54 protein-coding genes and 1 tRNA gene (1 of these 55 running past the window's edge) are annotated in these 56,830 nt (G+C 71.4%); 38 read left to right on the forward strand and 17 right to left on the reverse strand.

Annotated elements, in window-relative coordinates; translation table 11 throughout:
* From ACZ6QQ_RS27350 to ACZ6QQ_RS27365, 4 genes are all read left to right on the forward strand, one after another.
* Positions 1-535 (forward strand): FtsB family cell division protein (locus tag ACZ6QQ_RS27350; protein WP_465880172.1); only part of this gene is annotated, 535 nt, incomplete at its 5' end.
* Positions 532-1,095, forward strand: a complete 564-nt coding sequence (locus ACZ6QQ_RS27355) for a DUF501 domain-containing protein (RefSeq protein ID WP_465880173.1) — start codon at positions 532-534, stop codon at positions 1,093-1,095. The genes ACZ6QQ_RS27350 and ACZ6QQ_RS27355, both read left to right, overlap by 4 nt.
* 34 nt (positions 1,096-1,129) lie before the next feature.
* Positions 1,130-1,639, forward strand: a complete 510-nt coding sequence (locus ACZ6QQ_RS27360) for an amino-acid N-acetyltransferase (protein ID WP_465880175.1) — start codon at positions 1,130-1,132, stop codon at positions 1,637-1,639.
* A gap of 27 nt (positions 1,640-1,666) precedes the next feature.
* On the forward strand, positions 1,667-2,653 hold the full coding sequence (locus ACZ6QQ_RS27365) for a Ppx/GppA phosphatase family protein (RefSeq protein WP_465880263.1): 987 nt from the start codon (positions 1,667-1,669) through the stop codon (positions 2,651-2,653).
* Between the two features lie 12 nt (positions 2,654-2,665).
* On the opposite strand, the gene ACZ6QQ_RS27370 is transcribed toward ACZ6QQ_RS27365, so the two are convergent.
* Together ACZ6QQ_RS27370 and ACZ6QQ_RS27375 are read right to left on the reverse strand one after the other, a co-directional pair.
* On the reverse strand, positions 2,666-2,860 hold the full coding sequence (locus ACZ6QQ_RS27370; RefSeq protein ID WP_465880176.1) for a hypothetical protein: 195 nt from the start codon (positions 2,858-2,860) through the stop codon (positions 2,666-2,668).
* A gap of 104 nt (positions 2,861-2,964) precedes the next feature.
* Complete coding sequence (locus ACZ6QQ_RS27375) at positions 2,965-3,162, reverse strand: helix-turn-helix transcriptional regulator (RefSeq protein WP_465880178.1); 198 nt, start codon at positions 3,160-3,162, stop codon at positions 2,965-2,967.
* Positions 3,163-3,611: 449 nt separating this feature from the next.
* Between ACZ6QQ_RS27375 and ACZ6QQ_RS27380 the strand changes: the two genes are divergently transcribed.
* From ACZ6QQ_RS27380 to ACZ6QQ_RS27440, 13 genes are all read left to right on the forward strand, one after another.
* Entirely contained in the window at positions 3,612-3,815 is a 204-nt protein-coding gene (locus ACZ6QQ_RS27380; protein WP_465880179.1) for a ribbon-helix-helix domain-containing protein, read from the forward strand.
* A complete protein-coding gene (locus ACZ6QQ_RS27385; protein WP_465880180.1) occupies positions 3,812-4,189 on the forward strand; it encodes a type II toxin-antitoxin system death-on-curing family toxin in 378 nt (125 codons plus the stop codon). Before ACZ6QQ_RS27380 ends, ACZ6QQ_RS27385 begins: the two co-directional genes overlap by 4 nt.
* A 69-nt stretch (positions 4,190-4,258) precedes the next feature.
* Positions 4,259-4,591, forward strand: a complete 333-nt coding sequence (locus ACZ6QQ_RS27390; RefSeq protein ID WP_465880181.1) for a PadR family transcriptional regulator — start codon at positions 4,259-4,261, stop codon at positions 4,589-4,591.
* A 44-nt stretch (positions 4,592-4,635) separates the two neighbouring features.
* Positions 4,636-5,685 carry an HAAS signaling domain-containing protein gene (locus ACZ6QQ_RS27395; protein ID WP_465880183.1) on the forward strand — a complete coding sequence of 350 codons (1,050 nt, stop codon included), beginning with the start codon at positions 4,636-4,638 and terminating at the stop codon, positions 5,683-5,685.
* 110 nt (positions 5,686-5,795) lie between these two features.
* Positions 5,796-6,323, forward strand: a complete 528-nt coding sequence (locus tag ACZ6QQ_RS27400; protein ID WP_465880184.1) for an LppU/SCO3897 family protein — start codon at positions 5,796-5,798, stop codon at positions 6,321-6,323.
* Positions 6,324-6,548: 225 nt separating this feature from the next.
* The gene (locus ACZ6QQ_RS27405; RefSeq protein ID WP_465880185.1) at positions 6,549-7,235 is read left to right on the forward strand and encodes a dienelactone hydrolase family protein; all 687 of its coding nucleotides are present in this window, start codon (positions 6,549-6,551) and stop codon (positions 7,233-7,235) included.
* Positions 7,228-7,968 (forward strand): uracil-DNA glycosylase, encoded by a 741-nt coding sequence (locus ACZ6QQ_RS27410; RefSeq protein ID WP_465880187.1) that lies wholly within the window; start codon positions 7,228-7,230, stop codon positions 7,966-7,968. Before ACZ6QQ_RS27405 ends, ACZ6QQ_RS27410 begins: the two co-directional genes overlap by 8 nt.
* A gap of 33 nt (positions 7,969-8,001) precedes the next feature.
* Positions 8,002-8,703 (forward strand): DUF4129 domain-containing protein, encoded by a 702-nt coding sequence (locus ACZ6QQ_RS27415; protein WP_465880188.1) that lies wholly within the window; start codon positions 8,002-8,004, stop codon positions 8,701-8,703.
* The gene (locus tag ACZ6QQ_RS27420; protein ID WP_465880190.1) at positions 8,700-9,299 is read left to right on the forward strand and encodes a hypothetical protein; all 600 of its coding nucleotides are present in this window, start codon (positions 8,700-8,702) and stop codon (positions 9,297-9,299) included. Before ACZ6QQ_RS27415 ends, ACZ6QQ_RS27420 begins: the two co-directional genes overlap by 4 nt.
* On the forward strand, positions 9,296-10,309 hold the full coding sequence (locus tag ACZ6QQ_RS27425) for an AAA family ATPase (RefSeq protein WP_465880191.1): 1,014 nt from the start codon (positions 9,296-9,298) through the stop codon (positions 10,307-10,309). The genes ACZ6QQ_RS27420 and ACZ6QQ_RS27425 overlap by 4 nt, the downstream gene beginning before the upstream one ends.
* Positions 10,306-11,724 carry a DUF58 domain-containing protein gene (locus tag ACZ6QQ_RS27430; protein WP_465880192.1) on the forward strand — a complete coding sequence of 473 codons (1,419 nt, stop codon included), beginning with the start codon at positions 10,306-10,308 and terminating at the stop codon, positions 11,722-11,724. Before ACZ6QQ_RS27425 ends, ACZ6QQ_RS27430 begins: the two co-directional genes overlap by 4 nt.
* Positions 11,725-11,790: 66 nt before the next feature.
* Positions 11,791-12,360, forward strand: coding sequence for a hypothetical protein (locus tag ACZ6QQ_RS27435; protein WP_465880194.1), 570 nt, complete (start codon positions 11,791-11,793; stop codon positions 12,358-12,360).
* 105 nt (positions 12,361-12,465) lie between these two features.
* Positions 12,466-13,791: an NAD(P)/FAD-dependent oxidoreductase gene (locus ACZ6QQ_RS27440; RefSeq protein ID WP_465880195.1), complete on the forward strand. Its 1,326-nt coding sequence runs from the start codon at positions 12,466-12,468 to the stop codon at positions 13,789-13,791.
* A 72-nt stretch (positions 13,792-13,863) separates the two neighbouring features.
* On the opposite strand, the gene ACZ6QQ_RS27445 is transcribed toward ACZ6QQ_RS27440, so the two are convergent.
* Positions 13,864-15,720, reverse strand: coding sequence for a hypothetical protein (locus ACZ6QQ_RS27445; protein ID WP_465880197.1), 1,857 nt, complete (start codon positions 15,718-15,720; stop codon positions 13,864-13,866).
* Between the two features lie 101 nt (positions 15,721-15,821).
* Between ACZ6QQ_RS27445 and ACZ6QQ_RS27450 the strand changes: the two genes are divergently transcribed.
* The 3 genes from ACZ6QQ_RS27450 to ACZ6QQ_RS27460 all read left to right on the forward strand — a co-directional run bounded on the left by ACZ6QQ_RS27450 (position 15,822) and on the right by ACZ6QQ_RS27460 (position 17,368).
* A tRNA-Leu gene (locus ACZ6QQ_RS27450) sits at positions 15,822-15,905 on the forward strand.
* 111 nt (positions 15,906-16,016) lie between these two features.
* Positions 16,017-16,835, forward strand: a complete 819-nt coding sequence (locus tag ACZ6QQ_RS27455) for a Bax inhibitor-1/YccA family protein (RefSeq protein ID WP_465880198.1) — start codon at positions 16,017-16,019, stop codon at positions 16,833-16,835.
* Between the two features lie 212 nt (positions 16,836-17,047).
* Positions 17,048-17,368 (forward strand): hypothetical protein, encoded by a 321-nt coding sequence (locus ACZ6QQ_RS27460; protein WP_465880199.1) that lies wholly within the window; start codon positions 17,048-17,050, stop codon positions 17,366-17,368.
* A gap of 199 nt (positions 17,369-17,567) precedes the next feature.
* On the opposite strand, the gene ACZ6QQ_RS27465 is transcribed toward ACZ6QQ_RS27460, so the two are convergent.
* From ACZ6QQ_RS27465 to ACZ6QQ_RS27475, 3 genes are all read right to left on the reverse strand, one after another.
* The gene (locus tag ACZ6QQ_RS27465) at positions 17,568-18,830 is read right to left on the reverse strand and encodes an acetyl-CoA C-acetyltransferase (RefSeq protein WP_465880201.1); all 1,263 of its coding nucleotides are present in this window, start codon (positions 18,828-18,830) and stop codon (positions 17,568-17,570) included.
* A gap of 94 nt (positions 18,831-18,924) precedes the next feature.
* A complete protein-coding gene (locus ACZ6QQ_RS27470; protein WP_465880202.1) occupies positions 18,925-19,767 on the reverse strand; it encodes an SGNH/GDSL hydrolase family protein in 843 nt (280 codons plus the stop codon).
* Positions 19,764-20,867 carry an SGNH/GDSL hydrolase family protein gene (locus ACZ6QQ_RS27475; protein WP_465880203.1) on the reverse strand — a complete coding sequence of 368 codons (1,104 nt, stop codon included), beginning with the start codon at positions 20,865-20,867 and terminating at the stop codon, positions 19,764-19,766. The genes ACZ6QQ_RS27470 and ACZ6QQ_RS27475 overlap by 4 nt, the downstream gene beginning before the upstream one ends.
* A gap of 172 nt (positions 20,868-21,039) precedes the next feature.
* Here ACZ6QQ_RS27475 and ACZ6QQ_RS27480 point away from each other — a divergent pair, with 172 nt between their 5' ends.
* Positions 21,040-21,396, forward strand: coding sequence for a YkvA family protein (locus tag ACZ6QQ_RS27480; protein ID WP_329107436.1), 357 nt, complete (start codon positions 21,040-21,042; stop codon positions 21,394-21,396).
* Positions 21,397-21,523: 127 nt separating this feature from the next.
* Positions 21,524-22,894 (forward strand): cystathionine beta-synthase, encoded by a 1,371-nt coding sequence (locus tag ACZ6QQ_RS27485; RefSeq protein ID WP_465880205.1) that lies wholly within the window; start codon positions 21,524-21,526, stop codon positions 22,892-22,894.
* A 7-nt stretch (positions 22,895-22,901) separates the two neighbouring features.
* Here the strand turns inward: ACZ6QQ_RS27485 and ACZ6QQ_RS27490 are convergent, their stop codons facing one another.
* From ACZ6QQ_RS27490 to ACZ6QQ_RS27500, 3 genes are all read right to left on the reverse strand, one after another.
* Positions 22,902-23,858, reverse strand: a complete 957-nt coding sequence (locus ACZ6QQ_RS27490) for a S1C family serine protease (RefSeq protein ID WP_465880206.1) — start codon at positions 23,856-23,858, stop codon at positions 22,902-22,904.
* A gap of 164 nt (positions 23,859-24,022) precedes the next feature.
* Positions 24,023-24,535, reverse strand: coding sequence for a GNAT family N-acetyltransferase (locus tag ACZ6QQ_RS27495; RefSeq protein WP_465880207.1), 513 nt, complete (start codon positions 24,533-24,535; stop codon positions 24,023-24,025).
* Positions 24,532-25,452, reverse strand: a complete 921-nt coding sequence (locus tag ACZ6QQ_RS27500) for a ribonuclease Z (protein ID WP_465880209.1) — start codon at positions 25,450-25,452, stop codon at positions 24,532-24,534. The genes ACZ6QQ_RS27495 and ACZ6QQ_RS27500 overlap by 4 nt, the downstream gene beginning before the upstream one ends.
* 465 nt (positions 25,453-25,917) lie before the next feature.
* Between ACZ6QQ_RS27500 and ACZ6QQ_RS27505 the strand changes: the two genes are divergently transcribed.
* On the forward strand, positions 25,918-27,177 hold the full coding sequence (locus tag ACZ6QQ_RS27505) for a Fic family protein (RefSeq protein ID WP_465880210.1): 1,260 nt from the start codon (positions 25,918-25,920) through the stop codon (positions 27,175-27,177).
* A 90-nt stretch (positions 27,178-27,267) separates the two neighbouring features.
* Here the strand turns inward: ACZ6QQ_RS27505 and msrA are convergent, their stop codons facing one another.
* Positions 27,268-27,942 carry a peptide-methionine (S)-S-oxide reductase MsrA gene (gene msrA, locus ACZ6QQ_RS27510; RefSeq protein ID WP_465880212.1) on the reverse strand — a complete coding sequence of 225 codons (675 nt, stop codon included), beginning with the start codon at positions 27,940-27,942 and terminating at the stop codon, positions 27,268-27,270.
* 103 nt (positions 27,943-28,045) lie between these two features.
* A complete protein-coding gene (locus ACZ6QQ_RS27515) occupies positions 28,046-28,456 on the reverse strand; it encodes an HIT family protein (protein ID WP_465880213.1) in 411 nt (136 codons plus the stop codon).
* A 23-nt stretch (positions 28,457-28,479) separates the two neighbouring features.
* On the opposite strand from ACZ6QQ_RS27515, the gene ACZ6QQ_RS27520 reads away from it, so the two are divergent.
* The 3 genes from ACZ6QQ_RS27520 to ilvA all read left to right on the forward strand — a co-directional run bounded on the left by ACZ6QQ_RS27520 (position 28,480) and on the right by ilvA (position 32,463).
* The gene (locus tag ACZ6QQ_RS27520; protein ID WP_465880214.1) at positions 28,480-29,622 is read left to right on the forward strand and encodes a cystathionine gamma-synthase; all 1,143 of its coding nucleotides are present in this window, start codon (positions 28,480-28,482) and stop codon (positions 29,620-29,622) included.
* A gap of 32 nt (positions 29,623-29,654) precedes the next feature.
* Complete coding sequence (locus tag ACZ6QQ_RS27525) at positions 29,655-31,037, forward strand: amidase (protein ID WP_465880264.1); 1,383 nt, start codon at positions 29,655-29,657, stop codon at positions 31,035-31,037.
* A gap of 202 nt (positions 31,038-31,239) precedes the next feature.
* Positions 31,240-32,463 (forward strand): threonine ammonia-lyase, encoded by a 1,224-nt coding sequence (ilvA, locus tag ACZ6QQ_RS27530; RefSeq protein WP_465880215.1) that lies wholly within the window; start codon positions 31,240-31,242, stop codon positions 32,461-32,463.
* Positions 32,464-32,556: 93 nt separating this feature from the next.
* Here the strand turns inward: ilvA and greA are convergent, their stop codons facing one another.
* Positions 32,557-33,057, reverse strand: coding sequence for a transcription elongation factor GreA (gene greA, locus ACZ6QQ_RS27535; RefSeq protein WP_465880217.1), 501 nt, complete (start codon positions 33,055-33,057; stop codon positions 32,557-32,559).
* A gap of 181 nt (positions 33,058-33,238) precedes the next feature.
* Positions 33,239-33,673, reverse strand: coding sequence for a DUF4307 domain-containing protein (locus ACZ6QQ_RS27540; protein ID WP_465880265.1), 435 nt, complete (start codon positions 33,671-33,673; stop codon positions 33,239-33,241).
* Between the two features lie 143 nt (positions 33,674-33,816).
* Between ACZ6QQ_RS27540 and mca the strand changes: the two genes are divergently transcribed.
* From mca to purE, 6 genes are all read left to right on the forward strand, one after another.
* Complete coding sequence (gene mca, locus ACZ6QQ_RS27545; RefSeq protein WP_465880218.1) at positions 33,817-34,698, forward strand: mycothiol conjugate amidase Mca; 882 nt, start codon at positions 33,817-33,819, stop codon at positions 34,696-34,698.
* A gap of 51 nt (positions 34,699-34,749) precedes the next feature.
* On the forward strand, positions 34,750-35,055 hold the full coding sequence (locus tag ACZ6QQ_RS27550; RefSeq protein WP_465880219.1) for a hypothetical protein: 306 nt from the start codon (positions 34,750-34,752) through the stop codon (positions 35,053-35,055).
* Positions 35,056-35,308: 253 nt separating this feature from the next.
* Positions 35,309-37,852, forward strand: coding sequence for a putative bifunctional diguanylate cyclase/phosphodiesterase (locus tag ACZ6QQ_RS27555; protein WP_465880220.1), 2,544 nt, complete (start codon positions 35,309-35,311; stop codon positions 37,850-37,852).
* 50 nt (positions 37,853-37,902) lie between these two features.
* Entirely contained in the window at positions 37,903-39,897 is a 1,995-nt protein-coding gene (locus ACZ6QQ_RS27560; RefSeq protein ID WP_465880221.1) for a thioredoxin domain-containing protein, read from the forward strand.
* A gap of 75 nt (positions 39,898-39,972) precedes the next feature.
* Entirely contained in the window at positions 39,973-41,145 is a 1,173-nt protein-coding gene (locus ACZ6QQ_RS27565) for a 5-(carboxyamino)imidazole ribonucleotide synthase (protein ID WP_465880223.1), read from the forward strand.
* The gene (gene purE / locus ACZ6QQ_RS27570) at positions 41,142-41,657 is read left to right on the forward strand and encodes a 5-(carboxyamino)imidazole ribonucleotide mutase (RefSeq protein ID WP_465880224.1); all 516 of its coding nucleotides are present in this window, start codon (positions 41,142-41,144) and stop codon (positions 41,655-41,657) included. The genes ACZ6QQ_RS27565 and purE overlap by 4 nt, the downstream gene beginning before the upstream one ends.
* A gap of 109 nt (positions 41,658-41,766) precedes the next feature.
* On the opposite strand, the gene ACZ6QQ_RS27575 is transcribed toward purE, so the two are convergent.
* Positions 41,767-46,971 (reverse strand): SCO7613 C-terminal domain-containing membrane protein, encoded by a 5,205-nt coding sequence (locus ACZ6QQ_RS27575; RefSeq protein ID WP_465880225.1) that lies wholly within the window; start codon positions 46,969-46,971, stop codon positions 41,767-41,769.
* Between the two features lie 167 nt (positions 46,972-47,138).
* A complete protein-coding gene (locus ACZ6QQ_RS27580) occupies positions 47,139-48,566 on the reverse strand; it encodes a UDP-glucose dehydrogenase family protein (RefSeq protein ID WP_465880226.1) in 1,428 nt (475 codons plus the stop codon).
* A 370-nt stretch (positions 48,567-48,936) separates the two neighbouring features.
* On the opposite strand from ACZ6QQ_RS27580, the gene ACZ6QQ_RS27585 reads away from it, so the two are divergent.
* Positions 48,937-51,747, forward strand: coding sequence for a M14 family zinc carboxypeptidase (locus tag ACZ6QQ_RS27585; protein WP_465880227.1), 2,811 nt, complete (start codon positions 48,937-48,939; stop codon positions 51,745-51,747).
* 144 nt (positions 51,748-51,891) lie between these two features.
* A complete protein-coding gene (locus ACZ6QQ_RS27590; protein ID WP_465880228.1) occupies positions 51,892-53,058 on the forward strand; it encodes an acyl-CoA dehydrogenase family protein in 1,167 nt (388 codons plus the stop codon).
* Between the two features lie 282 nt (positions 53,059-53,340).
* Here the strand turns inward: ACZ6QQ_RS27590 and ACZ6QQ_RS27595 are convergent, their stop codons facing one another.
* Positions 53,341-53,928, reverse strand: a complete 588-nt coding sequence (locus ACZ6QQ_RS27595) for a hypothetical protein (RefSeq protein WP_465880229.1) — start codon at positions 53,926-53,928, stop codon at positions 53,341-53,343.
* A 650-nt stretch (positions 53,929-54,578) separates the two neighbouring features.
* Between ACZ6QQ_RS27595 and ACZ6QQ_RS27600 the strand changes: the two genes are divergently transcribed.
* On the forward strand, positions 54,579-54,905 hold the full coding sequence (locus ACZ6QQ_RS27600) for a hypothetical protein (RefSeq protein ID WP_465880230.1): 327 nt from the start codon (positions 54,579-54,581) through the stop codon (positions 54,903-54,905).
* Between the two features lie 115 nt (positions 54,906-55,020).
* Here ACZ6QQ_RS27600 and ACZ6QQ_RS27605 read toward each other — a convergent pair whose 3' ends face one another.
* Positions 55,021-55,185, reverse strand: a complete 165-nt coding sequence (locus ACZ6QQ_RS27605; protein ID WP_465880231.1) for a hypothetical protein — start codon at positions 55,183-55,185, stop codon at positions 55,021-55,023.
* Between the two features lie 34 nt (positions 55,186-55,219).
* On the opposite strand from ACZ6QQ_RS27605, the gene ACZ6QQ_RS27610 reads away from it, so the two are divergent.
* The 3 genes from ACZ6QQ_RS27610 to lepB form a co-directional block, all read left to right on the forward strand.
* Positions 55,220-55,948 carry a hypothetical protein gene (locus ACZ6QQ_RS27610; RefSeq protein WP_465880233.1) on the forward strand — a complete coding sequence of 243 codons (729 nt, stop codon included), beginning with the start codon at positions 55,220-55,222 and terminating at the stop codon, positions 55,946-55,948.
* Positions 55,949-56,042: 94 nt separating this feature from the next.
* Positions 56,043-56,327: a PadR family transcriptional regulator gene (locus ACZ6QQ_RS27615; RefSeq protein WP_465880234.1), complete on the forward strand. Its 285-nt coding sequence runs from the start codon at positions 56,043-56,045 to the stop codon at positions 56,325-56,327.
* Positions 56,324-56,830, forward strand: the 5' portion of a protein-coding gene (gene lepB / locus ACZ6QQ_RS27620; RefSeq protein ID WP_465880235.1) for a signal peptidase I. 240 nt of this gene lie beyond the right edge of the window; the window shows 507 of its 747 coding nt (coding positions 1-507); it begins with the start codon at positions 56,324-56,326; the stop codon falls past the right edge of the window. Before ACZ6QQ_RS27615 ends, lepB begins: the two co-directional genes overlap by 4 nt.

Genomic DNA, 56,830 nt, shown 5'->3' on the forward strand with positions numbered 1-56,830 from the left:
CCCGCCCCCCCCCCCCCCCCCCCCCCCCTCCCCCCCCCCCCCCCCCCCCCCCCAACCCCCCCCCCCCCCCCCCCCCCCCCCCCCCCCCCCCCCCCCCCCCCCCCCCCCCGCCGCGGGTGCGACCAAACGCACCTTCGCCCCCCAGCCGCGCCGGTTCACCGGCCGGGCGACCGCACTCTTCGCGGTCTTCGTCGCGCTCGCGCTCGCGTACACCTACCCGGTCCGGGTCTACCTCGGACAGCAGGCGGACATCGCCCGGATGGAGGCCGCGCAGCAGGCCCAGCGGGAGCACATCGGCAAGTTGACGCAGGAGGCCGAGCTCTGGAAGGACCCGGCCTTCATCACCACCGAGGCCAAGGAGCGGTTCTTCATGGTCCGGCCCGGTGAGCGGCTGCTGCTGATCCTCACCGATGCCGAGGGCGCCGCCCGCGACGCCGGGACCGCCACCGAGCCGGCACCGAAACCCGCCGAACCCTGGTACGACATGCTCTGGTCCAGTGTCCGGGCCGCCAACGAGGAAGGTCCAGCACGTTGACCGTCGTACCCCCGGAGCGGCCGGCGGCCGGTCTGGTCCCCCTGCCCGCGCGCGAACCGGCCACCGACGAAGACCTGGCCGCCGTGGGCGCGCAACTCGGCCGTACGCCGCGCGGCACCCGAGCGGTCGCGCACCGCTGCCCCTGCGGGCGGCCGGACGTGGTCGAGACGACGCCACGGCTCGCCGACGGCACCCCGTTCCCGACCCTGTTCTACCTGACCTGCCCGCGCGCCGTCGGTGCGTGCAGCCGGTTGGAGTCGGCCGGGGTGATGAAGGAGATGGCCGACCGGCTGGCCGAGGATCCGGAGCTGGCGGCGCGGTACCGGGCCGCGCACGAGGACTACCTGACCCGCCGCGACGCGATCGGCGCGGTGCCGGAGATCGACGGCATCTCCGCCGGTGGCATGCCGGGCCGGGTGAAGTGCCTGCACGTGCACCTCGGTCACGCCCTGGCCACCGGCCCCGGCGTCAACCCGTTCGGTGACGAGACCCTCGAACTGATCGAGCCCTGGTGGCTCGGCGGTTCGTGCGTCGATCTGCCCCCGTCCCAGACCGACTGACAACCGTGCCGCCTCTCGTGGTTACCCTCTCGTCATGAGCACGGATCCTGTCGTCCGGCGGGCGCGGACCGCCGACGTGCGCGGCATCCGCGAGCTGATCGACACCTACAGTCCGGGTGGGCGGCTGCTCAGCAAGGCCACCGTCACCCTGTACGAGCACGTGCAGGAGTTCTGGGTGGCGGTCCGGCCCGACGACGGGGTGGTGGTCGGGTGCGGGGCACTGCACGTGATGTGGGAGGACCTGGCCGAGATCCGTACGGTGGCGGTCCACCCCGACTGCCGGGGCCTGAAGATCGGTCACCGGATCGTGGCCGAGCTGCTGGCGGTGGCGCGGGAGTTGGGCGTGACCCGGGTGTTCTGCCTGACCTTCGAGACCGGCTTCTTCGGCTCGTTCGGTTTCGTCGAGATCGACGGCGCACCGGTCCCGCAGGCCGTGTACGAGCAACTGCTGCGCTCGTACGACGAGGGTGTGGCGGAGTTCCTCGGCCTGGAGCGGGTCAAACCGAACACCCTGGGCAACGTACGGATGCTGCTGCGCCTCTGACGTAGGGTGGCTGCCGTGACGACCAGAGTGGCGGCGATCGACTGCGGTACCAACTCCATCCGGCTGCTCGTGGCCGACCTGCCGGATCCGGCGGCCGGTCCGACGGCGTCACTGGTGGACGTTTCCCGGCGGATGGAGATCGTCCGGCTGGGGCAGGGCGTGGACCGGACCGGTCGGCTCGCTCCGGAGGCGATCGAACGTACCCGGCAGGCCCTGGCCGGGTACGCGACCGAGCTGACCGACCTCGGCGCGACCCGCGTACGCATGTGCGCCACCTCCGCCTCCCGCGACGCCAGCAACGCCGACGAGTTCCGGGCGATGGTGTCCGACACCCTGGGCGTGGCCCCCGAGGTGGTCTCCGGCGACGAGGAGGCCCGGCTCTCGTTCACCGGCGCGGTACGCGGCCTGCCGGCCGACGCCCGGTCGCCGTTCCTCGTGGTCGACATCGGCGGCGGCTCCACCGAGTTCGTCGTCGGCGACCGTGGCCCGGCCGGTGGTGAGCAGGGCACGGCGGCAGGGAAGCAGGGCACGGGCTCGGCGGGGGAGCGGGTCACGGCGGCGATCTCGGTCGACATCGGCTGTGTCCGGATGACCGAGCGGCACCTGCACGACGACCCGCCGACGCCGGCTCAGGTCGCGGCGGCCGAGGCGGACATCGCGGCTGCCGTGGATCGGGCGCTGGCGGCGGTTCCCGGTCGGGAGGCGGCCACCCTGATCGGCCTGGCCGGTTCGGTGACCACGGTGGTGGCGATCGCCCAGGGCCTGGAGGCGTACGAGCCGGAGCGGATCCACCACGCGCGCATCTCGTACGACGAGGTGGCGAAGGTGACCTCGGACCTGTTGGCCCGGTCGTCGGCCCAGCGGATGGAGTACCCGGTGATGCATCCCGGCCGTGCGGACGTGATCGGCGCGGGCGCGCTGGTGCTTCGGGTGATCATGGAGCGAGCCGGCATGCCCTCGGTCGTGGCCAGCGAGCACGACATCCTCGACGGCATCGCCTACAGCCTGCTCTAGAAGATACGGAACTCAGTTCTGCGGGTTGGCCAGTTCTGGCCGGTGCTCTCGGATCCAGGCTTCAACGTCAGCCTTCGCCCACGCCTTGCCCATCCGCAGCACGAACACCGGATCGGGGAAGCCCTTGCTGTTGGCGATCACGTTCGCCCGTTGGCGGGACATCCCACCGAGCATGTCAGCGATCTCGGCAACCCCGACAACGTCCACGCGCTTGACAATAGGCACTGCCAAACGTGATCGTTGCCGGCCCTCAGGGTGAGACCGTTGGCTGACAGCTAGCTGTACGGAGGGCCTTGGAGTCGCCGGGACCCTCAGCCTTCCTCGTCAACCAGGTTTGGCCGGTGCTCCCGGATCCAAGCCTCGATGTCCTTGGTACGCCAGATCCGGCCCGTCGCGAGCGTGATGTACGGCTCCGGCCAGTCGGGGCGCTTCATCAGCTGCTCCACCCGCTGTCTGCTGACACCCAGGCGCATACGAATCTCGTGCGCTCCCATGAGATCGCCGCTCATAACCCGGACGCTAGACACCCCCCAACTAGGGCATGCCCTAGTTGGGCAACACCCTACTAGGGGTCTTGACTAGTGGCTACGCTGCCGACAGGCTGGAGGGATGTCGACGTCCAATCGCTCCACCGTTCATGACCGTCCCCCTCGACCTCAACGACCGCATACGCCCCACAGGCCGCTGTGGGCTTGCCTGGTGTGCTCGTTTCCTTGGCCGTGCCTCCCGGCCAGCAGGCATTGAAGACTGAGTACGAGAGGGACCGGGTGGGCCTCTCCGTCTATATGGCGGCCCAGCTTCACGAGGCGATGGCTGAGCTGTACCGGCTGAACCCGAACGAGATGCCGGGTCCCCAGGAGATGTTCGTCCGGTTCGTTGGATGGACCGCGCCGCGACGGGCGTTCTAGGTTGTCCGCTACCAGGCGTTCGTGCTGGTGGCGGGCGGTATGATTTTCATATGGTCACCACTGTCAATCTTCCCGACGAGTTGCACGAGCGGCTCAAGCAACTCGCCGATCAGGAGCACCGGTCGATGAACGCCACCATCGTCGTGGCGGTCGAGGAGTACATCTCGGCGCACAGTCGACGCGCCCGCGTACGGGATCTCGCGGGAGAGGTTGCCGAGCGCGACGCCGAACTGCTGCGTCGGCTGGCCGAGTGACCAACTATCTGGAGGTCGACGACCTCATGGAGATCGCCTCCATCGTGGTGGGTGGGACGCCGCAGATCCGTGATGTCGGTCTGCTGTCGTCGGCGGTCGTCCGTCCGGCCACCGTCGTGTTCGGCCGGGAAGCGTACCCGGATCTGTGGAGCAAGGCCGCCGCGCTGCTGCACTCGGTCTGCATGAACCACGCGCTGATCGACGGGAACAAGCGACTCGCCTGGGCGGCGGCCCGGGTGTTCCTGGCCCTCAACGAGGTCCGGATCCAGGACGTTGACGTGGATCAGGCCGAAGCGTTGGTGATGTCGGTGGCCGGTGGTGCGTTGACCGAGGTGCCCGACATCGCCCACGAGCTTCGCAAGCTCTACGTCTGAGGACTCGTCGGCCGCCTCCGCCTACTGTGCTGTTGACGGTATCTCGCAATACACACTACTCTCCACCGCGTGGACACTACCCAGCTGCTCAAAGGCGTGCTGGATCTCGCGGTTCTGGCCGTCCTCAAGGAAGAGGACGGCTACGGCTACGACATCATGCGTCGTCTACGTACCGCCGGTCTGGACGAGATCGGCGACGCCTCCGTCTACGGCACCCTGCGCCGGCTGTTCCAGGCCGGACTGCTGACCACCTACGTGGTGCCCAGCGAATCGGGGCCGCATCGCAAGTACTACGCCCTCAACACCGCCGGCCGCGACCAGCTCGACCGGTCCGGCAAGGTGTGGCGGGCCTTCTCATCCACCATGGACCAGCTCCTCGACGAACGGGGGCGCACGGCATGACCGCGCGCAACGGGGAGGGTGCCACCGGGCGAAGCGAGGATGACATGACCGAGCGGGAGATCACCGACTACGTCCAACGGGTCCGGCTGGCCCTGGCCGACCTGTCCCCGGCCGACCGGGACGAACTCCTGGAGGACCTGCCGGAACATCTCGCCGAGGTGGCCGCCGAGGACGCCGGGGCGCTCGTCGACCGGCTCGGCACCCCGGAGGCGTACGCGGCCGAACTGCGTACGGCGGCCGGGCTGCGACCGGCCGATCCGGCGCCCGACGCGGACAAGCGGATCGCCAGCGCGGTGCACCGGCTGCGCGGCCGGCTGCGCGCCGTCGACGCCCGGACCGGACCCGTGATCGGGTACGCCAACGCCAGCGACTTCATCCGGCTGCTCCGTCCGGCCTGGTGGCTGCTGCGCGGTTACCTGGTCGCCATGTTCATCACGGTCCTGTTCACCAGTGACGGCTACGGGCTGCTCCCCCGGCTCGGCGGCAACGGCCTGGCCGCCGTACTGCTGCTCGGCCTTTGCGTGGTCGGTTCGATCTGGTTGGGCACGCGTAGCGTCCCGCTCCGGGGCTGGCGGCGGCATTCGATGACCCTCGGCACGGTGGCGCTGGCGCTGTTCGGCTTGGTCATTTTCGTCGACATCGACCAGCGGGGACCGCACAACACCTACTACACACCGTCCTACAACGAGGATCCGTACGCCGGGGTCCAGGACGTCTACGTCTACGACGCGCAGGGCCGGTTGATGGAGGGGGTGCGACTGTTCGACCAGGACGGTCGACCGATCCGGCTCGGGCACCCGTGGTGCGATCGGCCCCTGCAGGTCCCCGGCGGGCTGGCCGAGGCGGCGCGGGATCAACTGGGGGATCCGCTGCGGCAGCCGTACCCGTACTGCCCGGAGGGTGCGCCGTTCCGGTTCTCGACCGGACCGGTCCCGTCCGACGCCGCGCCGACACCGCCGACGCCGGCCACCCCGACACCTGCACCGGTGGGGGGCACGCCGACACCGGTGCCGACCGGCGCGCCCCCGAGCCCGGTGCCGACCGCCCCACCGGTGGCGCCGCCCGCGGGCGGAACGGGCGGCAACCTCGGCTGAAAGGTGGAGGGATCCGGGCAGCGAAATGTCGGGGGCGATGGATACCGTATCCCCCGCACTTGATCACTTGGTGCGGATCGAACAAACCCCCTGTTTCGAGAGGACAGTCAGTGACGGACCAGGCACCCCCGCCGCCCGCCGCCCCGGCATCCCCCCTGCCGGGAGCGCCGGTGCCGCCGCCGGTCGATCCCGGCGCACCCGCGCCGTTCCCGGCCGCGGCCGGCGCACCCGTGCCGGTTCCCCCCGCACCGGCCAAGAAGAAGAGCCCGGTCAAGAAGATCGTCAGCGTGCTGGCGGTCATCGCGGTCGCGGTTGCGGTGAAGTTCGGCGTCAGCGCCGTGCTCGGCGGCGGCGAGGACAAGGCCGCCGAGGCGAAGGTCGGCGACTGCCTCGCCGCGCTGCCCGAGGTGGCCGTGGGCGAGGAGGAGAACGCTCCGAACGCCAAGGTGGTCGAGTGCACCTCGACCGAGGCCGCGTACAACGTGGTCGGCCGGATCGAGAACCAGACCGAGGCGCAGGCGAAGGCGAACACGGACTGCGAGCAGTACGCCGCCGAGGGCGAGGAGTACTCCATCTACTACGCCATCCCGGTGGGCGGCACCGGTTACCTGCTCTGCCTCAAGCCGAAGGCGGCCTGAACGAGCACGGATCCAGCCGTTCGACGGCTCCCGTAGCCGGAAGTCGTACAGACTCGGTTGACGGGTGACGGACGGGAAGGACGGCGGGGTGTACGTCCACCGATACGGGAGGCGTACGCCACGCCGTCTTCCCCGCTGACGGTCAGGCATGGCAGGCTACCCGCACGCAACGTAGCAACAACTGTGCGACCAGCCAATGATGACTGACCGACAGGAGGCCGGCTGATGGGCGAAAAGGTGACCTACCGGAGTAATGGTGGCACCAGCGAGGGATACCTGGCCCTACCCACCAGCGGTGCGGCCGGTCCGGCTGTCATCGTGATCCAGGAATGGTGGGGCCTGGTCCCACACATCACCGCCGTCGCCGACCGGTTCGCCGAGGCCGGCTTCGTCGCACTCGCCCCCGACCTGTACCACGGCGCCTCGACCGGTGAGCCGGACCAGGCCCGGCGGCTGCTGATGGGGCTGGCGATGGACCAGGCCGGTCGGGACATCGCCGGTGCCGCCGACTACCTGGCCGACCGTCCGGAGGTGACCGGCCAGGTGGGCGCGGTCGGCTTCTGCGCCGGCGGCAGCCTCGCCCTCTGGTCCGCCACGCTCTCCCCACGGATCGTCGCGACGGTCGGCTTCTACCCGGCCCTGCCCTGGGAGCGGATGCGTCCGGAGTGGTCCGGCTACGCAGGCAAGGCCGCGATCATCCACTGCTCCGAAGAGGACGGCACCTCGGCCGACGACGGCATCCAGGCCGCCCAGGTCGCGATCAAGGACGCCGGAGGCGAGTGCTCGCTGCACGACTACCCCGGCACCCGGCACGCGTTCTTCAACGACGACCGGCCGGAGGTCTTCGACCGGCAGGCGGCGGCCAGCGCCTGGGCCCGTACGCTCGAATTCTTCCGGAGCCGGCTTGGCTGAGACCCGTACCGCCGTGCAGGTCCTCGCCCGCGCCGCGCGGGCGAGCGACCTGCCCGACCTCGACGGCGCCGTCGCCGACTGCTTCGCCTGCCCCCGCCTGGTGGCCTGGCGGGAGGAGGTCGCCACGGTGCGCCGGGCGGCGTTCCGGGACCAGGAGTACTGGGGCCGACCGGTGCCGGGGTTCGGCGTCGCCGACGCCCGGATCGCCATCCTCGGCCTCGCCCCGGCCGCGCACGGCGGCAACCGCACCGGGCGGATCTTCACCGGTGACCGGTCCGGCGACGTGCTCTTCGCCGCCATGCACCGGGCCGGGCTGGCCAACCAGGCGACCAGTGTGGCCGCCGACGACGGCCTGACCCTGCGGCACACCAGGATCTTCGCGGCGGTCCGGTGCGCGCCGCCGGACAACAAACCGACCCCGGTCGAACGGGACACCTGCGCCCCCTGGCTGCACCGGGAGGTGCAGCTGATCAGACCCACGCTGCGCGTCGTGGTCGCCCTCGGCGCCTTCGCCTGGGCCGCGTGGTGGCCGGTGCTCCACCAGGTGTACGGCGTCCGCCCGCCCAGTCCGCGTCCCGCCTTCGGCCATGGGGCACACTGGGCCGGCGGAACCGTTCCGGACTTGCTCGGCTCGTACCACGTCAGCCAGCAAAACACCTTCACCGGACGGTTGACACCAGCGATGCTGGACGGGATATTCACCCGGGCCAAGGGTCTGGCCGGGTTGGACTAGGACATCGGCGACAGTTCGGGGGCGGTAAGCGGGATGGCCAGTTCCGCTCTGCGCAGATGGTGGCCGCTCGCGGCGGTCGCACTGCTGCTCGCCCTCGCCGCGTTGTCGACCGCCCAGTCGTCGCTGCGGATCGACCGGCTGGAGCAGGCCGAGCCGGCGCCGCCGCCCGACGTCATCGTCCCGGAGTACGTCGAGCCGACCCAGCCCCCACTCGAACTCGCCCCGGCCGAGCCGTTCACGGTGCCCGGCTGGTTGATCAACGGGGCGATCGGCCTCGCCGCCCTCGCCCTGCTGGCGCTGCTCGTGGTGCTGGCCCGGCGGCTGCTGCGGGATCTGGCCCGGCGGCGGAGCGCGAAGATGCCGACCGGAGCCGGCCAGGCGTCGGCCGCCCAGACCGCCCAGGCGGTGGTGGACGCGCTCGACGCCGGACTGGTCGACCTCTCCGACTCCGACACCGACCCGCGTCGCGCGGTGATCGCCTGCTGGGTCCGGCTGGAGCAGGCGGCGGCGGCCGCCGGGATGCCCCGCCGGGTCGGCGACACCCCGACCGACCTGGTGACCCGGCTGCTGCGCGACGGTACCGGGGTGGTCAGCGCCGAGGTGCTGGCCGCGTTCGCCCAGGTCTACCGGGAGGCCCGGTACGCCACCCGCAGCGTGGACGAGCGGATGCGCACCCAGGCCCGGTCCGCGCTCCAGCGGCTGCGTACGGAGCTGACCGCCGGGGTGACGTCGTGACCGAACGCAGCGCCAGCATCGACGACCTGCTCGGCAGCGGTGACCTGCTCACGTACGAGGAGGAACCGCAGCCGACCCGTCGGCGACGGTTCCGGGCCGGTCCCTGGCTCTGGACCGGGCTCACCGCCGCCGGCTTCACCGCCGTGACCGTGGTCGGGCTCCGGATGTTCGACCTCGGGATCTCCGTACCGGCGGCCTTCACCGCCTGGCTGGCCCTGCTGCTGCTGCGCCGGGCCACCGGCCGGGTGAAGGCACCGACCCGGCGTACGACCCGCCCGCGTCCGACCGTCGCCGACGACGGGATGTATAACTTCGCCGCCCTGGACGCCCTGCGCGCTGTGGTCGACCGGTGGGAGAACAAGCTGATCTGGTCCCAGGCCGAGACCGGTCGGTACGCCAAGGGCGTGCACCCGGACCTCGGCGACCTGGTCGACGAGCGGCTGCGCCAGCGGCACGGACTGACCCGGGCCAGCGACCCGGCGCGGGCCCGGAGCCTGCTCGGCGAGCAGGTGTGGAAGTTCCTCGACAGCCCCCCGAAGCGGACGCCCGCACCGCGTGACCTCGCGGTGATCGTCGCTCAATTGGAGAAGCTATGAACGACGCTGACCAGGTCAAGAGCACGCCCATCTTCGAGGTGGCCCGACTGGCCCGGGCGGTCCTGGACCAGGTCTGCACCGTGGTCGTCGGCAAGCGGGACTCGCTGGAGCTGGTGCTGGCCGGCATCCTGGCCGGCGGTCACGTACTGCTGGAGGACCTGCCGGGGCTGGGCAAGACGCTGACCGCCCGGTCGTTCGCGCAGGCGCTCGGGCTGGACTTCCGTCGGTTGCAGTTCACCCCGGACCTGCTCCCGGCGGACGTCACCGGCTCCTTCCTGTACGACCAGCGCAGCGCCGACTTCAGCTTCCGGGCCGGCCCGATCTTCACCAACCTGCTGCTCGCCGACGAGATCAACCGGACCCCGCCGAAAACCCAGTCGGCGCTGCTGGAGGCGATGCAGGAGAAGCAGGTGTCGGTGGAGGGCGTCACGTACCGGCTCGACCCGCCGTTCCACGTCCTCGCCACCGCCAACCCGATCGAGTACGAGGGCACCTACCCGCTGCCGGAGGCGCAGCTCGACCGGTTCCTGCTCCGGGTCTCGTTCGGCTACCCGACCCGCGAGGAGGAGGGGGAGGTGCTGCGCCGCCGGATGTCCCGCCGTCAGGAGGAGGCCGAACTGGCCCCGGTGGTCGACGCCGCCCGGCTGCGCGAGATGCAGGCCGCCCTGGAGGACGTGGTGGTGGAGGACTCGCTCGGCCGCTACATCGTCGAGCTGACCGCGGCCACCCGGGAGCACGCGTCGGTGCTGGTCGGGGCCTCGCCCCGAGGCTCGCTCGCGCTGCTGCTGCTGGCTCGGGCCAAGGCCGCGCTCGCCGGGCGGGACTACGTCATCCCGGAGGACGTCAAGGAGGTCGCCGCGCCCGCGCTGGCGCACCGGATCACCCTGCGCCCGGAGATGTGGCTGCGCCGGGTCGACCCGTCCTTCGTCGTCCACGAGGTGCTGGACCGCACACCGGCCCCGGCCAGCGGTGCGCTGCCCAGTTACGCCGCCGGAGCACGCGCGGTATGACCGGCAGCTCCGGGCCGCTGCGGGCCGCCGTACCGCAGCCGCGTCGCGCAGCGGCGCGCGACGCGGTGGGGGCGGAGCGGGTGGAGCCCGTACCGCAGTGGTGGACGCCGACCCGCGCGCTCGGCCGGGCGGTGCTGCTTACCGGCCTGCTGCTGCTGGCCGCGGTGCTGTTCGGCCGGGTCGACCTGGTCGTGCTGGCCGCACCGTTCGCGCTCGGCACCGCGTACGCCCTGCGTCGCCGGCCCACCGAGGCGCCCCGGATCGCGGTCCGGGCCCGGGACGAGGCACTGGTCGAGGGGAGCGACTTCACCGGCGCGGTGACCGTGGGCAACCCGGACCTCGCCGGTTACGACCTGGCCGTGGTCCGGACCAGGGTCTCGCCCTGGTTCAAGCTCACCGACGTCGCCTTCGCCGGCCCGGCCGGGGTGGACCGGCCGCTCGCCCTCACCCTGTCCCCGGACGAGGCGGTCGACCTGGAACTGCGCGGCGAGGCGCTGCGCTGGGGCCGGCACCCGCTCGGCCCGGCCGGTATCCGGGCGGTCGCCTGCGCCGGGCTGCTGGCCAGCCGACCGGTGCTGATCGAAGCGCAGCCGGTGCGGGTCTACCCGAAGACCGAGCCGTTCGACGCCGACGAGGCCATGCCGAGGGCCGCGGGGCTCGTCGGCGGACACCGCTCCCGCCGGCCCGGCGAGGGCGGCGAACTGGCCGGCGTACGGATCTTCGGTCCCGGTGACCGGTTGCGTCGGATCGACTGGCGGGTGTCGCTGCGGGCCCGGCAACTGCACGTGGCGGCCACCCTCTCCGACCGGGACGCCGAGGTGGTGCTCCTGCTCGACGTGCTCGCCGAGGCCGGCCGGTCCGGTGGCGTACGCGGCACCGCGTCGGTGCTGGACACCACCGTCCGGGCCGCCGCCGCCATCGCCGAGCACTACCTGCACCGGGGCGACCGGGTCTCGCTGCTGGAGTACGGTCCCGCCGCCCGTCGACTCCGTCCCGCCACCGGCCGACGCCAGTACCTGATCGCGCTGGAGTGGTTGCTCGACGTCACCGCCGCGAACTCCGAGCACGAACCGTACGACCAGGTCTTCGGCCCGCAGCTGCTCTCCTCGGACGCGCTCGTGGTGGTGTTCACCCCGCTGGTCGATCCCCGGTCGGCGGCGATGCTGGCCCGGCTGGCCCGGTCCGGCCGGTTCGTGGTCGCGGTGGACACCCTGCCCGAGCTGACCACCCCGCCCCGGCGCGGGCAGTGGACCGAGGTGGCGCACCGGCTGTGGCGGCTGGACCGGGAGAACACCATCGGCCAGTTGCGCGAGCATGGCGTACCGGTGGTGGCCTGGGCCGGCGCGGGCAGCCTAGACCTGGTGCTGCGCGACGTCGCCCGCCTCGCCTCCGCGCCTCGGGCGGTCGGCCGATGAGCGAACCCACGGCCGGGGCGGTCGGCCGATGACCACACCGACACCCGTGTTCGGAAGGCGGCCCCGGTGAACGCGATCTCGGAGCGGATCCGGTCGATCTACACCGTGATCACCCGGGCCACCCTCGCCCCGCTGCTGCTGCGCTGCGCGATCTTCCTCAGCGGGCTGGCCGGGTTCGTGCTCGCCTACCCGGTGCCGGTCCTGGGCGGTCGCGGCATCCTGTTCCTGCTGATCGTGGCGTTGCTGCCGGCGGTGGCACCGGGCCGGGCCTGGCCCACCCTGGCCGCGCTCGCCACCGTGGCCGGCTGGGTGGCCCAGACCAGCTACTACGGCGAGCCGGTCGCGCTGTGGCGGCTGCTCGGGCTGGCCTGCTTCCTCTACCTCACCCACAGCCTCTGCGCGCTCGCCGCCCAACTGCCGTACGACGCGGCGGTGGCCCCCGAGGTGTTCGCGAACTGGGTGCTCAACGCGCTGGCGGTGGTGCTTGCCACCGCCGTGCTGGCGGTGCTGCTGATCGCGCTGGCCGAGCGGTGGGACCGGGGCAGCTTCGTGGTGGCCGCGATCGCCGGGATGGCCGTCGCCGTGCTGGCCGCCTTCCTGCTGAGCTGGATGCTCCGGCGCGCCCGCCCGGAGTGACGCGGGTCGCAACCGGATTCGGGTCGGGCGACTCACGGCGGCGTTCTCCATCACAACAAGGGCATCTACCGCACACAAATTCTCCGGCAGGGGAAAGATAGAAGAGTGAAACAACGGATCCTCGTAGTTGGCGCTGGGCACGTCGGGTTGTATGCGGCCCTGCGCTTGTCGAAAAAGCTCCGCTCGTGGGAGGCCGAGGTGATGGTGGTCGATCCCCAGCCGCACATGACCTATCAGCCGTTCCTGCCCGAGGCGTCCGCGGGCAACATCTCCCCGCGGCACGCGGTGGTGCCGCTGCGCCGGGCCCTGCGCAACTGCACCGTGGTCGCCGGTGAGGTGACCCGGATCGAACACGCCCGCAAGACGGCGACCGTACAGCCGATCATCGGGCCGCCCCGGGAGATCCCGTACGACCACATAGTGGTGGCGCCCGGTTCGGTGTCGCGGACCCTGCCGATCCCCGGCCTGCGCGAACAGGGCATCGGCTTCAAGACCATCGGCGAGGCCATCTACCTGCGCAACCACGTCCTGGCCCGGCTCGACGTGGCCGCCGCCACGACCGACTCGGAGACCCGACGCAACGCCCTGACGTTCGTCTTCGTCGGCGGCGGCTACGCCGGTATCGAGGCGCTGGCCGAGATGGAGGACATGGCCCGGGACGCGCTCAAGTACTACCCGGAGCTCTCGACGGAGGACATGCGTTGGGTGCTGGTCGAGGCCACCCTGCGGGTGCTGCCGGAGGTCGACCGGGACATGGGCGCGTACACCGTGCAGCAGTTGCTCAAGCGCAAGATGGACATCCGGCTGGACACCCGGTTGGAATCCTGCGTGGACGGCGTGGTCAAGCTCTCCGACGGGGACAGCTTCCGGGCCGACACGATCGTCTGGACCGCCGGGGTGAAGCCTTCGCCGCTGCTCGACCAGACCGACCTGCCCCGCGACGACCGGCGCCGGGTCACCTGCCTGCCGACCCTCCAGGTGGTCGACGGCGACCGGGTGCTGGACGGGGCGTGGAGCGCCGGGGACTGTGCCGCGGTGCCGGACCTGACCGGCCCGCCCGGAACCTTCTGCTCGCCGAGCGCCCAGCACGCGGTGCGCCAGGCCGTCCAGATGGCGGACAACATCCGGGCGGTGGTCCGCAGCCGGCTGCCGAAGGACTACAAGCACAAGCACGCCGGCAGCGTGGCGAGCCTCGGGCTGCACAAGGGCGTCGCCCAGGTGTACGGGATCAAGCTGACCGGCCTGCCGGCCTGGGCCATGCACCGGGCGTACCACCTGGGCCGGATCCCGTCGTTCAACCGCAAGATCCGGGTGCTGGTCGACTGGCTGCTGGCCTTCTTCCTGCGCCGCGAGGTGGTCGCCCTGGGTCAGTTGCACGACCCCCGCGAGGAGTTCGTCGAGGCAACCCCCCGCATCGCCCCCCGCGTCTGACCGCGTACGCGAAGCGCCCCCCGGCAGCGCCGAGGGGCGCTCGTCGTCGGTGTGGCCGGCTCGGCGGCCGGCTCAGCCGACCTTCCAGGTCCACGCGTCGGCGATCCGGGTCCCCGGACCGAACAGGTCCTCCAGGGCGGTCCGCAGGCTCTCCGGGTGCGGCGCGTCGCTGGCCAGCACCACGCACGAGGCGCCCCAGAACTCCACGTCCTGCCGGGCCCGCTGGCGGTGCTCGTCGTCGATCGGCGGAACCACGCCGGTCTTGGCCACCTCGGCCAGCAGGGCGGAGGTGGCCTGCTTGTAGGTGCCCATCGAGGCCTTGCCCCGGGCCGAGTACGGCCCGATGAAAAAGCCCTCCGGCATCCCGAACTCGGCGTTGGCGGCGGATCCCCAGCGCATCGCCCACGGCTCCTTCGGCGTCGGCAGCGGAACCGGCACCATCACCCCACCGGGGGCGACACAGTCCCGCCAGTGCTCGGCGCTGATGAACGTCGGCAGCACCGGCCGGGCGGCGGTCGGCAGCGGCGCGGGGAAGATCGGCAGCAGTGCGGCGACGACCACGGCCGGCACCAGGATCCGGGTCGGCCGGGTCCCGGTCCGCAGGGCCCGGTCGAGGGCGAGCACCAGCACCGTCGCGACCAGCGGGATCAGCGCCAGGGCGAACCGCATCGGCAGCGCGCCGTCGACCACCGGCAGGCCGAGCAGCAACGAGTACGGTCCGGGCACGCTGGTCCGCGTACCGTTGATCACCAGGTCCGGGCCGAGCGACAGGGCCGCCATCAGCACCCCGGCGACGCCGACGGCGATCAGCAGCGGACGCCGGGCCGGGTAACGGAGCAGCCAGACCACCGCGGCGAGGGTGACGAGCAGCAGCGGCCAGCCGAGGAAGGTGTTGTACTCGGCCGGACCGGTGGTCAGTCGGGCGGACGCGTCGCTGCCGGCGATCGACAGCGGTGAGATCGCCACCCAGCTCGCCAGGTCGGCCGAGAAGTAGTACGGGCTGAACATCCCGTTCGGCACGCTCTGCGGCCCGGCGAACTGGAACCAGAGCGGGTACGCCAGCGCCGCCCCGGCCAGCCCGACGGCGAGCGCCAGGCCGGCGGCGAAGTGGGGCAGCGCCCGGCGCAGCAGCGCCCGGTCCGCGACCGCGTACGCGACGGTCATGATGATCAGGGTGAGCGCGGTGAGGAACAGGACCTCCTCGCCGACGAAGACCTGCACGGTCACCGCCGCCGCCAGCCCCACCCCGGAGGTGATCACGCGGCGCCGGTCCGGGCCCGGCCGGTCGGGGCGGGCGATCGGGTCGGCGGCGCGGACCAGCCGGACGACCAGCCAGACCATCACCGGCACCAGCCAGAGCGCGGTCATGTGCAGGTGACTGTTGGTCTGCGAGATCATGCCGGGGGCGAAGCCGCAGAAGCCGCCGCCGAGCGCGGCGGCCAGCCGGTGGGTGTGCAGGACCCGACGGAAGAGCAGGTACCAGGCGATCGCGGTGACCCCGAGGTTGCCGGCCACCAGCAGGGCGAAGGTGGTGGCCACCCCGAACACGAGGGTCACCGGGGCGAACAGCACCCCCAGTGCGATGACGGTGGTGTTGGCCATCAGGTTCACCCCGTCCGGCGCGTTGAGCCGGTCGGTGAGCAGACCGAAGTCGCCGAGCAGGGCGCGGGCGTCGGTGGCCAGGAACCACTCGTAGAGCACCTGGTCCTCGGGGTTCAGCGCGAGCGTACGAGCCCCCGGGTCGGGCCACATTCCGTGCGTCAACCATCCGGCGAGCACGAGGAAGAGGAGGCAGATCCCGAGGTCGGGTGCGTACGGGCGGGTGGCGTCGAACCACCGTACCGGGCGGGACCGGGGTACGCCGGATGTCGTGTCCGCTGTGTCCTCGCTAAGTTCGGTGTCCTGCGCTGCGGGGGCGGGGCTGGTCACGGCCTTGACCCTAGTGCCGATCGGTCGGCGGGGTGCGCCCGGTGGGTCGGAACCCGCTACCGTGACAGGCGTGAGGGCGCGTCAGCCCTCCGGAACCGCCCGCCCGGGTGGTGGAAAGGCAGACACGGCCGCCTTAAAAGCGGCTGCCGCAAGGCATGCGGGTTCGACCCCCGCCCCGGGCACCAGCGTTTGCAATACCATCTGGGTATCTGAATCCCACAAAGTTCGCTAAGACCCACTACCCTTGAGCGCGTCGCGGTCTCACCGCGTATCGACCCCCTGAGGGAGGCCTGAAAGTGAAGACTTCCAACCCGGTGCTGGCCCGGCTCGGCCAGGCGGCCGAGCGCGAGCGGGCCGCCGGGTACGCCCCGGCCGGCCCAACCGGGCAGCCCGGCTACGGGCAGCCGTACCCGACCACGGCGGGAGCCTACCCGGCAGCACCCCCCACCGTGCAGCCGATGTCCATCGATGACGTCGTCGTCAAGACCGTCACCCTGCTCGGCATCACGGGTGCAGCCGCCACCGCGGCGTGGGTGCTGGTGCCGGACGCGCTGCTCGGCGTGGCCTGGATCGGCGCGCTGGTGATCGGCCTGGTGCTCGGTCTCGTGATCAGCTTCTCGCGGATGGCGAATCCGGCCCTCGTGGTCGCCTACGCCGTGGTCGAGGGCGTGCTCGTCGGCGCGGTGAGCAAGTTCTTCGAGTCGCTCTACAACGGCATCGTGCTCCAGGCGGTGGTCGCCACCTTCGGGGTGTTCTTCCTGATGGCGATCCTCTACCGGGCGAAGGCGATCCGGGCGACACCGAAGTTCATCCGAGGTGTGATCGCGGCGACCGTGGGCCTTTTCGCGGTCATCCTGATCAACCTGGTGCTGTCGCTCTTCGGCTTCGACACCGGCCTGCGCAGCGGTGGACCGCTGGCGATCGGCTTCAGCCTCATTTGCATCGTGGTCGCCTCGCTCAGCTTCATCCTGAGCTTCCACGAGGTCGAAGAGGGCGTACGCCTGGGCCTGCCCCAGCGCTACTCCTGGACCGCCGCGTTCGGCATCCTGGTCAGCCTGATCTGGCTCTACTTCGAGGTGCTGCGCCTGCTCAGCTACTTCCAGGGCGACGACTGACCACCCCACCCCACCCAGCCCCACCCGACGCCCGCCCCCACCCCGGGGCGGGCGTCCGCCGTTCCCCTCCCGCCCCGCCCGCTCTACCCCGTTGATCATGAAGTTAGGTACGTCGGAACGCCTCCGGGAAGGCGCTAACTTCATGATCAACGAGGCGGGAGCAGGTGGGCGGGGCGGGGGTGGGGGTGGGGAGGGGCACTAGGGTTTGTGGGATGGGTGTGGAGGAGTTGGGGCGGGCGGTCGAGCTGTTGGTTGGTCAGGTGGCGCACTGGATGGCGCCACGGTGGGCGGCTCCGGCGACGACCGGCAACGTGTCCCGGGCGGACCTGCTGCACCGGCTGGTCCAGCAGGTCGCGAACCTGGCGGCGGACGCGGAGGGGGAGCCGCGCCGTACCGTGCCCCGGCTCGACAACGACCTGGCCCTGCCGGATCAGCTCCGGGTGGTCGCCGCCGACCTGCTCGCCGCCGACCCGCCGGCACCGGTGCTCGCCGAAGCGGCGGCCGAGGTCACCGCCACCCGCCGCGTCCTGTGACCCGCCAACCGGCCCGGCCCACCTGATCGGTCCGGCCCACCTGATCGGTTTCGGCCAGGCGATCGGTTCGACCGTGCTGATCGGTACGAGCCCTGCTGATCGGTACGAGCCCTGCTGATCGGTACGGCCGACCGGCCGACCGGTGCGACCCGGTCAGCCGGCCGCACCGGTCGACGGGTACGGCCGGCTGACCGACGGGTTAGCTGAGGCGTTCGAGGACGAGGGCCATGCCCTGGCCGCCACCGACGCACATGGTCTCCAGACCGATGCTCTTGTCGTGCCACCGCAGCGAGTTGATCAGCGTGCCGGTGATCCGGGCGCCGGTCATGCCGAACGGGTGACCGACAGCGATCGCGCCGCCCATCACGTTGAGCTTCTCCAGCGGGATGTCCAGCTCCCGGTACGACGGGATCACCTGGGCCGCGAACGCCTCGTTGATCTCGACCAGGTCGACGTCGTCGATGCTCATCCCGGCCCGCTTGAGCGCCTGTCGGGAGGCCTCGACCGGACCGAGTCCCATGATCTCGGGCGAGAGCCCGGTGACCCCGGTGGAGACGATCCGGGCCAGTGGCGTGATGCCGAGGTCTCGGGCGCGTTGTTCGCTCATCACGACCACCGCCGCCGCGCCGTCGTTGAGTGGGCAGCAGTTGCCGGCGGTGATCCGGCCGTCCGGGCGGAAAACCGGCTTGAGTCCGGCCACCCCCTCCAGGGTCACCCCGGGCCGGGGACCGTCGTCGGCGCTCACCACCTCACCCGAGGGCAGGGTCACCGGGGTGATCTCGCGGGCCCAGAAGCCGGCCGCGATGGCCTGCTCGGCGAGGTTCTGGCTGCGTACGCCGAACTCGTCCATGTCCGCGCGGCTGACGTCGTACACCTGGGCCAGGTTTTCGGCGGTCTGCCCCATCGTCAGGTAGATGTCGGGCAGTTCCCCGTCGAGCCGTGGGTCGGTCCAGCGGTCGGCACCCGCGCCGGTACGGGCCGCCGAGCGGGCCTGGGCCGCCGCGAACCGGGGGTTCTGCCACCCGCCGCCGACGAGTGCCTGGGCCTCGGACGGCAGGCCGTCGGAGCTGCCCCGGGCGAAGCGGGAGACGCACTCGACCCCGGCGGAGACGAAGACGTCCCCTTCACCGGCGGCGATGGCGTGGAAGGCCATCCGGGTGGTCTGGAGCGAGGAGGCGCAGTAGCGGGTGACCGTGGCGGCCGGCAGGGTGTCCAGGCCGAGCAGGGTGGCGACCACCCGGCCCATGTTGAAGCCCTGCTCGCCGCCGGGCAGCCCGCAGCCGAGGTAGAGGTCGTCGATTCCGGTGGGGTCGAGTTCGGGTACCTGATCCAGCGCGGCCTGGACGATCGTGGCGGCGAGGTCGTCCGGCCGCAGGTCGCGCAGGGAACCCTTGCCGGCTCGGCCGATCGGGGAGCGGGCGGTGGCGACGATGACGGCGGTGCGGGACGGATCGGTCGACATACCTCTAACTTAACCGGCCGGTAACTTATCGCGGAAGTCACCGCCGCTGTGATGACGACGGCGAAGTCACCGCCGCTGTGATGATTGCGGCGGGTCAGAGCTGCCGGGTGACCGCCGCGGCCTCGGCGACCGCCGGCAGCAGGGCGTGCGCCCAGACCCGGTAGCCGTCGGCCGACGGGTGGTAGCCGTCGTGGCAGAGGGTTCCGGCGTCGGCCCGGAACACCGGGCCGGTCTCGGCTCCCAGGTCGACCGCGACACCACCGGCGGCGAGCACCGCCCGCGCCTGCGCCCTGGCCGTACGTCGACCGAACAGGCCGGCGAGTTGACGCAGCGGCGGTGCGATGGCCCGTACGGCGCCGAGGTCGGGGCAGGTGCCGACGACCACCTCCACCCCGGCGTTGCGCAGCCGGCGTACGGCCGCACCGAGGTAGGCGGCCGTCTCACCGGGGCGACGCAGGGCGGTCACGTCGTTGGCCCCGATCAGGATCACCGCCACGTCCGGGCGTTCGCCGAGCAGCGCCCGCGCCACCTGGGTGGCCAGGTCCGTCGCCCGGGAGCCGGAGACGCCGACGCTGGACAGGTGCACCAGGCGGTGCCCCTCGCCGACCAGGTTTCCCGTGGTGGGGCCGGTGCCCTCGGAGAGCAGCCAGGCGAGCTGGCCCCCGACGGTGTCCCGGACCCGGTTCACCCCGACGCCCAGCGCCGCCGAGTCGCCGAGCAGGACCAGCCGGAGCGCGGGCGCGCCGGGCCGACCGACCACGGAACGCAGCGCCAGACCCAGTTCCGGTTGGGCGTAGTGCCGGTTGCGGGCGAGCAGGACCTCACCGGCGAGCAGGGCCGCGCCGCCGACGGTGCCGGCGATCAGCGTCAGCGCGGTGGTCCGGCCGATCTGGCCGACGGTACCGCTGCGTGGGCGTCCGGAACCGCTCGCTGTCATGCTCGCTCCTCCACTGTGGATGGCTCGGCTGCGGTGCCGGTCGTACCGGCCGGCTCGGCGACGGGTGCGGGTGTTCCGGAGGTGGCCGGCTCCTCGCCGCGCTGGTGGCCGAACCAGGCCCGGCGTCGGCGCAACTGCGCCCACCGCCCGGCCGGCCCACGTTCGCGTCCGCCGACCTCGGTCCCGCTGACCTCCGTACCGGCGTGGCGGGCGGCCTCCTGGGCGGCGGCCGGCAGCGACCGTACCCCCTCGCCCTCGGCGAGGGCTGGTCGGCGTTCCTCGGTCGCGCCCAACGCCACCAGGATGGTGGGGAGCAGGGCCGCCGCGGCGACCGCGTAGCCCTCGGCGGACGGGTGGAAGTGGTCCCAGGCGAACATCCGGGTCGGCTCGGCCGCGAACCGGGGACCGAGCAGGTCACCGAGGGAGACCGTGGCACCGCCGGCCTCGACCACCGCCACCGTCTGCGCGGCGGCGAGCTGTCGGCTCCAGCGCCGGGCCAGCCAGCGCAGCGGCGGCTTGATCGGCCGGATCGCGCCCAGGTCGGGACAGGTGCCGACCACCACCTGGGCGCCGGCTCCGCGCAGCTCGCGGACCGCGTCGACCAGATAGCGTACGGCGATCGACAGCGGCGTACGGGCGGTGACGTCGTTCCCGCCGACCAGGATCACCGCCAGGTCCGGTTGTAGTTCGAGGGCCGCCTCGACCTGCGGTGCGAGCCCTGCCGAGCGGCTGCCGACGACGGCGAACCGGTGCAGGCGTACCGGCCGGCGCAGGCGGCGGGAGATGCCGGTGGCGAGCAGGGCGCCGGGCGTCTCCCGGGGGCGGTGCACGCCGTACCCGGCGGCAGACGAATCGCCCAGGATGACCATGGTGAGTGGTTTGCCCGGAAACCGGGCGCCGTACACCCCGTCGCCGCGCGGCGGTGGCGCCTCGGCCAGCGGGATGATCCGCCGGGCCTGCCGGGCCTGGCCCTTCAGTACGCCCCACGCGGCCGCCGTCGTCGCCACCGTCAGCCCGGCACCGAAGATGGTCAGTTTCGCGACCCGGCGCGCGACGCGCCACGGCGCCCGTTCCGGCGCCACCGAACCGGCCGTACTCATCAAGCGCCCCCCGCCTTCGCGGACATCCTGCGGCCTTCGAGGCTATCGCGGTGGGTCGTTCCGCGCTGTCGGCGTTCTGGCTCCTTCCGGACCCGGAGGCCGCGGTGCCCCTTTCCTCATGCTGCGGGGAAGTTGCCTCCATGTGCATCATGGGCGGAAGGAGGGTGCGGACATGGCGAAGACACTGAAGCGGACGGCGGCGTTCGCGGCGCTGGCCCGGGCGTTGACATCCGGGTCGCGGGGTGGGCCGTCGCTGGGGGCCCGGCTGGCGGCACTGCCCCGGATGATCCGCGCGACGGCCCGCGGTGAGTACGACGGCGGCCTGAGACTGGCCCTGATGGCGGCGGCGACCGCGTACGTGGTCTCGCCGGTCGACCTGGCACCCGAGCTGTTGCTGGCGGTCTTCGGGCTGGCCGACGACGCGCTCATGGTGACCTGGCTGGCCGGGAGCGTGCTCGCCGAAACCGAGCGTTTCCTGCTCTGGGAGGCCCGTCGGGACAGCGTGGTCCCCGGCCACGTGGTGCCCTGAGTCCCCGGTCACACGGTCCCCTGACGGGACGTACGCTGATCTCGCAGCCAAGCCGGCTGACCTGACGAAGCCACGGACCACCATCCGGCCACGAGCCGGGACGGGCCACGCGGAAAGGCACAACGAGGTGCGCTACTACGACAATGTCGTCGACCTGATCGGGCACACGCCTCTGGTGCGGTTGCACCAGGTCACGGCCGGTATCACCGCGACGGTGCTCGCCAAGGTGGAGTACTTCAACCCCGGCGGCTCGGTCAAGGACCGGATCGCGCTGCGGATGGTCGAGGAGGCGGAGCAGGCCGGTCTGCTCAGGCCGGGCGGCACCATCGTCGAGCCGACCAGTGGCAACACCGGTGTCGGGCTGGCCCTGGTGGCGCAGCTCAAGGGCTACAAGTGTGTGTTCGTCTGCCCGGACAAGGTCAGCGAGGACAAGCGCAACGTGCTGCGGGCGTACGGGGCCGAGGTGGTGGTCTGCCCGACCAGCGTCGCGCCCGAGGACCCCCGGTCCTACTACAACGTCTCCAACCGGCTCGCCGAGGAGATCCCGAACGCCTGGAAGCCCAACCAGTACGCCAACCCGGCGAACCCCCGGTCGCACTACGAGACGACCGGTCCGGAGCTGTGGGAGCAGACCGAGGGGCGGATCACCCACTTCGTGGCCGGGGTGGGCACCGGCGGCACGATCTCCGGGATCGGCCGCTACCTCAAGGAGGCCTCCGGCGGGACGGTGAAGATCATCGGTGCCGACCCGGAGGGTTCGGTCTACTCCGGCGGCACTGGTCGGCCGTACCTGGTCGAGGGGGTGGGCGAGGACTTCTGGCCGGACACCTACGACCGGTCGGTCGCCGACGAGATCATCGAGGTCTCGGACAAGGCGTCGTTCGACCTCACCCGGCGGCTGGCCCGCGAGGAGGGCCTGCTGGTCGGCGGGTCGTGCGGGATGGCCGTGGTGGCGGCGCTGGAGGTGGCCCGCAAGGCCGGCCCGGACGACGTCGTGGTGGTGCTGCTGCCCGACGGCGGTCGCGGTTACCTGTCGAAGATCTTCAACGACGAGTGGATGGCCCGGTACGGCTTCCTGGAGACCGGCAACGCCGAGCCGACCGTGGCGGACGCGCTGGCCAGCAAGCCGGGCGGGGTGCCCGAGCTGATCCACGTACACCCGACCGAGACGGTCCGGGACGCGATCGACTACATGCGCGAGTACGCCGTCTCCCAGCTCCCGGTGCTCAAGGCCGAACCGCCCGTGGTCACCGGTGAGGTCGCCGGCTCGATCGCCGAGCGGGACCTGCTCGACGCGCTCTTCACCGGCCAGGCGCACCTGCACGACACCATCGAACGGCACATGGGCCCGCCGCTGCCGATGATCGGCGGCGGTCAGCCGGTCAGCGAGGCGGTCACCATGCTGGAGAAGTCGGACGCCGCGCTGGTGCTGGTGGACGGCAAGCCGAGGGGCGTACTGACCCGGCAGGACCTGCTCGCCCACCTCGGCGCCCGCTGAGGGTCGGCTAGCGGCTCAGCTCCGCCGGGACGGCGATCACGTCGACGAACGCACCCCGGCGGAGCAGGGTGACCGGCAGCCGGCTGCCGATGGCCGGACCGAGCATCAGGCGCTGCAACCCCTGCCCGCTCTGCACCGGCCGCCCGCCGGCCGAGATGAGAATGTCGCCGAGGTAGATCCCGGCGCTGCCGGCGGGGCTGCCCGGCACCACCTCCACCACCCGCAGGCCCCGGCGCTGACCGGTGCGTTCGGCGACCGCCGGGGGCAGCGGCACCGGCACCCCGGCGACGCCGAGCCAGGCCCGCCGGACCCGCCCGGTCGAGACCAGGTCGCCGATGATCTGCCGGGTGGTGGAGTTGATCGGTACGGCCAGTCCGAGCCCGTAGCCGGCGACGGCGGTGTTCACCCCGATCACCCGACCGGCGGAGTCGGCCAGCGCTCCGCCCGAGTTGCCGGGGTTGAGCGCCGCGTCGGTCTGGATCACGTCCTCGATCAGCCGTACCAGTCGGCCGTCGCGGGCGGGCAGGGACCGGCCCAGGCCGGAGACCACCCCGGCGGTCACCGAGCCGGCGAGCCCCATCGGGTTGCCCACGGCCACCACGAGCTGACCTATCCGGAGCCGGTCGGCGTCGCCGAGTTCGGCCGGCGGCACACTGGTCGCCCGGACCCGGAGCACGGCCAGGTCGGAGAGCGGGTCGGTGCCGACGACGTCGAACCGCGATTCGGCACCGTCGGCGAAGGTGGCCGTACCGCCTTCGGCTCCGTCGACCACGTGGGCGCTGGTGAGCAGGAGACCGTCGGGGGTGAAGGTGACCGCCGAGCCGGCCCCGTTACCCCGTGCGGAGCGGACCGCCAGCGCGGCCACGCTCGGCAGGACCCGGGCCGCCACGCCGGTGACCACTCGGGAGTACGCGTCCAGGGCGTCGGATTCGGTGGGGGGTGGCTGGATCTGTTCGCCGTCCATGTCGCGGACAACAACCAGCGGCGCGCTTCGATGCCCGCCCGGACTCCGCCGACAGCGAACACGGCGCGGGTGCGAACGCGGCGCGGGGCGGCGGCGAACACGGCGCGGGTGCGAACGCGGAGCGGGGACGGCGGCGAACGCGGCGCGGGGGAGCGGGGCGGCGGCTAGGGCAGGTCCCGGACGTAGCGCAGTTGCGGTGCGAGGGCGGAGCCGACGTGCTCGGTCCGCTCGACCCCGTCCGGGGTCCATCCGCCGCGCCGGTAGAACTCCTGCGCGTGGGTGTTACCGACCAGCACCCAGAGGGCGGCCCGCTGCCAGCCCCGGCCGTGCAGGGTGGCCAGGGCGTCGACGATCAACGCCCGACCCAGGCCCCGGCCCTGCTGCTCCGGCTCCAGGTGGAGGGCGCAGAGTTCGCCGTACCCGGTCGGGTCGAGTTCGTGCGGTCCGACGTAGCTGAAGCCGACCAGTCGGTCACCGTCGTCGACGACGGTCATCACGTGGGTGTCCCGTTCCCACTTCCAGCGCTCGCTCCACCACATGCCGAGCACGTCGGTGGAGTCCGCGGCCAGCAGCTCGGCGGAGACGAAGTCCCGGTAGGCGGCCTGCCGGGAGCGTGCGTGCAGCGCCCCGACGGCCATCAGATCATCGGCGGTCGCCGGACGCAGGGTGACGGTCACCCGGCCGAGGATAGTCGGGGCACCCGGACCCGTCCGAGGTCCTCGGCCAGCACCAGGTCGCCGGTGAAGTGCTCACGCGCCTCCGCCTCGAACCGGGCCGGGTCGGGGTAACGCTGGGAGAAGTGGGTGAGCACGAGTCGACGTACGCCGGCCTCGGTGGCCACCCGCGCGGCCTGCGCCGCGGTCAGGTGCCCGGCCTCGGCGGCCAGCGCGGCGTCCCCGGTCAGGAAGGTCGACTCGATCACCAGCAGGTCGGCGCCGTCGGCGAGGTCGTACACGGCGTCGCAGAGCCCGGTGTCCATGACGAAGGCGAACCGTTGGCCCCGGCGCGCTTCGCTGACCTCGTCCAGTAGGACGCGGCGTCCGCCGGACTCGATCTCCCCGGCGCGGATCAGCTCGCCGATCGCCGACCCGGAGATGCCGTACGCCGCCAGCCGCGACGGCAGCATCCGGCGCCCGTCCGGCTCGACCAGCCGATAGCCGTACGCCTCGACGGGGTGGTGCAGCCGGCGGGCGGTGAGGGTCGCGCCCCGGATCGGGATGGTCTGTCCGTCGCGTTCGACGGGCTCGGGGCGGACGTCGGCGGTCTCGTGGAAGGCGCTGGCGTGCCGCAGCCGGTCGAAGTATTCGGCGTCCCCGGCCGGGAAGTGCACCGGGACCGGGTGCGGTACCCGGTCCAGGGAGAGGCGCTGGATCACCCCGGGCAGGCCGAGGCAGTGGTCGCCGTGGAAGTGGGTGACGCAGATCCGGGTCAGGTCGGTGGCCGAGACGCCGGCCCAGAGCATCTGCCGCTGGCTGCCCTCGCCGGGATCGAACATGATCATCTCTTCGTCCCAGCGCAGCAGGTACCCGTTGTGGTTGCGCTGCCGGGTCGGTACCTGGCTGGCGGTGCCGAGGACCACCAGTTCACGGGTCACCGGGGCCTCCCGGGTTCGGAGATGAGATCGCACCGGATATGGAACGACCCCCGGGGCTTCCGCGCGGTCGCGCGGGCCGGCTGGACAAAGCCGGCACCCCGGGGGTCGGGTGGCTGCCTGGGTTTCGCCGCACCGCTGCCACACGGTCTCGACGATGTTGCACTGTCAAGGACAGCGGCTAGCGGACAGCCACCTCACGAGTCCCGTTGCTACACAAAGCTTGGACCACCTCCTCTCACGTGTACGGCCACGTTAACCACCTTCAGGCCGTCCCGCCAATGGTTTTAGATCACTGATCGGGCGCCGGTACGGGGCCGGGATGCGGTAGGCGCGGGCGCAGGGCATGTCACGGATCGGGCCGTTCAGTGCAACGACTCTGTCTTGCATCTCGGTTTAGTGACACGACAACCCCGCTCATGTCAGTGATCTGGCTATTCATTGCAACGCTGGTCAACAGGCGAGGCAATGTCAGTCATCGCGCGGATGTCCGACAAGTCCGCGTACAATGGCATGGTGGACGTTTCGATCTTCACTTCGCAGGCGCCCGGAGACCTCGTCAAGATCAATGGTGTCGATCCCCGCCGCGGCGAGTGGGAACACGTGGCGTTCGTGCCGCATCCGCTGCCCAAGCTGCCTCCGGACCTCAGCGCGCGGACCTACCGGATGGTCGCCGACGCGCGCGCGGCGCTCGGAGCTCTCGACAGCACCGCGCGACGCCTGCCGAACCCTCGAATCTTCAGGCGGCCCGCGCTACAGGCTGAGGCGCAGAGTACGTCAGCGCTGGAGGGTACCTACGCACCGTTGGGCGAAGTCCTCGTCGCGAACGAGGAACGACCGACGAATCCAGATCTACGCGAGGTCCTGAACTACGTTCGCATGGGTGACGCTGCCTTCGGTTGGATAGAAGAAGGTATGCCCTTGACGGTGGGAATGCTGGAGCAACTGCAAGCGATGCTCGTCAGGGGCACTCGGGGCGAAACCCCCAACTCCGGAAGGGTTCGCAATCATCAGGTAGTCGTCGGTCAGCGAACGAACGCCCCGTCGGGCGCACTGGCGGTGCATTCGGCTCGGTTCGTTCCGTCGCCACCGGGTTCGGATCTCACCGCGAACGTGCGTGGTCTCCTCGACTGGATGACCGACAGCGACGTGATGCAGGAGATCGATCCCGTGGTGGCGGCAGCGCTTGCCCACTACCAGTTCGAAACGCTTCACCCGTTTCATGACGGGAACGGCCGTATCGGTCGGTTCCTCATCGTGGCGCACCTGCTCAAGCAAGGCGTCCTCCTCGAACCCACGCTCACGGTCTCGCCGTGGTTCGAAGCCCGACGGTCGGAGTACTACGACCGTTTGCTCGCCGTCAGTACCGAAGGGGCGTGGGATCCGTACGTGAAGTTCTTCGCCACCGGTCTCGAGTCGTCGGCGAATGCCACGCATGAGCGTATGAAAGCATTGGTGGCGGTGCGGGAGTTGTTCAAGGAACGCATCCGAAAGTCCCCACTGAGAGCTGATACCGCGCACACGTTGGTCGACTTCGCTATTGCCCGGACAGCCTTCACTGTCCGCGATGTCGAGAAAGGCCTTGGAATCTCATATGGTCGCGCCAACGGACTTGTCCAGCAGATGATCCAACTGAGGATACTTGCTGAGGTCGACGCCTCCACCGGCGAGTCCAGCCGTCGCTTCTATGCTCCCGAGGCATTCGATGTTCTGGTGAAAGAGGCTTAGGTTGTCGGCGTCGGGCTGTTGCGGCATCAGACCCTTGGGCGGCCATCGCCGATCGAGGGGCGCCCGCTGGAGGGCGCCCCTCGGGGACCGCTACTTGACGCGATCTCCGGCGACGCGGGCCACGCCGACCGGGCAGCTCATCCCGTTCGGGCCGTGAGTGCAGTAACCGTTCGGGTTCTTGGTGGGGGCCAGGTACTGCTGGTGGTAGTCCTCGGCGTAGTAGTAGTCACCCAACTCGCCGATCTCGGTGGTGATCTCCGGCCGGCCGGCCCTGGCGACCACCGGGGCGAACGCCTCGCGGGACTCCTGTGCCACCTTCAACTGCTCGGGCGTCGTGCTGTAGATCGCCGAGCGGTACTGGGTGCCCACGTCGTTGCCCTGGCGCATGCCCTGGGTCGGGTCGTGGTTCTCCCAGAAGACCTTGAGCAGGTCCTCGTAGCCGATCTCGGTGGGGTCGTAGACGACCTGCACGGCCTCGGTGTGCCCGGTGAAGCCCGAGCAGACCTCCTCGTACGTCGGGTTCGGGGTCTGTCCGCCGGCGTAACCGACGGAGGTGGAGATCACCCCCGGAAGCGTCCAGAACAGTCGCTCGGCACCCCAGAAACAGCCCATCCCGAAGACCGCGATCTGACTGCCCTGCGGCCAGGGACCCTGCAACGGCGTGCCGAGGACGGCGTGCCGGTCGGCCACCGGGATCGGGAAACTGCGTCCGGGCAGCACCTGGTCGGGGCTGGGCAGGCTGGCCTTCATTCGCCGTAGGAACACGGTAGGTCTCCTTTCGTACCTCTGCCGGGTGTAACGCCGCGCGGGTGGGGATCCTTACCCGCGTTTGCCGTACCCCGGGCCCTTCGCCGGACTCAGGCGGCCGTCACAGCGCGGCGGCGATCCTGGCCGCGTAGCCGGTGGCGGTGTCGGCGTCGTCGTAGGTGGTCCGGGGCCAGAAGAAGCCGCGCAGGCCGTCGCCCTTCGTCCGGGGGATCACGTGGGTGTGCAGATGCGGGACGGACTGGGAGACCCGGTTGTTCATCGCCACGAAGGTGCCGCCGGAGCCGAGTCCGGTCTCGACCGCGACCGCGATCCGCTGGACCAGGCCGAAGTATCCAGAAAGCGACGAAACAGGCAGATCGGCCAAAACCTCGTAGTGGTCACGGGGCACCACCAGCACATGGCCCCGGAAAACCGGTCGGGTGTCCAGGAAGGCCATCCCGGCCGGCTCGTCGGCGACGGTGAACGCCGGCACGGAGCCCGCGAGAATGCCACAGAACGCGCAAGGCCTCACGGGGGCAGACTAACCTCACCCCAATGAACTACGGCTTCGAGACGCTCGCCATCCACGCCGGTCAGGAACCTGATCCACTGACCGGCGCGGTGGTCACACCCATATATGCGACCAGCACCTACGCCCAGGACGAGGTCGGGGCGCCCCGACTGGGATACGAGTACAGCCGGTCGGCCAATCCGACCCGTACCGCCCTGCAGGAGTGCCTCGCCGCGATCGAGGGCGGCCAGGTCGGGCTCGCCTTCGCCAGCGGTCTCGCCGCCGAGGACGCCCTGCTGCGTACGGTCTGCCGGCCCGGCGACCACGTGGTGATCCCGGACGACGCGTACGGCGGCACCTACCGGCTCTTCGCCAAGGTGCTGCACCGGTGGGGGCTGAGCTGGACCCCGGCGAAGCTCTCCGACCCGGACGCCGTACGGGCCGCGATCCGTCCCGGCCAGACCAAGGTCATCTGGGTGGAGACGCCGACCAACCCGCTGCTCAACATCGCCGACCTGTCGACTCTCGCGGCGATCGCACACGAGGCACAGGCGCTGCTGGCGGTCGACAACACGTTCGCCTCGCCGTATCTTCAGCAGCCGCTGGCACTCGGGGCCGACGTGGTCGTGCACTCCACCACCAAGTACCTCGGCGGGCACTCCGACGTGATCGGCGGGGCGCTGATCGCCGCCGACCGGGGCCTGGGCGAGGAGCTGACGTACCACCAGAACGCGATGGGTGCCGTACCCGGCCCGTTCGACGCCTGGCTCACCCTGCGCGGGATCAAGACCCTCGGCGTACGGATGGACCGGCACTGCGACAACGCCGAGCGGATCGTCGACTACCTCGTCGCGCACCGGGCGGTCGCCGAGGTCCGCTACCCGGGCCTGCCGGACCACCCCGGTCACGAGGTGGCGGCCAAGCAGATGCGCCGGTTCGGCGGCATGATCTCCTTCCGGGCGACCGGCGGCGAGGCGCAGGCGGTCGACATCTGCAACCGGACCAAGCTCTTCGTCCTCGCCGAGTCGCTCGGCGGGGTCGAATCGCTGATCGAACACCCCGGCCGGATGACACATGCGAGTGCCGCCGGCTCGCCGCTTGAAGTTCCCGCCGATCTCGTGCGACTGTCTGTCGGCATCGAAACGGCTGACGACCTGCTCGCCGATTTGGAGCAGGCGCTCGGCTGACCTTTCGGGAGGGGTGGGGAGTGCAGGAGCTCATGCCGTCCTGGGTCGGCGCGACCGCGAAGCAGATCGCCCGGGCGGTCCGCCGGGGTGACGCGTCCGCGACCCAGGTGGTGGCGGACCACCTCGACCACATCGCCCGGAGCGACGGCGACCTGGCCGCGTTCCGGGTGGTCCGGGGCGGAGAGGCGATCGTCGAGGCGGAGAAGGTCGACGAGCAGGACGACCTGGCCAACCTGCCGCTGGCCGGGGTGCCGATCGCGGTCAAGGAGAACACCTCGGTCGCCGGCCTGCCCACCTGGAACGGCTCCGTCGCGGCCCGTACCCCGGTCGCCGAATCCGACCACGAGGTGGTTCGGCGGCTGCGCGGTGCGGGCGCGGTGATCGTCGGTGTGACCCGGATGCCGGAACTGGGCCTCTGGGGATCGACCGACGACCAGAGCGGCCCCACCCGCAATCCGTGGGACCTCGACCGCACCCCGGGCGGCTCGTCCGGGGGTGCGGCGGCGGCGGTCGCCTCCGGGCTGGTACCGATCGCGCACGGCAACGACGGGCTGGGCTCGCTGCGCATCCCGGCCGCCTGCTGCGGCCTGGTCGGGCTCAAGCCCGGCTCCGGCGTGGTGCCCTGCCAACTCGGCGCGGACGACTGGTTCGGGCTGACCGAACACGGCATCCTCGCCACCACCGTCGCCGACACCGCGATCGGCTTCGCCGTACTCGCCGGTCGGCGGCCGGACAAGTTGGTGCCGCCGCAGCGGCTGCGGGTCGCCGTCTCGCTGCGCTCGCCGGTGGCGGGCGTACGCCCGGACGCGCCGAACGCCGACGCGGTCGCCACCGGTGCCCGGCTACTCGCCGCCGCCGGCCACGACACCGTCACCGTCGACCCGGTCTACCCGACCTCGCTCGGCCTGCGCGGGATCGCCACCTGGCTGGCCGCCGCCGCCCGTGACACCGAGTTGGCCGGACTCGACCGGCGGCTGCTCCAGCAGCGCAGCCGGCGGCACGTCGGGCTCGGCGACTGGGCGTACCGGCGGGGCTACGTCCGGGAGGCCGACCGCTCCGCCTGGCGGGAACGCTCGATCGGGTTCTTCACCGACAACTCGGTCGACCTGCTGCTCACCCCGGCGCTGGCGGCGACCCCGCCGCGTGCGGAGGGCTGGGCCGGCCGCTCCTGGCGGGCCAACATGATGACCAACATCCGGTACGCGCCGTTCGCCGCCCCATGGAACATCGCCGGCCTGCCGTCGCTGGTGGTCCCGGTCGGGCTGCGGCCGGACGGGCTGCCGGTCGGGGTGCAGCTCGTCGGCCCGCCCGGCTCGGAGCTGCTGCTGCTCGGCGTCGCCGGCCAGTTCGAGATGGCCGCCCCGTGGCCCCGCCACGCCCCCAACTGGCCCCGAGTCCCCCAACCCACCCCCTAACCCCACCCCACCCCACCCCACCCCACCCCACCCCCGCCCAAGATCCGCGCTCAAGTAGAGAAAGAGTGGTTATCCGCCGCCGGATAGCCACTCTTTCTCTACATGAGTCGCCTACCACCGGCGGGGTGGAGGGGATTGTGATGGCGGGCATTGTGGGGGCGCCCCGGGTGACCGGTCGGGGGTGGGGTGCGACGATCTGGACATGACGGACCTGGTCGGCCTTGCCGACGTGCACGCCGCGCGGGAACTGCTCGCCGGCATCACCCGGACCACCCCGCTGGAGCCGTCCCGGCCGCTCAGCGCCGCGCTCGGCGGGACGGCCTGGCTCAAGTGCGAACACCTCCAGCGGGCCGGGTCGTACAAGGTGCGCGGCGCGTACGTGCGGATCGCCCGGCTGTCGGAGGCCGAGCGCGCCCGTGGGGTGGTCGCGGCCAGCGCCGGCAACCACGCCCAGGGCGTGGCGCTCGCCGCCGGCCTGCTCGGCATCAACTCGACCGTGTTCATGCCGGTCGGCGCGCCGCTGCCGAAGGTGGCGGCGACCAAGGGGTACGGCGCCCGGATCGAACTGGTCGGCAACACCGTCGACGAGTCGCTCGTGGCGGCCCGGGACTTCGCCGAGCGCACCGGGGCGGTGTTCATCCACCCGTTCGACCACCCCCACGTGATCGCCGGGCAGGGCACGGTGGCGCTGGAGATCCTGGAGCAGTGCCCGGACGTGAAGACGATCGTGGCCGGGGTGGGCGGTGGCGGGCTGGTGTCCGGGATCGCGGTCGCGGTCAAGGCGCTCCGCCCCGACGTACGTGTGATCGGGGTGCAGGCGGCCGGCGCGGCGGCCTTCCCGCCCTCGCTGCTCGCCGGCCGGCCGGTACGGCTGCCGGCGTTCGCCACCATCGCCGACGGCATCGCCGTGGGACGCCCCGGCGATCTCACCTTCGCGCACGTCAGCAAGCTTGTCGACGAGGTGGTGACGGTCTCCGAGGAGGACATCTCGCGGGCCCTGCTGATGCTGCTGGAGCGGGGCAAGCAGGTGGTCGAGCCGGCCGGTGCGGCCGGGGTGGCGGCGCTGCTGGCGGGGGTGGTGGAGGTGGAGGCGCCGGTGGTGGCGGTGCTCTCCGGCGGCAACATCGACCCGCTGCTGATGCTGCGGGTGATCGAGCACGGGCTCGCCGCGGCCGGGCGCTACCTGCGGCTCACGGTCCGCTGCAACGACCGGCCGGGGCAGCTCGCGCTGCTGCTCAGCCAGATCGGCGAGCACCGGGGCAACGTGGTCGACGTGGTGCACCAGCGGCAGAACCCGCACCTGCGTCTCGGTGAGGTCGAGGTGGCGCTCTCGGTGGAGACCAGGGGAGCGGAGCACTCCGACCGGCTGATCAGCGCGTTGCGGGCCAGCGGGTACCACGTGGCGTTCGGCGAGACGGTCGGCTAGGAAGCCCGCCGGTTGGTTCGTACCGGTTTCGAGCTGTTCGACCGGGATCGCGAGGTGTCGATCCCGGTCGAATCGCGCTCGGGAAGCCGACGGTCAGCCGGCGAACGGCTCGAAGGCGACCACGGTGACCTTGATGTCCGCGCCGCTCGGCGCCGTGTACGTGACCGTCTGGCCGGCACGGCTGCCGAGGATGGCCTTGCCGAGGGCGGACTCCGGGCTGTAGACCGTCAGGTCCGTGGTGGCCGCGATCTCCCGGGAGCCGAGCAGGAAGGTCTCCTTGTCCTCCTCGTCGTCGTCGAAGTGGATCGTGACGACGGTGCCCGGGGCGACCGAGTCGGCGTTGGGCGCCTCACCCACCGAGGCGGTACGCAGCAGTTCCTGGAGGTAGCGGATGCGACTCTCCTGCTTGCCCTGCTCCTCGCGGGCGGCGTGGTAACCGCCGTTCTCCCGCAGATCGCCTTCTTCTCGGCGGGCGTTGATCTCCGCGGCGATCACCGGCCGGCCGGCGATCAACTCGTTGAGCTCGGCCTGCAGGCGGTCGTGCGCGTCCTGGGACAGCCAGGTGGCGGGCGCCTCGCGGTCGGTCGTGGACACAGACGATCTCCTTGGGTAAACGGACTGCTGCGGACAGGAACGAAGTACCAAGTTACCAGTGCGATACACACGGGACGGGTGATGATTTATTGCCGAACCGAACCGATCCGCCCCGATCGGCCCACAGCCGGTGTTCGGAGCCCCTGCGATCGGGGTGGTCCGGGGGCGCTGCCGGTGCGCCTCAGCCGGCCGCCCGGCAGCGCAGCACCTCGCCGATCATGGCCTTGGCGGTGGTGGTGAGCTGGTGCTCGACCACCGGCTGCCGCTCGCCGGGCGGGGCGTCGACCCGTACCTCTTCGCGGGCGACCTCGGCCCCGTCGCGGGAGCGGGCCCGTACCGCACAGATCGCCGAGCCACCCGCCGGTACGGTCACCCGGAACACCAACCGCAACTGGCTGTCGGTAATGTCGGTGTAGGTGATCACCTGTGCGTCGTAGGTGGGGTCGCCGTACTGTCGGTACAGCCGGGCGGAGGCCAGTCCCAGGACGGCCAGCAGGGTGATCGCCAGCAGTGCGCCGAGCCACGGCCGGCGGCGTCGGGGCGCGCGTCGGTGTCCGTACCGGCCAGCGGGGAAGACCGGCGCGTCGGAAGAACGAGTGGCGTTCGTCTCGGTCACCGGGCACATCTCCTGCGGGGCGTTGTCGGTGGCATCGGCCAGAATGGCAGTGTCCATCTTCGCAAGCGGTTACCGAACGATACCGGCAGGTCAGCCGGTCGAGCCGCGGGGGCTCGGCGGCAGCACGGACGAGGAGCATTTCGTTGGCAGAGCAACTGCGTCTCATGGCCGTACACGCGCACCCGGACGACGAGTCCAGCAAGGGTGCGGCGACCATGGCGAAGTACGTCGCCGAGGGCGTGAGCGTGCTCGTCGCCACCTGCACCGGCGGTGAGCGGGGCAGCGTGTTGAACCCCAAGCTGGACCGGCCGGACGTCTGGGCGAACATCGCCGAGATCCGCCGGGCGGAGATGGACGCGGCCCGTTCCATCCTCGGCATCGAGCAGGCCTGGCTGGGCTTCGTCGACTCGGGGCTGCCCGAGGGTGATCCGCTGCCGCCGCTGCCCGAGGGGTGCTTCGCCCTCCAGGACGTGGCCGTCGCGACCGGTTCGCTGGTCCGGTTGATGCGGGAGTTCCGGCCGCACGTGGTGACCACGTACCCGGAGGACGGCGGTTACCCGCACCCCGACCACATCATGTGCCACAAGATCTCGGTGGCCGCCTTCGAGGCCGCCGGTGACCCCAGCCAGTTCCCCGAGCTGGGCCCGGCCTGGCAGCCGCTGAAGCTCTACTACGACATCGGTTTCTCCAAGGCCCGGTTCATGGCCCTGCACGAGGCGGTGCTCGCGGCGGGGCTGGAGTCGCCGTACGCGGAGTGGCTCAAGAACTGGGAGGACCGGCCGGACAAGGGTCCCCGGATCACCACCCGGGTGGACTGCGCGGAGTTCTTCCCGGTGCGCGACGACGCGCTGCGGGCGCACGCCACCCAGATCGACCCGGACGGCTTCTTCTTCCAGGTGCCGATGGAGATCCAGAAGCGGGCCTGGCCGACCGAGGACTACGAGTTGGTCAAGTCGCTGGTGCAGACCCCGATGCCGGAATCCGACCTGTTCGCCGGAGTACGCGAGACCGCCCGTGCCCGCTGACCTCGGCGGGGCGTACTGTGGTGACAGCTCGCCTATCGAAGGATCCCAGCCATGCTGACCGCTGTTGACCTGCTCGCGGCGAACAACTTCGGGGACACCCGCACCGGTGGTCTGGCCGGCCCGATGGGTCTGTTCCTGATCGTGGTGCTGGCCATCGCCACGGTTCTGTTGATCCGCAACATGAACGCGCGACTGCGCCGGCTGCCGGACCGGTTCCCCGACCAACCGCGCGACGATCTGACCGGTCGGGTCGATTCGTCCGTTCCGGGGGCTACCGAAGCGGACTTGGCCGAGGAATCTCATGGTAGCGCTCCCAGTGCCTCCCACCAGCGCGGTAACGGGCATTCGGTGGCATGATCCCGGCTAAACCGGCCGGGCGACCCCTGTTGCACCAAACCGGTTTGGCTTAGCCTTCCGCCGGGGACCAAAAGTCCCCGCACCGTGCGCGGGAGGGGGCGCCGATGAGAGTCAGACCCGACGCCCGACGCGGTGCGCGGCCCGCAGCGGCGCCGCGTCGACGGACGGCGGGCGGAGGCGGCCCGTGACATCCGGCCGACCGGCCGCCCCACGGACCGCGGCCCCGGTCGGCATCTCCGGAACTCCTCGGCGGATGCGCGTCCTGACCGCGTCCCTGCTTGCCGCCGCACTCGCCGCCGCCGGGGTGGGTTTCGTCGTCCCGGCCGACCTGCCGCCGGACGACCCGCTCCACGGCGTCCACCCACTCGCCCGGCTCGCCGTCGTGGCCGGCGTGCTGGCGCTCGCCCAACTGGCCCGGCTCCGCTTCCGGGTCGCCTCCGGCACGGTGAGCGTCACCTGGGGCGAGGCAGCGCTCATCATCGGCCTCTACCTGGCGCCGGCCGGCTGGCTGCCGGCCGCCGCCCTGGTCGGGACCGGGCTCGGCTGGGGACTGTTGTCGATCTTCCCTGATCGGCGCTCGATCGTCGAGGTCGTACACATCGCCGCCTCGCTGACCGCGGCGGTCGCGCTCGCCACCGCCGTCGCCACCGCCTTCGAAGCACCGCTCGGCGCCGCGCTGACGCCCGCGCTCGCCGCCGCGCTGCTTCTCGGCTCCCTGACCTACCTGCTCGCGACCGGGTGGCTGGCCGCGCTCACCATGTCGCTGCGGCACGGGCTGCCGATGGGACCGCTGCTGCTGCGCGCGCTCCGGGGCAAGCTGCCGATGTTCGTCGGCAACGTGCTCGTCGGCCTGGCCGTCGTCACCGTCCTCGAACACAGCGTCCGCTGGCTGCTGCTCCTGCCACCACTGTGGTGGTTGCTCCAGCAGACGTACAGCCAGCGGTTGCGGGCCGACGACGAGCGGCGGACCTGGCGGGCCTTTGCCGAGGCCACCGGCGCGCTGAACCAGCTCGACGAGCGCGGTGTCGCCACCGCCGGGGTGCGGGGCGCGCTGGCCGTCTTCGGCGCCGACCGGGTCGACCTGCACGTCGCCCGGGGCGGCGACCGGTGGCGGCACTACAGCGGCGGGGGCGGCGAGCCGGTCGTCGACCACGACCTGACCACCCCGCCCGAACCCGAGAACAACCCCCACCTGCTGACCCGCACCCTGGAGGTCGGCGCCAAACCGGTCGGTGAACTGCGGGTGCGCTTCCCCCGCTCGGTGCAGCCCGGCGAGCGGGACCGGGACGTGCTGTCGGCGTTCGCCGACGCGCTCGCCGCCGCGCTGCACGACGCCGCCACCCACCAGGAACTGCGGATCATGGCCGCCCAGTCGTCGTACGAGGCGGTGCACGACCCACTGACCAAGTTGGTCAACCGCGCGGCCATGCTCAGCAAGGGCGACCTGGCGCTGCACCGGCTCGGCCACGACCACCCGGTGGCGCTGCTCCTGCTCGACATCAACAACTTCAAAGAGGTCAACGACACCCTCGGGCACGCCGCCGGGGACGAGCTGCTCCAGGTGACCGCCCGCCGGCTCCAGGAACTGCGCCGCGACGGCGAGGTGCTGGGCCGGCTCGGCGGCGACGAGTTCGCGCTGCTCGTCACCTCCCTGCCGGCCACCCCGCTGCCGACGCCCGTGGTGCCGGCGCTGCCGCTGCCGGTCTCCACCGAACTCAGCGTCTTCGGCGAGTGGCCCGCCTCGTTGCCGTACCCGCTGCGCCGGGCCCGCGAGATCGTGGAGGAACTCGCCGCCCCGACCGAGGTGGCCGGCGTACGGATGTCGGTCGAGGCGTCGGTCGGCGTGGTGGTCGCCGGGGCCGGCACCGCCGACATGACCGAGCTGCTGCGCCGGGCCGACATCGCCATGTACCAGGCCAAGGCCGGTGGCGGCAGCATCGCCAGCTACGACAGCAGCCAGGACGCGGCCAGCACCGACCAGCTCGCGCTCCTCGCCGAGCTGCGGGAGGCGCTTGCCGCCGACGACCAGCTCATGCTCGCCCTCCAGCCGGCCGTCGACCTCGCCACCGGTGCGCCGACCGGGGTGGAGGCGCTGATCCGCTGGCGGCATCCGCGCCGGGGCCGGCTCGGCCCGGTCGACTTCGTCCGGACCATCGAGGGCAGCGAACTGCTCGGCCCGTTCACCCGGTACGTCATCGACAAGGCCCTCGCGGTCGCCGCCGACTGGGCCCGGCACGGGCTCGACGTACCCATCTCGATCAACCTCTCCGCCCGCAGCCTGCTCGACCCCCGGCTCCCCTCGGAGGTGGCCGAGTCGCTGCGCCGGCACCAGGTGCCGGCCCACCGGCTGGTCCTGGAGATCACCGAGACGGTGGTGATGAGCGAGCTGGGCGTGATCGACGAGGTGCTCTCCGAACTGCGGGCGATGGGGATCCAGCTCGCGGTGGACGACTTCGGCACCGGCTTCTCGTCGCTGACGTTCCTGACCCGCGTACCGGTGGACGAACTGAAGGTCGACCGGTCCTTCGTGATGGCGATGGCCGACTCGCCGGAGGCCGCCGCGATCGTCCGGTCCACCGTCGGGCTCGGCCGTGAACTCGGCCTGCGGGTGGTCGCCGAGGGCGTGGAGACGGCCGACCAGCGGGCCGCCCTCGCCGAACTCGGCTGTACGGCCGCCCAGGGCTACCACTTCTTCCGGCCGATGGGCTCGGACAAGATCGTCACGGTGTTGCAGACCCAGCTCGACAGCTCCCAGCAGGCCCGGATCTTCCCACTGCGGGCCGACGGCGCGTCGTAGGGCCGGGGGACACCCGCCCACCGCCGGCCACCGCTGGATATGGTCGTCGGGTGAATCGACTGGCGAGCGCGACCAGCCCGTACCTGCTCCAGCACGCGGACAACCCGGTCGACTGGTGGCCGTGGACCGCCGAGGCGTTCGCCGAGGCGAAGCGCCGCGACGTACCCGTGCTCATCTCGGTGGGGTATGCGGCCTGTCACTGGTGCCACGTGATGGCGCACGAGTCGTTCGAGGACCCGGCCGTCGGGAAGCTGCTCAACGACAACTTCGTGTCGATCAAAGTGGACCGGGAGGAGCGGCCGGACGTCGACGCGGTCTACATGACCGCCACCCAGGCGATGACCGGGCAGGGCGGCTGGCCGATGACCGTACTCGCCGCGCCGGACGGCACCCCGTTCTTCTGCGGCACGTACTTCCCCCGAGCCAACTTCGTCCGGCTGTTGGAGTCCGTCACGACGGCCTGGCGGGACCAGCGCGAGGCGGTGCTCCAGCAGGGGGCCGCGGTGGTCGAGGCGATCGGTGGCGCCCAGGCCGTCGGCGGTCCGACCGCCCCGCTCGACGCCGAACTGCTCGACGCCGCCGCCGACCAGCTCGGCCGGGAGTACGACTCCGTCAACGGCGGCTTCGGCGGCGCCCCGAAGTTCCCCCCGCACATGAACCTGCTCTTCCAGCTCCGGCACCACCAGCGCACCGGCTCCGAAAGCACCCTGGAGATCGTCCGGCACACCGCCGAGGCGATGGCCCGGGGCGGCATCTACGACCAGTTGGCCGGCGGCTTCGCCCGCTACTCGGTCGACGCGCACTGGACGGTGCCGCACTTCGAGAAGATGCTCTACGACAACGCCCTGCTGCTGCGGGTCTACACCCAGCTGTGGCGGCTCACCGGTGACCCGCTGGCCGGGCGGATCGCCGGGGAGACCGCCGCCTTCCTCCTCGACGACCTCGGCACCGAGGCTGGCGGGCTGGCCTCCGCCCTGGACGCGGACACCGACGGGGTGGAGGGCGCCACGTACGCCTGGACCCCGGCCCAGCTGATCGAGGCGCTCGGCACCGACGACGGCCGCTGGGCGGCCGACCTGTTCACGGTCACCGAGGCGGGGACGTTCGAGCACGGCACCAGCGTGCTCGAACTCGCCCGCGACATCGACGACGTCGACCCCGAGGTGGCCGACCGCTGGCAACGCGTACGCACCGCGCTGCGGGCCGTACGCGACCTGCGTCCGCAGCCGGCCCGGGACGACAAGGTGGTGGCCGCCTGGAACGGGCTGGCCGTCACCGCCCTGGTCGAGTACGCGACCCTGACCGGTGACCCGGTGACCGCCACGGCGGCACGGGACATCGCCGGGGTCCTCGCCGACCGGCACATCGTCGACGGGCGGCTGCGCCGGGTCTCCCGCGACGGGAAGGTCGGCGAGCCGGCCGGGGTGCTGGAGGACTACGGCGCGGTGGCGGAGGCGTTCTGCGCGGTGCACCAGCTCACCGGTGAGGGCCGCTGGCTGACCCTGGCGGGGCAGTTGCTGGATGTCGCACTGACCCGTTTCGCGACCGGCCGGGGCGGGTTCTACGACACCGCCGACGACGCCGAGAAGCTGATCACCCGGCCGGCCGACCCGACCGACAACGCCACCCCGTCCGGGCTGTCGGCGGTGGTGGCGGGGCTGGCCGCGTACTCGGCGTTGACCGGTGAGCCGCGCTACCGGGAGGTGGCCGAGGCGGCGCTGGCGACGGTGGCACCGATCGTGGCCCGGCACGCCCGGTTCACCGGGTACGCCGCCACGAGCGGTGAGGCGCTGCTCTCCGGCCCGTACGAGGTGGCGATCGTCACCTCCGACCCGTTGGGCGATCCGCTGGTGGTGGCCGCCCGTCGGCACGCCCCGCCGGGGGCGGTGGTGGTGGCCGGGGCCCCGGACCAGGAGGGGGTGCCGCTGCTGGCGGACCGGCCGATGCTGGACGGCGGTTCGACCGCGTACGTCTGCCGGGGTTTTGTCTGTGATCGCCCTGTCCGTACGGTCGAAGACCTGATCGCCCAGCTTTCCCGGCGGTAGCCGGCGCGGGCCGCCGCACCCGCGCACCGGGTGCGGCGGTCGGTGGCGCCACCGCCCGCTAGGCTTGCCGGCGTTATGGATTCTCGAACCGGTCTGCCCGTTGTCGGCATGGTGGGGGGCGGTCAGCTCGCCCGGATGACCCACCAGGCCGCGATCGCCCTCGGCCAGTCGCTGCGCGTCCTGGCCCAGACACCGGAGGACGGTGCCGCGCTGGTCGCCGCCGACGTCCGGTACGGCGACCACACCGACCTCTCCGCGTTGCGGATTTTCGCCAAGGGCTGCGACGTGGTCACCTTCGACCACGAGCACGTGCCGAGCGAACACATCCGCGCCCTCGCCGCCGAGGACGTGACCCTCTACCCGTCGGCCGACGCCCTGCTCTACGCGCAGGACAAGCGGGCGATGCGGGAGCGGCTCGGCGCGCTCGGCGCACCCGTACCGCGCTGGCGGCCGGTGGGCGACCCGGCCGACCTGACCGGGTTCGGTGACGAGGTCGGCTGGCCGGTGGTGCTGAAGGCCGCCCGGGGCGGCTACGACGGCCGTGGTGTCTGGGTCGTCGCGAACGCCACCGACGGGGCGGCGCAGGTGACGAAGCTGCTCGACGGTGGCGCCCAACTGATCGTCGAAGAGCGGGTGGCGCTGCGGCGGGAGCTGGCCGTACAGGTGGCCCGGTCGCCGTTCGGGCAGGTGGCCGCGTACCCGGTGGTGGAGACCGTGCAGCGGGACGGGATCTGCGTCGAGGTGATCGCGCCGGCCCCGGACCTGCCGGAGCCGTTGGCCCTGGCCGCCCAGCAGCTGGCGATCGACATCGCCACCACGCTCGACGTGGTAGGCCTGCTCGCGGTCGAACTGTTCGAGGTGACCGGCCCGGACGGCGGCCCGGTGCTGGTGGTGAACGAGCTGGCCATGCGGCCGCACAACTCCGGGCACTGGACCATCGAGGGGGCCAGGACGTCCCAGTTCGAGCAGCACCTGCGGGCGGTGCTCGACTACCCGATGGGTGACACCGCGCTGACCGCGCCGGTGGTGGTGATGGCGAACGTGCTCGGTGGCGCCGAGGGTGGCATCTCGATCGACGAGCGGCTGCACCACCTGTTCGCCACCGACCCCGGCGCCAAGGTGCACCTCTACGGCAAGCAGGTCCGTCCCGGTCGGAAGATCGGCCACGTCACCGTGCTCGGTGACGATCTCGAACAGGTACGCGCCCGCGCCGCGCGCGCCGCACAGTGGCTCCAGGAGGGGCGATGACGGCAACGGAGGCGGCGACGACCCGGGTTGGCCTGATCATGGGCAGTGACTCGGACTGGCCCACCATGAAGGCCGCCGCCGACGTGCTGGACGAGTTCGGGATCGGCTACGAGGTACGGGTCGTCTCGGCGCACCGCACCCCGGTCAAAATGATCGAGTACGGCCAGCAGGCCGCCGGCCGTGGCCTGAAGGTGATCATCGCCGGTGCGGGTGGTGCCGCCGCCCTGCCGGGCATGGTCGCCTCGGTCACCCCGCTGCCGGTGATCGGTGTCCCGGTGCCGCTCAAGCACCTCGACGGAGTCGACTCGCTCTACTCGATCGTGCAGATGCCGGCCGGCATCCCGGTGGCCACCGTGTCGATCGGCAACGCCCGCAACGCGGGCCTGCTCGCCGTACGCATCCTCGCCACCGCCGACGACACCTTGCAGGCCAGGGTCACCGCCTTCGCCGAGTCCCTGGAAGCCCTGGTAGAGGAGAAGGAAAAAGCCCTCCAGGCCAGCCTCGCCTCCTGACCCCCCGGACCTCGCGGGCTCGCCCCAGCACCCCGCCGATCTAGGGCGAATACGTGTTAGTGGATCTCCGATCACCACCGTTTGCCCTAGATCGGCGGCGGGGTAGGGGTCAGCGCATGCCGCGCAGGGCGCCCCGGAGGCGTTCCTGGGCTTGGGTACGGCGTTCGGTGCTGCCGCCGAGGACCAGTAGGACGATGCCGACCGGGATCAGGACCAGCCACGGGCCGAACACGGTCAGCAGGTGCAGGGTGGCGATCACCGTCACCGCCGCACCGATGATCACCGGCGCCTGCTGCCGCCGCCACGAGCCGAAGATCAGCACCGCGACGCCGCCGAGCAGGAGCAGGATCTGGCGCAGGTCGCCGGCCGAGCTGAACAGCACGATCACCAGCGTCGGCAGGAACGCGGCGACCAGGGCCGGGCCGTACGCGACCCAACTGCTCAGGTCCGGGCGCTGGCGCAGTTCCAGGATGCCGACGAGCAGGGCGAGCGCCGCGAACGGCAGCGTGTACGCCTCCGGCAGGGCCACGTCGGCCACCCCCATCAGCAACCACCAGGCACTGATCTCGCAGGCGACCGCCGCCCAGAACAGGATCCGCCGGGCGACCACCCGCCGGCCCGGCCGGGTCGCGGCCACCCCGAGTACGGCTCCCCAGGCGGCGAGCAGGGCGGCGATGTGCCGGGGTGAGTCGAAGGCCAGCGCACCGGCGATCAGCGCGGCACCGTACCCGGTCCACTCGACGGTGGCGGCCTCGCGCAGCGACTCGGGCTGACGCAGCCGGGGCAGGGTCGCGGCGAGCAGCAGCAGCGCCGCCCCGACCCCGAGTACGCCGAACGCCGACCAGACCGGGTCCAGCCCGGCGACCAGTCCGACGGTGAAGACGAAGAGCTGGGCCATCACCGAGGCGAAGAGCCAGCCGAGGATCCGGGCCGCCTGGGTCCGGCCGGCGAACGCGGCCACCCCGCCGACGACAACGGCGGCACCGAGCGTGAACAGGGTCAGTTCGCGGGTGGCCAGGGCACCGGCGAGTCCGGCACCGCCGGCCGCGAGTCCGATGGCGAAGACCAGGATCCGGGCCAGCCGCAGCGACCGGGCTCGTTCCGCGTCCGGCGGCGGCGGGGTGAGCGCCAGCCCGAGCATCGCGATGGTGAAGACGGCGAGCGCGGCCATGGTGCTGTTCGGCCAGCCCAGCCCGAGCGAGATCGGCGCGATCAGCACGGTGATCGCGGCACCGGGCAGGACGACCGGGATGGCGCGGGCGGGGCGGCCACCGGTGAAGCCGGTCGCGGCCAGCGCCGCCGCGACGGTCAGCAGCAGGGCGGCGAGCACGTGGGTGGCGTCGACCGCGCTGCCGGTCGGGTTCGCGATCGTCTCCGGCGGTCCGTCCCAGATCCCGGAGAGCACCCGGTACGGCTCGACCAGCGCGGCGACCAGGACCGGTCCCAGGGTCGCCACGGCAACCAGGGTCGGCAGTACGGCGGCGGCCATCGCGCCCATCGCCGGGTTGATCGCCCAGCGGCCGCGCGGCTGGTCCGGCATCCGGCGTACGGCGCCGCCGAGCATCACCGACCAGCGCCGGATCGGCCGGATCCCGGAACCGGGCGGTGGGGTGGCCGACCGGGCCAGTTCGGCGAGTACGCCGAGCAGCGCCGCCGCGGCGGCGTAGACCCCGGTGGGCAGGTCGGTGGGGATGGAGGCGATGGCGGTGATGGTGGCCCCGCCGACCACCCCGAGGGTGGCGTACGGCAGGTAGCGCGGCACCCAGCGGCGGGTGAGGGTGAGCAGGGCGACGCCGAGGCTCGACGCGGCCAGGGCACTGGTCAGCACGATCTCGGCCGGGGAGCCGAGGGCGGCGGCCAGGGCGGCGAACGCGCCGGGCAGGGCGAGCAGCGCACCTCCGGCGGCGGCGCCGCCGATCTGGCCGAGGTGTGGTGGCAGGTCGTCGACCGGTTCGGTTCGCGCGCCGGGGTAGCGGTCGCGATCGTCGTCGTACCCGAGGTCATCGTCGTCGGGTGCGTCGGTCTCGTCACCGGCGGGCTCGGGCCGGTCGGTGTAGTTGCCGAGCACCCGGGCGAGTGCGGCGACCACGAGGCCGACCAGGGCGACCACCCCGAGGGCGGCGGCGGTGGTCCAGGGCCGGACCAGGCTGGCTCCGACAGCGTGCAGGGCGACGACGGCGGCGACGGTGGCCCGGGTCAGTCCGGCGCGGGGGTCGGCGGCCGCCGCGGCGGCCATCCCGTACGCGGTGGCGACCGCCCCGCCGACCACGATCGGGGACCACCAGGGCAGGCCGAGCGCGGCCGGGGTGCCGATGGTGGCGAGTCCGACGCAGACCCCGGCGATGTCGTACTTCCAGGGGCGGGGCAGGGCGGCGGCGGCCGCGGCGGCGAGTAGGACCAGGGCGATCGGGGCCTGCCAGGCGCTGGTGCCGGCCCCACCGACCGGCCACGCGTCGAGGTCGGCGGCCCAGATCCGGCCGGGGGTGGCCAGCACCCGCAGGCCGCCACTGATCGCCGTGTAGCCGGCGAGCAGGGCGATCACGCCACCGCTGAGCGCGACGCCGAGGATCGGGCCCCGGCGCCAGTCGCCGGGCAGCGCGCGTACGCCGACCGCGACGACCAGGACGAGCCCGGCGGCGGCGGCCAGTTCGGCGCCGGGGGCGAGGATGCCGGCGATCCGGGCGAGCGCACCGACCAGGCCGGCGGTGGCTGCCGCGGCGGCGAAGTCGGAGCCGTCGAGCAGCCGGTCGGCACGGCGTCCGGAGTCGATCGACGGGGCGAGGAAGAGCAGGATGGCGGCGACCATGAGCAGCGCGCCGACCCAGGCGTCGGCGACCGTGGCACCGGGTGCGCCGAAGGCGGCGGCGGTGACGGCGAGCGCGCCGAAGCCGGTGCCGATGGTCAGCGGCAGGCTGATGTGCCGCAGTGAGACCTGGGCGATGGCCGCGTACAGCAGGGTCGCGCAGACGGCCAGGTAGCTGGCGGCGAGCACCGGCTCGGTGGCGTCCCGCACGGACGCGGCGGTCGGGGTCGGGTCGACCGGTACGGTCGCGGCGACGAAGGCGGCGACCGCGCCGGGCAGGGCGAACGCCGCTCCACCGGCCGCCCATGAGCTCACCAGTCGGGCCGATTCGCCGAGCGTGACGGCGGGCACCCGGGGTGCCAGGCTGATCAGCAGGCCGGCGACGGCCAGGGTGAACAGCACCGCCGCGGTGAGGCTGGGCCGGGACGCCGCCGCTGCGGCTCCGGCCAGTCCGACCACCGCCGCCGCCAGTGCGTGCGCGAGCGCGGCCCGGCGGGTTTCGGCGGTGAGGCCGACGACGCCGATGCCGATGGCGGCGAGGACCGGTGGCCACGGGGCGGCCATCCAGGGCAGTCCGAGCGAGGCGGGGGCGGCCAGTGCGGTGAGCGCGGCGCCGGTGACGGCGAACTCGCGGCGTACCTCCGCCGGTAGGGCGAGCACCGCGGCGATGGTGAGTAGGAAGGCGGTTGCCGCGAGTTGCCAGCCGGCCGGGCCGACGGTCTCCGCGAGGGTGGCGGAGTAGTCGGTGAGGTCGGCCCGCCAGACCGGCAGGGCGGCCTGGATCGGGGCCAGTGCCGCGCGCAGCGCGCTGCCGGCGACGACGACCCCGATCACCACCAGCGCGACCGCCGAGGCGAGTTGCGGCCCGCGTCGGGCCGCCGCCGGTACGGCCCGTACGCCGAGGCCGGTGAGGGCGACGACGAGGGCGATGAGGAGCAGGGCCCGACCGGGCAGCGCGACGGCGGCGATCCGGCCGGCGGCGCCGATGACCGCGAGAGTCACGATGCCGGCGGCGAGGGCGGGCAGTGGTGCCCGGCCGATCCAGAGCGCACCGACCAGGCCGATTGCGGCGGCGAGCACCAGCACCACCCCGGCCCGGAACGCGCCCGGTACGGTCTCGGTGCCGACCAGCGCGATCACCGCGTAGAGCAGGGCGGCGCCGACGGCCAGCCCGTGCAGGGCCCAGGTCAGCTCCCTCAGCCACGGGGTGTTCGGGACGGTGGTGGCGCCGGCGGTCCAGGCGGCGGTCCGGGCGGGACGCGGCGGGTCGGCCGGCTCCGGTTCGCGCGGTACGCGGTTGCGCCCCTCCCGCCCCTCCCGCCCACCGGGCACGATGAGTACGGCGTCCGCCTCTTCCGGTGCGGACTCCGGCCGGTCCAGCAGGGCGTCGGGTTCGTCGTCCCCGGTACGCCGTCGGGGCTCCCCGCTCGGCGGGGCGTCGTCGACGAACGCGGGGCCGGTACGGGATGTCGTGGGCCGCCGGGGTGCCGGCGGCGGTGGTGCCACCAGTCGCCCGTCGCGGGTGAACATCCGGGCCAGGAGCAGGTCGATCGCGGCGACCGCGGTCAGCACCAGGGCCCAGCCGGTCGGTCCGCTGATCCAGCCGTACGCCAGCAGTGGCAGCACCGGTTGGCCGGCGATCACGGTGGCGTACCGGCCGACGTGCAGGCCGGTGACGCTGCCGTACACCCAGCCGACTCCGGCGGTGACGAGGCAGGTCAGGCCGGCGAAGACGGTGCCGGAGAGGCCGCTGGTCCAGACCGCGTCGATGGCCCAGACGGCGTACCCGTTGAGCGGCACCAGGAGCAGGCCGACGGCGGCGATCGTCTCGGCCGTGGCGGTGAGCCCGCGCCGGGCCACCACCGGGGGTGCTACCAGCATCAACGCGGTGGCGGTGAGCAGGATCGCCACCCGGCTGAAGTCGCTCTGCGAGCTGATCGCGACGGCGGCGAAGGCGACCGCGGCGACGCCGAGCAGCAGGGCCCCGAGGCCGAGCAGGATGTTCTGCACCTCGCGGGTGGAGGCCTCGGGCTGGTTGGGCGGCGGCTCTGCGGCGTCGGGGCGGCCGGTGGGCCGGCGGACACCGCCGGGTGCGGTACGGCGCGGCGGCGGTGGGGGAGGCGGGGGCGCGGCTTCGGCGCCGGTGGTGCCGGTGTCGGTGGTGGTGCCGCCGGATCGGGGTACCCGGGGCGGTGGCGGCACGCCCGGTTCGGCGGTCGGGGGTCGCCGGCCGGCGCGGCGGCGCAGCACCCGCCGGGGTTTGGTCGCCTGTTTGAGTCGTTCGTCGTTGGCGTGGGTGAGGATGTCGCGTTGGAAGAGCGCGGCCTGCATCTTGGCGGCGAGTTGGCGCTGTTCGCTGGCGATGGCCGCGTCGCGCATCTTGATCTCGGCGATGGAGCGTTCGATCCGGGCCAGGTCGTCCGCCCACTGGCCCTGCTCGGCCCCGCAGTGCGGGCAGCGGGGAGCGGCGTCGATCTCCCGGCCGCACGAAGAGCACCGGTACGTACTCATGCAACCTCCCGAGCCGGGGACCAGCAATGTGGACTCACCTGGAAGCATGCCGAAAGCAGGCAACCGTTGAAAGACCCTCGCCGGTGGGAGATCGGAAAAAGCCGGTCACGAATCCGAGGAGGATCCGTGACCGGCCGTGTTTCACGTCCGGGGGTGGTGCCTGCGGGTCAGGGGCGACCCATGCCCCGGTATTCCCAGCCGGCCTGGGTCCACAGTCCGGAGTCGAGGCAGTTGCGGCCGTCGACCACCCGGCGGCCGGCGGCGAGTTCACCGAGGGCGACCGGGTCGGCGTTGCGGAAGTCGGCCCATTCGGTGAGCACGCAGACCAGGTCGGCGCCGGTGACGGCGTCGTTCATGCTGGCCTCGTAGTGCAGGTCGGGCTGGGCCCGGCGGGCGTTCTCCATCCCCTCGGGGTCGAAGATCCGCACGTCGGCGCCGGCCTTGGCCAGCAGCGCCGCGACCGCCAGCGACGGGGCGTCGCGGACGTCGTCGGAGTTGGGCTTGAAGGTGGCGCCGAGGACCGCGATCCGGGTGCCGGACAGGTCGGGACCGGCCGGGCCGTAGCGGCGGCCGAGCAGCTCGGCGGACAACTGCAACACCCGGGTACGGCGACGCAGGTTGATCAGGTCGACCTCGTGCAGGAACCGGAGCGCCTCGCCGGCACCCAGTTCCTGGGCACGGGCCTGGAACGCCCGGATGTCCTTGGGCAGGCAGCCGCCGCCGAAGCCGACGCCGGCCTGGAGGAAGCGGTTGCCGATGCGCGGGTCGTAGCCGATCGCGCGGGCGAGCTGGGTGACGTCGCCACCGGCGACCTCGCAGACCTCGGCCATCGCGTTGATGAACGAGATCTTGGTGGCGAGGAAGGCGTTGGCCGCGACCTTGACCAGTTCGGCGGTGGCGAAGTCGGTGACCACCAGGGGAACCTCGCGGTCCTCGGTGGCGGCCAGGTCGAAGACACCCTTGTGGGCGGCGTAGAGCATGCCGTTGGCCCACTCGCTCTTGACCCCGACGACGATCCGGTTGGGGCGGAGCACGTCTTCGACGGCGAAGCCCTCCTGGAGGAACTCGGGGCTCCAGGCGACCTCGACACCGAGGTCGGCCGGGATGTGCTTGCCGACCAGTTGCTCGATCCACTCGGCGGTGCCGACCGGTACGGTCGACTTGCCGACGATCAGGGCCTTGCGGGTCAGGTGCTGGGCCAGTCCGGTGACCGAGGTCTCGACGTACGACAGGTCGGCGCCCATCCCGTCGGCCCGTTGCGGGGTGCCGACGCAGATGAAGTGGACGTCACCGAAGTCGGCGGTCTCCTGGTAGGAGGTGCTGAACCGGAGCCGGCCGGCGGCCAGGTTGCGCCGCAGCAGTTCGTCGAGTCCGGGCTCGTGGAACGGCACCTCGCCACCGGAGAGCTTGGCGATCTTTTCCGCGTCGACATCGAACCCGATCACGTCGTAGCCGAGTTCGGCGAAGCAGATGGCATACGTCGCACCCAGGTAGCCGGTGCCGAGGAAGGTCAGCCGCGGCCGCGCCGCGCCGGAAGGAGGGCTCACCGCGACGATTGCCGGCTTGGGTTGTGTGCTCGGGTACGGGATTGTCACGCCTTTTCTCTCCGCTCGCACTGGGCGGCGCTTCCTTGCGTCGCGGTGGGCAGGGCGGCGTCGCCACGACGCCAATTGGGACAGAACGGTGGGTACTGCATTTTCCGTGCGTTACTGCGAGGGTTCAGCTGTAATGCCGACTACGCAGGCAACGACAGTGGCAGAGCTTACGCGGCCGGGCCGGGCCGCCGCCCGTTCGGTCGGCATCTTCACAATCCCGCGCGATGTGACGGTGACTGTGTGTCCTCCGTTCGGTGCGGCCGTTCGCCCGATCCCCATCTCGCCCAAATTGATCTTGCCCCCTCTATGTAAGGGCCCTAGGCTCCGATCCACCTGACGCACGCTTCGCAGAAGGGGACAAAAGTACTACATGAGAATATCCCGCGCTAACTACCTGCCGGCCCGCCGCCGGCTGGCCGCCGGGGCGGCAATCGCCCTGACGACCTCGCTCCTACCCCTGCTCAACGTTACCGCCGCCACTGCGGCCACCCCGTCGCCGGCCTGTGTGCCGGACCCCACCGCCCGGTTGGACTCGGTGCCCAGCCCGGAGACCGCACTCGGCTTCCCGCTCGGCGTCGGGCAGGAGCGGGTCGTCACCGACGACGAGATCCGTTCCTACCTCGGTGCGGTCGACGCGGCCTCCGACCGGGTCATCACCGGCACCATGGCGACCAGCGTCACCGGCCAGACGCTGCCGTACGCGATCGTCTCGAACTCGGCCAACGTCAAGCCCGCCGCCCTCGACGCGATCGTCGAGGGGATCAAGGACCTGCGTGATCCGCGTCTCACCACCCCGGCCAAGGCCGCCGGTATCGCCCAGCGCGGTCCGGCGATCGTCTGGGTCACCGGCAACGTGCACGGCGGCGAGAAGAGCGGTGCCGACGCCGCGCTGAAGACCCTCTACGAGTTGGCCGCAGGGCTTTCCTGCGACGTGGAGAAGCGCAACCAGGAGCTGGTCACGGTCATCGTGCCGACCCAGAACCCGGACGGGCGCGACGCCAACCGGCGGCAGAACGAGTACGGCTTCGACCTGAACCGGGACTGGTTCGCCCGGACCCAGCCGGAGACCGACGCGAAACTGGAGATGCTGCGGGACTACCCGCCGCAGGTCTACATCGACGCCCACGAGATGGGTGGCCGGGAGTACTTCTTCCCGCCGAACGCCGACCCGATCCACCACGAGATCTCCAGCGAGGTGGTCGACTGGATCAACCGGATCGGCGAGGCGAACAAGGCGGGCTTCGGCTACAACGGCGCCTGCACCGCCACGGTCACCACCGAGTGCTACTTCAACTACGACACCTATGACATGTTCTTCATGGGTTACGGCGACACCGTCCCGGCCACCGGGTTCGGAGCCGCCGGCATGACCTTCGAGAAGGGCAGCTCGTCGGCTGTCCCGGACCGGGTGCAGCAGCAGTTCAACACGCAGTGGTCGACGCTCGGCTGGGCCGCGGCGAACAAGCGCGAGGTGCTGAACAGCTACTACAAGATCTGGTCCGACGCCCTGGCCGAGGGTGCGGCCGGCACGCTGGAGCCGAACGAGGTGGTCCAACCCACCAACGAGGTCCAGTTCCCGGTTCCGGACGTCAACATCAAGTCGTACTTCCTCCTTCCCGACCGGCAGCTCGCCGACGTCCGGGCGCTGGTCGAGCGGCTGCGCAAGATGGATGTCGAGGTCTACGAGCTCAAGGAGCCGGTGACCGTACCGACGGCGAAGGTCTTCGGCGGGCGCAGCGCGACCAACGTGGTCGTGCCGGCGGGCGCGTACTGGATCAAGATGGACCAGCCGCAGAAGCACTGGATCCAGGCGACCCTGGGCGAGGACCCCTACACCCCGTTCCCGTACTTCTACGACGTGTCGTCGTGGAGCAACCCGCTGCTGATGGGGCTCAACACGATCTCCACCGGCGACGTGGTCTTCCCCAAGGCCAACCGGGTCAAGGAGAACCGCGGCGGCACCACCTCGATCGTGCCCGACGGCGGCTCGTACTCGTGGAAGCTCGACTCGGCCTCGGCCGCGAAGTTCACCTTCGAGCTGCTCGACAAGGGCGTCCCGCTGGTTCGTGACCTGGACACCAACCTGGTCGGCATGCGGTCCGCCCGGCTCACCCCGAAGCTGGACAAGCTCGCCGCCTCGTACGGCGTGACCCTGCACCCGAGCCGCCAGCCGGCGACCGGGGTCAAGCTCACCCAGCCCGACGTCGGCCTCTTCGCCGGCACCGGGATCAGCCTGACCTCCGGCTCGTACGGCGAGGCCCGGTTCGTGCTCGGCAAGCAGTGGGGTCTCGACCTGACCCCGGTGACCACCGCCGACATCAACAACAACACCGAGGTCTTCACCGGCCGGAGCACCCTGCTGGTGCCGGACGGCAGCAACGCCACCGGCGGTCTGACCGCCACCGGCCAGGCCAACCTGCGGGCCTGGATCTCGGCCGGCGGCACCTACATCGGGCTGCGCAACCAGGGCACCCGGATGGCCCGCGCGGCCGGGCTCACCTCGACCACCGAGGTGACCAAGCCGGCGGGTTACACCATGGTCGGCTCCCACCTGCGGGTGGACGTGGACCACGACAGCCCGGTGGCGCTGGGTCGGCCGGCGGAGGACTTCGAGTTCAACAACGGCGACTCGGTCCTGCGGCCGAGCACGACCGGTGTGAACGTCCTCACCTACCCGTCGGACGACCGGTTCTGGCACAACGGCTACACCGTCGGCGAGGACCTGCTCAAGGGCACGGTCGCGCTGGTCGACGAGCCGACCGGCGACGGGCACGCGGTGCTCTTCGCGTTCAACCCGCTGTTCCGGGCGTACAACGAGAGCGGCCTGCACCTGGTGGCCAACGCCCTGCTCTACCCGTCCGGTGACGCGCCGAAGACGCTGCGCCGGATGACCGACGCGGTGTCGCCGGACCGGGCCGCGGCAGCCGCCGCACCCGCGCCGGAGAACCTGGGCGGCCAGTGGCGGCCGATCACCATCGAGGTGGCCGCCGCCGACCAGGCCAAGGCCGAGGCCGTGATCGGCAAGTACACCGCCGACGCCCGCGCGTCGGTCGCCGACGGTTCGAGCTTCCTGGTCATCCCGAACCCGGACGGACTCCAGTCCGACGAGCACCCGTACCTGGGTGACCTGGTCCGGGAACTGAGCACGGCCGGAATTGCGGTGCGGTCGCTGGTCGGCTGACCCGCGCCACCCCGGTAGGACACACCGGCGGACGACGGTTTGCCGGGGGCGGGGCTAGTGAACTTTGTTACCGTTCAGTAGCCCCGCCCCACCCGGGCGCGGTACAACTGGGTTCACGAAAGTGTTCCCCAGGGGAGGGCCGCGATGAGCAGCGAAGCGTTCGACGTCTACCAACTGCCCGAGGAACACCGGGCGGTCCGCGAGGCGGTCCGGGCCGTCTGCGACGCCAAGGTCGCGCCGTACGCCGCCGAGGCCGACGAGACCGGCGAGTTCCCCAAGACGTCGTACGAGGCTCTGCGGGCCGCCGACTTCCACGCCCCGCACATCCCCGAGCAGTACGGCGGCGCCGGTGCCGACGCGCTCGCCACCGCGATCGTGATCGAGGAGGTGGCCCGCGCCTGTGCCTCGTCCTCCCTGATCCCGGCGGTGAACAAGCTGGGCACGATGCCGCTGCTGCTGGCCGGCTCGGACGAACTCAAGCGCCGCTACCTGCCGCCGGTCGCCCGGGGCGAGGCGATGTTCTCGTACTGCCTCTCCGAGCCGGAGGCGGGCAGCGACGCCGCCTCGATGACCACCCGTGCGGTGCTCGACGGCGACCACTGGGTGCTCAACGGCGTCAAGCGGTGGATCACCAACGCCGGTGTCTCGGAGTACTACACCGTCTTCGCGGTGACCGACCCGACCGCCCGTTCGCGCGGCATCTCCGCGTTCGTGGTGGAAAAGTCGGACGCCGGGGTCAGCTTCGGTGCCCCGGAGAAGAAGCTCGGCATCAAGGGCTCGCCGACCCGCGAGGTCTACCTCGACAACGTACGGATTCCGGCCGACCGATTGATCGGTGCTCCCGGCACCGGGTTCGGCACGGCGATGCGCACCCTGGACCACACCCGCGTCACCATCGCCGCGCAGGCGCTCGGCATCGCCCAGGGCGCCCTCGACTACGCCCTCGGGTACGTCAAGGAGCGCAAGCAGTTCGGTAAGCCGGTGGCGGACTTCCAGGGCATCCAGTTCATGCTCGCGGACATGGGCATGAAGCTGGCCGCGGCCCGCGAACTGACGTACGCGGCGGCCGGCAAGTCGGAGCGCGGCGACGCCGACCTGACCTATTTCGGCGCGGCGGCCAAGTGCTTCGCCTCCGACGCCGCCATGGAGATCACCACCGACGCGGTGCAACTGCTCGGCGGCTACGGCTACACCCGCGACTACCCGCTGGAGCGGATGATGCGCGACGCCAAGATCACCCAAATCTACGAGGGCACGAACCAGGTGCAGCGGATCGTCATGGCAAGGCAACTGCTCAACGGCGTTGTCTAGCTCCTTGTCGGACACGTGGGTCCGGCTAGTCCGCCGGATCACTTTCAGTGGACATTGAGAATTGTTGATCGACTCGGGGCAGATCGATCTTGGAGAGCCAACCTGACCATTTGGCGAGAGGTAATAGCCAGGCACTCTCACGCCCGTACGGGCCGACACCCGGAGTCACCCTCATGCCCGCAGGGAGCACCCGGGGTCGTAGGGGGCGGGGCACCGTCGACCGGATCACCTCCCACGGGCGTGGGCGTCAGTGGCGGCGGCCGATTCTGTTGGGCACCAGAATTAAAATTGGCTCTGTTGTACGAGGCCACGCTTGATCGCCTCACGGGCCAGCAACTCCCGTTTCCAGTTGCGGCGGCGCAGGTGGCGGTCGGGTGGTCCCTGTAGGTTCAGTCTACTGATGAGATAGTCGATGTGTGCGACCACGGCGCGTTCGGAAATCGGATTACCCTCCGAGGTCATGATCTCCGCGATTTCACGGGCCGATGGCAACGGGGCCGTTTCAGTGCCGTCGAGCCGCAGTTGACACAGGGCAAGCAACACCTTGTAGTACGTGCTGTTCGGACTGAGTATAGTCGCGTTGTGGATTACGCTCGGGCATCTGCTGGGCACGATCTTCAAGGTCGCGGCAGCTGTGCCGGATACGGTGACGCCTTGTGTGCGAAAGGTACCTGCAGCGTAAATCCTGGCCATCTCGAAGGGTATTGGTATGTCACCCATCCTTGGCTGCACGGATAGGTATTCGCGTGGCTTCTCCAGGTCTTCGACCACGAGCGGGAAATCTGTCGACAGATTGTCCAGACGCCAATGGTCGGCGTGAGCGGTGACGCGGCCGGCATAGATGTGCGGTCCCTGCGGTGCAAGGCTCACCGAGAATTCACAGCCACCACATCCGCAGGTTCCGAAGGTTGCATGACTTCCCGTTGCAAGCGTGACAACCTCCGGGGATTCCCCGGGTTTGGAGGGACCCTGCACGCTGACTAATAGCCCCATTCCTTCTCCCCGTTGTACTGATCATGTTCACTTGGATGTGCGCACGCACCAACTTCGACCGATCCTAATTGGACCGATATTCAAGGGTATCACTTGCAAAGCTGCGGAGCTATGGTGCGTGTGGTGTCGATCGCCGCGTCTGTAGCCGGCTCCCAGCGACCGGTCCGAGTGTCGGGCCGAGCGCTCCCGTGGGCTCCTGTGCATTGCGTACTGCCTGCATATCTCCTGTCTATGTGGGCGTGCGGTCCACTCGCGTGGTGCTCTGTCGCGACGGAACGTGGCCCTTATATCATGGCGATCAGCTTCTCGCTGCCCGGTTGGCTCTGCACCACTACGGATTTCGCTGATTTACATCGCGTGCTCGACTGAGTTCCGGCCGGTAGTGGTCGCAGGGAGCTGTGGCGGCTCCCCGCAGTCAGGAGAAGTGGGAGGCTCGGATGTTGGGTAAGCGTGTGCTCGTCGTCGGAACGTTGGCTGCGGTGGGCCTGCTAGGTGCGGCCTCAGCGAGCTCGGCGGCTCAGTTCCGATTGGCGACAAGCGGTACGGCGTTCGCGGGAAGCAGCGTCTCCGACCAGGCGAACATCACCGCCTACGTATCCAGCGGCGACGGCGTCATGAACTACTGGGGTTACCTGCACGACACTGCGGGGGACGGCCATTCGGTCTACAGCCAGGGTCGGGTGCACGGGTTCGGCTGGACGGCAAAGAACACGAACAGCGCCGGAAGCGGTTCCAAGGAGTGGCAGGACTCCTACGTCTACGACTCCGCATCCGCAATTCAGTACGGCTGGGTACAGGCATGCGTGGAGGACTGGGCGGGAAACACCTGCGACACCGAGTACTTCGACTTCTGACGCGTGGATCAGCCGAACACCGACCATCTCGTAGAATGCCCCCGGCCTGCCGCCCTCAAGGCGCTACAGTTGGGGGCATTCTCCTATCTCCTTCGACGCCTCTCGATAACGGTTTTCAGTGGGGCCGTACCCGCGACTGGAAGGTGAAGATGATCAGGACGACCATCCGGTGGTCGGCGCTGGCCGGCCTACTGATCCTGGTGGGAGGCTGCTCGGCCTCGGGTGACTCGCCGAGTCCGGTGGACCCGGCGGTCGTCAACCGGGCCTCCTCGGCGCTCAACGACGCCATCGCACTCGCTGCTGAGGTGGAGGAGGTGAGTAACCGGCTGATCGTGGCCTGTATGGAAGACGCGGGGTTCAAGGTTCACCCAACCGACCAGGTGAATGTCCCATCCTCCTCCGAGCCCTATCCGTTCGTGGATCCACCGCGGCCCGAGGAGGTGGAGTTGGCCAAGGGCTATCCCGCCCCCTCCGAGCCGGCGGAGCCGGCGGTGCAATCGGCCGCCGACCCCTTCGAGCGCCTTCCTGAGGACGAGAAGCAGCGGTACGAGGCGGCGCTCGGTACCGACATGATGATTCGCCTTGAGGACGGCACCGAGTTGTCGGTCCCGGTGGACGGTTGCGGGGGACGGGTCGCCGGCGACCTGTTCGGCGACGTCGCTGCGGCGTTCCGTAACGCCGCGTTGGCCAGACGTGGCCCGGACATCGCGCGCCGGAACGCCGAGAACGATCCGGCCGTCGTGGCCTCGCTTCGCGGATGGTCCGACTGCATGGAGAAGGCCGACTTCCCGGGGCTCGGCGACTCCGCCGACGCGCAGGTTCTGACCCACCGGGAGAAGAACGGCGGCGCTCCGGTCGACGTGCTCAAACTCGCGCGGGCTGATGCCACCTGCGGTGCCGGACATCGGGTGGCGGAGACGCGGCGCGGCGTCTGGCAGGACGAGCTCGGCCGTTATCTCGCGAGTCACCAGGTTGAGGTGCTGGCGTACCGGGACGTACAGCGTCGGGCACTGGACAACGCCCAGCGCCTGCTACAGCGGTAGACATCGATCAACGATTAGCCTGGACGGAGTTACTCTACATATGTAGAGTAAAGATATGCCTCGACCTCCGAACTCCTCGCCACAGACACTGCATGTGCTGGCGGCCCTGTTGGCGGACCCCTCACGCTGGCGACACGGTTACGACCTCTCCAAGGAGACCGGGCTCGCGAGCGGCTCCCTTTACCCCATCCTGATGCGGCTGACCGATCAGGGAGCACTCGAAGCCGAGTGGCAGACTTCGACGATCCCGGGACGGCCGGCGCGGCATGCCTACCGACTCACTTCCGCGGGCACCGCGCTGGCGCAGGCCCGGCTGGCGGAACGGGACCGGCACAGCGCGCCCGCACAGGTTCGGCCTGCGATGAGGGTCGCGTGGTGACCGCGTCGGAGGCGCCGGTCGGCGTTGCGGGCAGCGTCGTCCGGCGATGCTCCCGGGCGATCCTGACCAAGGCGGTCCGGCGCGGGGGCGAACGGGGCGGCGTCTGGGGCGAGGCGGTGCTGGCGGAGTTCGAGGAGTTGCGGACTGACGCTGAGGCCGTGCGGTGGGCCCTCGGTGGTTTGTGGGTGTCCTGGCGGGAGCACGTGGGTCGTGTGGGCCTGTTCGCCACGGCGTTCGGCTGGCTGTTCGGCGGTGGTTGGATCCGTCGGTTGGTGGTCGCAGCGATTGCCCTCGTCGGGCTTGCCGTGCTGATCCATCACTTCGTGCTGACGGTCGTCTATGTACCCTCCGTCACGATGCAGCCGGGCATCCAACCCGGCGATCGGGTGCTGGTCGACCGGGTCGGCTTCCGTCTGACCGGCCTCGACGTGGGCGATCGGCTTGTCCTTTCGCCAGCCGGCTCCGGTTACACCCTGCGGGTACTGGGCCTTCCCGGCGACGAA

Source organism: Micromonospora sp. NPDC049529 (genome assembly GCF_055586685.1).

Bases quoted from the DNA above. Each gene is read 5' to 3' on its own strand.
- ACZ6QQ_RS27360 (WP_465880175.1), top strand. From the start codon at position 1,130: ATGAGCACGGATCCTGTCGTCCGGCGGGCGCGGACCGCCGACGTGCGC.
- ACZ6QQ_RS27375 (WP_465880178.1), bottom strand. From the start codon at position 3,162: ATGAGCGGCGATCTCATGGGAGCGCACGAGATTCGTATGCGCCTGGGT.
- ACZ6QQ_RS27380 (WP_465880179.1), top strand. From the start codon at position 3,612: ATGGTCACCACTGTCAATCTTCCCGACGAGTTGCACGAGCGGCTCAAG.
- ACZ6QQ_RS27395 (WP_465880183.1), top strand. From the start codon at position 4,636: ATGACCGAGCGGGAGATCACCGACTACGTCCAACGGGTCCGGCTGGCC.
- ACZ6QQ_RS27405 (WP_465880185.1), top strand. From the start codon at position 6,549: ATGGGCGAAAAGGTGACCTACCGGAGTAATGGTGGCACCAGCGAGGGA.
- ACZ6QQ_RS27415 (WP_465880188.1), top strand. From the start codon at position 8,002: ATGGCCAGTTCCGCTCTGCGCAGATGGTGGCCGCTCGCGGCGGTCGCA.
- ACZ6QQ_RS27425 (WP_465880191.1), top strand. From the start codon at position 9,296: ATGAACGACGCTGACCAGGTCAAGAGCACGCCCATCTTCGAGGTGGCC.
- ACZ6QQ_RS27430 (WP_465880192.1), top strand. From the start codon at position 10,306: ATGACCGGCAGCTCCGGGCCGCTGCGGGCCGCCGTACCGCAGCCGCGT.
- ACZ6QQ_RS27460 (WP_465880199.1), top strand. From the start codon at position 17,048: ATGGGTGTGGAGGAGTTGGGGCGGGCGGTCGAGCTGTTGGTTGGTCAG.
- ACZ6QQ_RS27465 (WP_465880201.1), bottom strand. From the start codon at position 18,830: ATGTCGACCGATCCGTCCCGCACCGCCGTCATCGTCGCCACCGCCCGC.
- ACZ6QQ_RS27470 (WP_465880202.1), bottom strand. From the start codon at position 19,767: ATGACAGCGAGCGGTTCCGGACGCCCACGCAGCGGTACCGTCGGCCAG.
- ACZ6QQ_RS27475 (WP_465880203.1), bottom strand. From the start codon at position 20,867: ATGAGTACGGCCGGTTCGGTGGCGCCGGAACGGGCGCCGTGGCGCGTC.
- ACZ6QQ_RS27480 (WP_329107436.1), top strand. From the start codon at position 21,040: ATGGCGAAGACACTGAAGCGGACGGCGGCGTTCGCGGCGCTGGCCCGG.
- ACZ6QQ_RS27490 (WP_465880206.1), bottom strand. From the start codon at position 23,858: ATGGACGGCGAACAGATCCAGCCACCCCCCACCGAATCCGACGCCCTG.
- ACZ6QQ_RS27505 (WP_465880210.1), top strand. From the start codon at position 25,918: ATGTCAGTCATCGCGCGGATGTCCGACAAGTCCGCGTACAATGGCATG.
- ACZ6QQ_RS27520 (WP_465880214.1), top strand. From the start codon at position 28,480: ATGAACTACGGCTTCGAGACGCTCGCCATCCACGCCGGTCAGGAACCT.
- ACZ6QQ_RS27525 (WP_465880264.1), top strand. From the start codon at position 29,655: ATGCCGTCCTGGGTCGGCGCGACCGCGAAGCAGATCGCCCGGGCGGTC.
- ilvA (WP_465880215.1), top strand. From the start codon at position 31,240: ATGACGGACCTGGTCGGCCTTGCCGACGTGCACGCCGCGCGGGAACTG.
- ACZ6QQ_RS27550 (WP_465880219.1), top strand. From the start codon at position 34,750: ATGCTGACCGCTGTTGACCTGCTCGCGGCGAACAACTTCGGGGACACC.
- ACZ6QQ_RS27555 (WP_465880220.1), top strand. From the start codon at position 35,309: ATGCGCGTCCTGACCGCGTCCCTGCTTGCCGCCGCACTCGCCGCCGCC.
- ACZ6QQ_RS27565 (WP_465880223.1), top strand. From the start codon at position 39,973: ATGGATTCTCGAACCGGTCTGCCCGTTGTCGGCATGGTGGGGGGCGGT.
- purE (WP_465880224.1), top strand. From the start codon at position 41,142: ATGACGGCAACGGAGGCGGCGACGACCCGGGTTGGCCTGATCATGGGC.
- ACZ6QQ_RS27575 (WP_465880225.1), bottom strand. From the start codon at position 46,971: ATGAGTACGTACCGGTGCTCTTCGTGCGGCCGGGAGATCGACGCCGCT.
- ACZ6QQ_RS27585 (WP_465880227.1), top strand. From the start codon at position 48,937: ATGAGAATATCCCGCGCTAACTACCTGCCGGCCCGCCGCCGGCTGGCC.
- ACZ6QQ_RS27590 (WP_465880228.1), top strand. From the start codon at position 51,892: ATGAGCAGCGAAGCGTTCGACGTCTACCAACTGCCCGAGGAACACCGG.